This is a genomic window from Gelidibacter sp., from assembly GCF_053579655.1.
The window spans coordinates 1-56,955 of record NZ_JBMDWE010000021.1 but is presented as its reverse complement, the minus strand read 5'-3'; the positions used below and the strand labels follow the sequence as shown (position 1 = coordinate 56,955).

67 protein-coding genes (1 of these 67 only partly in view) are annotated in these 56,955 nt (G+C 37.8%); 52 read left to right on the top strand and 15 right to left on the bottom strand.

The genetic code is table 11. The features are described 5' to 3' along the window. From ACOH2D_RS11770 to ACOH2D_RS11690, 17 genes are all read left to right on the top strand, one after another. On the top strand, positions 1–371 hold the 3' portion of the coding sequence (locus tag ACOH2D_RS11770) for an AAA family ATPase (RefSeq protein ID WP_449535356.1). The gene continues 337 nt to the left of window position 1, outside the view; 371 of the gene's 708 nt are visible here — the last part of the coding sequence; its start codon lies off the left edge, out of view; it ends in the stop codon at positions 369–371. Positions 372–383: 12 nt separating this feature from the next. Next, entirely contained in the window at positions 384–698 is a 315-nt protein-coding gene (locus ACOH2D_RS11765; RefSeq protein WP_449535355.1) for a hypothetical protein, read from the top strand. A 29-nt stretch (positions 699–727) separates the two neighbouring features. Then, entirely contained in the window at positions 728–1,402 is a 675-nt protein-coding gene (locus ACOH2D_RS11760) for a hypothetical protein (protein WP_449535354.1), read from the top strand. Between the two features lie 2 nt (positions 1,403–1,404). Further along, complete coding sequence (locus ACOH2D_RS11755) at positions 1,405–1,602, top strand: hypothetical protein (RefSeq protein ID WP_449535353.1); 198 nt, start codon at positions 1,405–1,407, stop codon at positions 1,600–1,602. Then, positions 1,602–1,781, top strand: a complete 180-nt coding sequence (locus ACOH2D_RS11750; protein WP_449535352.1) for a hypothetical protein — start codon at positions 1,602–1,604, stop codon at positions 1,779–1,781. The genes ACOH2D_RS11755 and ACOH2D_RS11750 overlap by 1 nt, the downstream gene beginning before the upstream one ends. Positions 1,782–2,114: 333 nt before the next feature. Next, entirely contained in the window at positions 2,115–2,405 is a 291-nt protein-coding gene (locus tag ACOH2D_RS11745; protein WP_449535351.1) for a hypothetical protein, read from the top strand. Then, a complete protein-coding gene (locus ACOH2D_RS11740; RefSeq protein ID WP_449535350.1) occupies positions 2,398–2,622 on the top strand; it encodes a hypothetical protein in 225 nt (74 codons plus the stop codon). The genes ACOH2D_RS11745 and ACOH2D_RS11740 overlap by 8 nt, the downstream gene beginning before the upstream one ends. Positions 2,623–2,714: 92 nt before the next feature. Beyond that, positions 2,715–3,251, top strand: a complete 537-nt coding sequence (locus ACOH2D_RS11735; RefSeq protein WP_449535349.1) for a hypothetical protein — start codon at positions 2,715–2,717, stop codon at positions 3,249–3,251. Next, entirely contained in the window at positions 3,190–3,747 is a 558-nt protein-coding gene (locus ACOH2D_RS11730; protein ID WP_449535348.1) for a hypothetical protein, read from the top strand. Before ACOH2D_RS11735 ends, ACOH2D_RS11730 begins: the two co-directional genes overlap by 62 nt. 151 nt (positions 3,748–3,898) lie before the next feature. After that, on the top strand, positions 3,899–4,099 hold the full coding sequence (locus tag ACOH2D_RS11725; protein ID WP_449535347.1) for a hypothetical protein: 201 nt from the start codon (positions 3,899–3,901) through the stop codon (positions 4,097–4,099). A gap of 33 nt (positions 4,100–4,132) precedes the next feature. Continuing rightward, positions 4,133–4,303, top strand: coding sequence for a hypothetical protein (locus tag ACOH2D_RS11720; protein ID WP_449535346.1), 171 nt, complete (start codon positions 4,133–4,135; stop codon positions 4,301–4,303). Then, positions 4,303–4,638: a DUF7220 family protein gene (locus tag ACOH2D_RS11715; RefSeq protein ID WP_449535345.1), complete on the top strand. Its 336-nt coding sequence runs from the start codon at positions 4,303–4,305 to the stop codon at positions 4,636–4,638. The genes ACOH2D_RS11720 and ACOH2D_RS11715 overlap by 1 nt, the downstream gene beginning before the upstream one ends. Positions 4,639–4,690: 52 nt before the next feature. Then, positions 4,691–4,954 carry a hypothetical protein gene (locus ACOH2D_RS11710; protein WP_449535344.1) on the top strand — a complete coding sequence of 88 codons (264 nt, stop codon included), beginning with the start codon at positions 4,691–4,693 and terminating at the stop codon, positions 4,952–4,954. 1 nt (position 4,955) lies between these two features. Continuing rightward, positions 4,956–5,093: a hypothetical protein gene (locus ACOH2D_RS11705; protein WP_449535343.1), complete on the top strand. Its 138-nt coding sequence runs from the start codon at positions 4,956–4,958 to the stop codon at positions 5,091–5,093. Positions 5,094–5,219: 126 nt separating this feature from the next. After that, the gene (locus tag ACOH2D_RS11700) at positions 5,220–5,738 is read left to right on the top strand and encodes a hypothetical protein (protein WP_449535342.1); all 519 of its coding nucleotides are present in this window, start codon (positions 5,220–5,222) and stop codon (positions 5,736–5,738) included. Beyond that, positions 5,738–6,082 (top strand): hypothetical protein, encoded by a 345-nt coding sequence (locus ACOH2D_RS11695; protein ID WP_449535341.1) that lies wholly within the window; start codon positions 5,738–5,740, stop codon positions 6,080–6,082. The genes ACOH2D_RS11700 and ACOH2D_RS11695 overlap by 1 nt, the downstream gene beginning before the upstream one ends. Positions 6,083–6,145: 63 nt before the next feature. Continuing rightward, the gene (locus ACOH2D_RS11690) at positions 6,146–6,391 is read left to right on the top strand and encodes a hypothetical protein (protein ID WP_449535340.1); all 246 of its coding nucleotides are present in this window, start codon (positions 6,146–6,148) and stop codon (positions 6,389–6,391) included. Between the two features lie 22 nt (positions 6,392–6,413). On the opposite strand, the gene ACOH2D_RS11685 is transcribed toward ACOH2D_RS11690, so the two are convergent. From ACOH2D_RS11685 to ACOH2D_RS11655, 7 genes are read right to left on the bottom strand one after another with little or no spacing between them, the layout of a single operon-like run. After that, on the bottom strand, positions 6,414–6,866 hold the full coding sequence (locus tag ACOH2D_RS11685) for a hypothetical protein (RefSeq protein ID WP_449535339.1): 453 nt from the start codon (positions 6,864–6,866) through the stop codon (positions 6,414–6,416). Between the two features lie 2 nt (positions 6,867–6,868). Further along, positions 6,869–7,417: a hypothetical protein gene (locus ACOH2D_RS11680; protein ID WP_449535338.1), complete on the bottom strand. Its 549-nt coding sequence runs from the start codon at positions 7,415–7,417 to the stop codon at positions 6,869–6,871. A gap of 2 nt (positions 7,418–7,419) precedes the next feature. Continuing rightward, positions 7,420–8,256, bottom strand: coding sequence for a phage head morphogenesis protein (locus ACOH2D_RS11675; protein WP_449535337.1), 837 nt, complete (start codon positions 8,254–8,256; stop codon positions 7,420–7,422). Positions 8,257–8,300: 44 nt separating this feature from the next. Then, positions 8,301–9,500: a phage portal protein family protein gene (locus ACOH2D_RS11670; protein ID WP_449535336.1), complete on the bottom strand. Its 1,200-nt coding sequence runs from the start codon at positions 9,498–9,500 to the stop codon at positions 8,301–8,303. 2 nt (positions 9,501–9,502) lie between these two features. Continuing rightward, a complete protein-coding gene (locus ACOH2D_RS11665; protein ID WP_449535335.1) occupies positions 9,503–9,955 on the bottom strand; it encodes a phage protein Gp36 family protein in 453 nt (150 codons plus the stop codon). Between the two features lie 2 nt (positions 9,956–9,957). Then, on the bottom strand, positions 9,958–11,487 hold the full coding sequence (locus tag ACOH2D_RS11660) for a hypothetical protein (protein ID WP_449535334.1): 1,530 nt from the start codon (positions 11,485–11,487) through the stop codon (positions 9,958–9,960). After that, positions 11,487–11,930, bottom strand: a complete 444-nt coding sequence (locus tag ACOH2D_RS11655) for a hypothetical protein (protein WP_449535333.1) — start codon at positions 11,928–11,930, stop codon at positions 11,487–11,489. The genes ACOH2D_RS11660 and ACOH2D_RS11655 overlap by 1 nt, the downstream gene beginning before the upstream one ends. 193 nt (positions 11,931–12,123) lie before the next feature. Between ACOH2D_RS11655 and ACOH2D_RS11650 the strand changes: the two genes are divergently transcribed. The 32 genes from ACOH2D_RS11650 (at position 12,124) to ACOH2D_RS11495 (ending at position 39,445) form a co-directional block, all read left to right on the top strand. Then, positions 12,124–13,092 carry an HK97 family phage prohead protease gene (locus tag ACOH2D_RS11650; RefSeq protein ID WP_449535332.1) on the top strand — a complete coding sequence of 323 codons (969 nt, stop codon included), beginning with the start codon at positions 12,124–12,126 and terminating at the stop codon, positions 13,090–13,092. A gap of 7 nt (positions 13,093–13,099) precedes the next feature. Further along, positions 13,100–14,002 (top strand): phage major capsid protein, encoded by a 903-nt coding sequence (locus ACOH2D_RS11645; protein ID WP_449535331.1) that lies wholly within the window; start codon positions 13,100–13,102, stop codon positions 14,000–14,002. Positions 14,003–14,061: 59 nt separating this feature from the next. After that, positions 14,062–14,388, top strand: a complete 327-nt coding sequence (locus ACOH2D_RS11640; RefSeq protein WP_449535330.1) for a hypothetical protein — start codon at positions 14,062–14,064, stop codon at positions 14,386–14,388. Further along, positions 14,385–14,798, top strand: coding sequence for a DUF5675 family protein (locus ACOH2D_RS11635; RefSeq protein ID WP_449535329.1), 414 nt, complete (start codon positions 14,385–14,387; stop codon positions 14,796–14,798). The genes ACOH2D_RS11640 and ACOH2D_RS11635 overlap by 4 nt, the downstream gene beginning before the upstream one ends. Then, entirely contained in the window at positions 14,792–15,262 is a 471-nt protein-coding gene (locus ACOH2D_RS11630) for a hypothetical protein (protein ID WP_449535328.1), read from the top strand. The genes ACOH2D_RS11635 and ACOH2D_RS11630 overlap by 7 nt, the downstream gene beginning before the upstream one ends. 20 nt (positions 15,263–15,282) lie before the next feature. Further along, positions 15,283–15,726 (top strand): hypothetical protein, encoded by a 444-nt coding sequence (locus tag ACOH2D_RS11625; protein WP_449535327.1) that lies wholly within the window; start codon positions 15,283–15,285, stop codon positions 15,724–15,726. Positions 15,727–15,758: 32 nt separating this feature from the next. Further along, a complete protein-coding gene (locus tag ACOH2D_RS11620; RefSeq protein ID WP_449535326.1) occupies positions 15,759–16,988 on the top strand; it encodes a DUF2586 family protein in 1,230 nt (409 codons plus the stop codon). Positions 16,989–16,990: 2 nt separating this feature from the next. Further along, positions 16,991–17,404, top strand: a complete 414-nt coding sequence (locus ACOH2D_RS11615) for a hypothetical protein (protein WP_449535325.1) — start codon at positions 16,991–16,993, stop codon at positions 17,402–17,404. After that, entirely contained in the window at positions 17,404–17,697 is a 294-nt protein-coding gene (locus ACOH2D_RS11610; RefSeq protein ID WP_449535324.1) for a hypothetical protein, read from the top strand. Before ACOH2D_RS11615 ends, ACOH2D_RS11610 begins: the two co-directional genes overlap by 1 nt. Positions 17,698–17,882: 185 nt before the next feature. After that, positions 17,883–19,892: a phage tail tape measure protein gene (locus tag ACOH2D_RS11605; protein ID WP_449535323.1), complete on the top strand. Its 2,010-nt coding sequence runs from the start codon at positions 17,883–17,885 to the stop codon at positions 19,890–19,892. Beyond that, positions 19,892–20,569 (top strand): DUF6046 domain-containing protein, encoded by a 678-nt coding sequence (locus tag ACOH2D_RS11600; protein WP_449535322.1) that lies wholly within the window; start codon positions 19,892–19,894, stop codon positions 20,567–20,569. Before ACOH2D_RS11605 ends, ACOH2D_RS11600 begins: the two co-directional genes overlap by 1 nt. A gap of 7 nt (positions 20,570–20,576) precedes the next feature. Beyond that, on the top strand, positions 20,577–21,674 hold the full coding sequence (locus tag ACOH2D_RS11595; RefSeq protein WP_449535321.1) for a hypothetical protein: 1,098 nt from the start codon (positions 20,577–20,579) through the stop codon (positions 21,672–21,674). 37 nt (positions 21,675–21,711) lie between these two features. Beyond that, complete coding sequence (locus tag ACOH2D_RS11590; RefSeq protein WP_449535320.1) at positions 21,712–22,221, top strand: hypothetical protein; 510 nt, start codon at positions 21,712–21,714, stop codon at positions 22,219–22,221. Then, positions 22,222–22,431, top strand: coding sequence for a hypothetical protein (locus tag ACOH2D_RS11585; RefSeq protein ID WP_449535319.1), 210 nt, complete (start codon positions 22,222–22,224; stop codon positions 22,429–22,431). Continuing rightward, entirely contained in the window at positions 22,431–22,769 is a 339-nt protein-coding gene (locus tag ACOH2D_RS11580; protein ID WP_449535318.1) for a hypothetical protein, read from the top strand. The genes ACOH2D_RS11585 and ACOH2D_RS11580 overlap by 1 nt, the downstream gene beginning before the upstream one ends. Continuing rightward, positions 22,762–23,049: a hypothetical protein gene (locus ACOH2D_RS11575; protein ID WP_449535317.1), complete on the top strand. Its 288-nt coding sequence runs from the start codon at positions 22,762–22,764 to the stop codon at positions 23,047–23,049. Before ACOH2D_RS11580 ends, ACOH2D_RS11575 begins: the two co-directional genes overlap by 8 nt. Continuing rightward, the gene (locus tag ACOH2D_RS11570) at positions 23,049–23,918 is read left to right on the top strand and encodes a nucleotidyltransferase (protein ID WP_449535316.1); all 870 of its coding nucleotides are present in this window, start codon (positions 23,049–23,051) and stop codon (positions 23,916–23,918) included. The genes ACOH2D_RS11575 and ACOH2D_RS11570 overlap by 1 nt, the downstream gene beginning before the upstream one ends. Continuing rightward, positions 23,908–24,372: a hypothetical protein gene (locus tag ACOH2D_RS11565; protein ID WP_449535315.1), complete on the top strand. Its 465-nt coding sequence runs from the start codon at positions 23,908–23,910 to the stop codon at positions 24,370–24,372. The genes ACOH2D_RS11570 and ACOH2D_RS11565 overlap by 11 nt, the downstream gene beginning before the upstream one ends. After that, positions 24,369–25,178: a hypothetical protein gene (locus ACOH2D_RS11560; protein WP_449535314.1), complete on the top strand. Its 810-nt coding sequence runs from the start codon at positions 24,369–24,371 to the stop codon at positions 25,176–25,178. Before ACOH2D_RS11565 ends, ACOH2D_RS11560 begins: the two co-directional genes overlap by 4 nt. Positions 25,179–25,183: 5 nt before the next feature. Then, positions 25,184–26,335: a hypothetical protein gene (locus ACOH2D_RS11555; RefSeq protein ID WP_449535313.1), complete on the top strand. Its 1,152-nt coding sequence runs from the start codon at positions 25,184–25,186 to the stop codon at positions 26,333–26,335. Next, positions 26,332–27,573, top strand: a complete 1,242-nt coding sequence (locus tag ACOH2D_RS11550; protein ID WP_449535312.1) for a leucine-rich repeat domain-containing protein — start codon at positions 26,332–26,334, stop codon at positions 27,571–27,573. The genes ACOH2D_RS11555 and ACOH2D_RS11550 overlap by 4 nt, the downstream gene beginning before the upstream one ends. 2 nt (positions 27,574–27,575) lie before the next feature. Next, positions 27,576–27,800 carry a hypothetical protein gene (locus tag ACOH2D_RS11545; RefSeq protein ID WP_449535311.1) on the top strand — a complete coding sequence of 75 codons (225 nt, stop codon included), beginning with the start codon at positions 27,576–27,578 and terminating at the stop codon, positions 27,798–27,800. Beyond that, positions 27,800–28,261 carry a hypothetical protein gene (locus ACOH2D_RS11540; RefSeq protein ID WP_449535310.1) on the top strand — a complete coding sequence of 154 codons (462 nt, stop codon included), beginning with the start codon at positions 27,800–27,802 and terminating at the stop codon, positions 28,259–28,261. The genes ACOH2D_RS11545 and ACOH2D_RS11540 overlap by 1 nt, the downstream gene beginning before the upstream one ends. A gap of 208 nt (positions 28,262–28,469) precedes the next feature. Beyond that, positions 28,470–29,294, top strand: coding sequence for a DNA adenine methylase (locus tag ACOH2D_RS11535; RefSeq protein WP_449535309.1), 825 nt, complete (start codon positions 28,470–28,472; stop codon positions 29,292–29,294). Between the two features lie 522 nt (positions 29,295–29,816). Beyond that, positions 29,817–30,209 carry a hypothetical protein gene (locus ACOH2D_RS11530; RefSeq protein WP_449535308.1) on the top strand — a complete coding sequence of 131 codons (393 nt, stop codon included), beginning with the start codon at positions 29,817–29,819 and terminating at the stop codon, positions 30,207–30,209. Positions 30,210–30,329: 120 nt separating this feature from the next. Continuing rightward, positions 30,330–34,745: a CusA/CzcA family heavy metal efflux RND transporter gene (locus ACOH2D_RS11525; protein ID WP_449535307.1), complete on the top strand. Its 4,416-nt coding sequence runs from the start codon at positions 30,330–30,332 to the stop codon at positions 34,743–34,745. A 17-nt stretch (positions 34,746–34,762) separates the two neighbouring features. Beyond that, on the top strand, positions 34,763–35,980 hold the full coding sequence (locus tag ACOH2D_RS11520; protein ID WP_449535306.1) for an efflux RND transporter periplasmic adaptor subunit: 1,218 nt from the start codon (positions 34,763–34,765) through the stop codon (positions 35,978–35,980). 108 nt (positions 35,981–36,088) lie between these two features. Continuing rightward, the gene (locus ACOH2D_RS11515) at positions 36,089–36,427 is read left to right on the top strand and encodes a P-II family nitrogen regulator (RefSeq protein ID WP_449535305.1); all 339 of its coding nucleotides are present in this window, start codon (positions 36,089–36,091) and stop codon (positions 36,425–36,427) included. Between the two features lie 3 nt (positions 36,428–36,430). Then, positions 36,431–36,847, top strand: coding sequence for a Fur family transcriptional regulator (locus tag ACOH2D_RS11510; RefSeq protein ID WP_449535304.1), 417 nt, complete (start codon positions 36,431–36,433; stop codon positions 36,845–36,847). 53 nt (positions 36,848–36,900) lie between these two features. Then, a complete protein-coding gene (locus tag ACOH2D_RS11505) occupies positions 36,901–37,257 on the top strand; it encodes a SpoIIAA family protein (RefSeq protein ID WP_449535303.1) in 357 nt (118 codons plus the stop codon). Between the two features lie 7 nt (positions 37,258–37,264). Then, positions 37,265–39,241: a heavy metal translocating P-type ATPase gene (locus ACOH2D_RS11500; protein ID WP_449535302.1), complete on the top strand. Its 1,977-nt coding sequence runs from the start codon at positions 37,265–37,267 to the stop codon at positions 39,239–39,241. 27 nt (positions 39,242–39,268) lie between these two features. Further along, positions 39,269–39,445, top strand: a complete 177-nt coding sequence (locus ACOH2D_RS11495) for a hypothetical protein (RefSeq protein ID WP_169817241.1) — start codon at positions 39,269–39,271, stop codon at positions 39,443–39,445. A 173-nt stretch (positions 39,446–39,618) separates the two neighbouring features. Here ACOH2D_RS11495 and ACOH2D_RS11490 read toward each other — a convergent pair whose 3' ends face one another. The 4 genes from ACOH2D_RS11490 to ACOH2D_RS11475 form a co-directional block, all read right to left on the bottom strand. Continuing rightward, positions 39,619–40,488 (bottom strand): cation diffusion facilitator family transporter, encoded by an 870-nt coding sequence (locus ACOH2D_RS11490; RefSeq protein WP_449535301.1) that lies wholly within the window; start codon positions 40,486–40,488, stop codon positions 39,619–39,621. A 284-nt stretch (positions 40,489–40,772) separates the two neighbouring features. Further along, positions 40,773–41,435 carry an ankyrin repeat domain-containing protein gene (locus tag ACOH2D_RS11485; protein WP_449535300.1) on the bottom strand — a complete coding sequence of 221 codons (663 nt, stop codon included), beginning with the start codon at positions 41,433–41,435 and terminating at the stop codon, positions 40,773–40,775. A 12-nt stretch (positions 41,436–41,447) separates the two neighbouring features. Continuing rightward, positions 41,448–42,788 carry an amidohydrolase gene (locus tag ACOH2D_RS11480; RefSeq protein ID WP_449535299.1) on the bottom strand — a complete coding sequence of 447 codons (1,341 nt, stop codon included), beginning with the start codon at positions 42,786–42,788 and terminating at the stop codon, positions 41,448–41,450. A 77-nt stretch (positions 42,789–42,865) separates the two neighbouring features. After that, positions 42,866–43,723, bottom strand: coding sequence for an AraC family transcriptional regulator (locus tag ACOH2D_RS11475; RefSeq protein WP_449535298.1), 858 nt, complete (start codon positions 43,721–43,723; stop codon positions 42,866–42,868). Between the two features lie 244 nt (positions 43,724–43,967). Between ACOH2D_RS11475 and ACOH2D_RS11470 the strand changes: the two genes are divergently transcribed. Together ACOH2D_RS11470 and ACOH2D_RS11465 are read left to right on the top strand one after the other, a co-directional pair. Beyond that, on the top strand, positions 43,968–46,352 hold the full coding sequence (locus ACOH2D_RS11470) for a TonB-dependent receptor (protein WP_449535297.1): 2,385 nt from the start codon (positions 43,968–43,970) through the stop codon (positions 46,350–46,352). A 75-nt stretch (positions 46,353–46,427) separates the two neighbouring features. Next, positions 46,428–47,507: a PepSY-associated TM helix domain-containing protein gene (locus tag ACOH2D_RS11465; RefSeq protein ID WP_449535296.1), complete on the top strand. Its 1,080-nt coding sequence runs from the start codon at positions 46,428–46,430 to the stop codon at positions 47,505–47,507. 161 nt (positions 47,508–47,668) lie between these two features. On the opposite strand, the gene ACOH2D_RS11460 is transcribed toward ACOH2D_RS11465, so the two are convergent. Beyond that, positions 47,669–48,163 carry a hypothetical protein gene (locus ACOH2D_RS11460; protein WP_449535295.1) on the bottom strand — a complete coding sequence of 165 codons (495 nt, stop codon included), beginning with the start codon at positions 48,161–48,163 and terminating at the stop codon, positions 47,669–47,671. 782 nt (positions 48,164–48,945) lie between these two features. Between ACOH2D_RS11460 and ACOH2D_RS11455 the strand changes: the two genes are divergently transcribed. Next, complete coding sequence (locus ACOH2D_RS11455; protein ID WP_449535294.1) at positions 48,946–49,122, top strand: BF3379 family histone-like protein; 177 nt, start codon at positions 48,946–48,948, stop codon at positions 49,120–49,122. A gap of 1,056 nt (positions 49,123–50,178) precedes the next feature. Here ACOH2D_RS11455 and ACOH2D_RS11450 read toward each other — a convergent pair. The 3 genes from ACOH2D_RS11450 to ACOH2D_RS11440 form a co-directional block, all read right to left on the bottom strand. Further along, positions 50,179–50,577, bottom strand: a complete 399-nt coding sequence (locus ACOH2D_RS11450; protein WP_449535293.1) for a response regulator — start codon at positions 50,575–50,577, stop codon at positions 50,179–50,181. 7 nt (positions 50,578–50,584) lie between these two features. Beyond that, entirely contained in the window at positions 50,585–54,109 is a 3,525-nt protein-coding gene (locus tag ACOH2D_RS11445; protein ID WP_449535292.1) for a PAS domain-containing sensor histidine kinase, read from the bottom strand. Between the two features lie 1,895 nt (positions 54,110–56,004). Next, positions 56,005–56,568 (bottom strand): hypothetical protein, encoded by a 564-nt coding sequence (locus ACOH2D_RS11440; RefSeq protein ID WP_449535291.1) that lies wholly within the window; start codon positions 56,566–56,568, stop codon positions 56,005–56,007. Positions 56,569–56,955 lie beyond the last annotated feature (387 nt).

Here is a 56,955-nt window from a genome sequence, read left to right as displayed (position 1 = left end):
TGAACGACGTTCAGGACACCTTTTACACCGCTGGATATTCTTTTGAAGAGATCATGGCATTCCTGGACAAACGTGACCCGCCAAAAGTGATAGTGATTGATTCCATTACCTATATGATGAAAGACTGGAATCAGTATTTACAACTCAAGGAAAAATGCCGAAAGAACGGAATCATAGTAGTAATAGTTGGTCATGCTGAGGGAAAAGCCCCGCGAACCGAATTTGAAAAGTCAATCATGTATGATGCGAAAATGAAAATATTTATAACTGGCTATTTAGCCATCTGCAAAGGTCGAACCATCGGTAAGAATGGTGGTCGCTTAGTCGTTTGGCAGGAAGGTTACGAAAAATTAAGAGGCGCATCCGAATAACTAAACCAAACCATGAAAAAACAAGTATTAAGTATCCTACAAGTCAACAATGACCAATACGAGCAAATCGTGCTAGACCTTTATTTCAAATGGTGCCTTAGCAAATCAAAGAATGACAAAACATTGCAAAAGGTATTGACCTGTATCCCACTATTCAACTGGTGGTACAAGCAGCTGCAAAACCTTGAGCGCAAGTTTGTTTATGAAGGCATTGCATTTGTCAATCATATCAACCCTGAAACGGCCTTGGATTTTTACCACAGCACCACTAAGGACATTATGAAACTCTTTTCAAAACCATTAATCCAACACGCTTACAAGCAATAACCCAATTTTAATAAAAATCAAATTTCAACATGAGTACAGAAACACAAACATTAGACATTTCACAATTGTCAGCTGCAAACAGAGCTGCATTAATGGCGCAGTTAGAAGCCGAATCTAAAGCCGACAAAATTCAACAAAAGGAAGATCGTAAAGCTTACAAAGAACTCACGTATGAGTTTGTGGAGCGCAACATCGATTCCTTGATGCATCACAATGATATTACAGGTGTGATCATTGAAAAGCTTTTTAAAGATTACACGCCTATTGAGGATTTGAAAAAACAAGTGTACGGCAATGAACAACAGGATAGCCACACATCAACACTATCTGACGGCTCAGCAAGCATTACCATAGGACATAATGTAAGCATCAATTTTGATGGTACTGAAAGCTCAGGTGTTCAGAAAATCAGGGATTTCATTGCCTCCTTATCAGATGAAAGTGCCGACGCGAATACTAAGAAGCTTGTGAAAATGGTCGATACCTTTTTAAAGTTGAACCCAAAAACAGGCATGCTTAACCCAAGTAAGATTATTGAACTCAGCAAACTGCGCGACGAGTTTGACGATGCGCAGTTTGATGATGGTCTTGATATCATTTTCAATGCACAAATAAGAGTGCAGAACAGTATGTACGTAAGTGGTTGGTCAGTTCAGCAAGTGGCTGGCGTTCCAAAGAAATTAACCTTTAGATTCTCAGTATAACAATGGACAACACTAAAATTAAACACGTGTTTGGCTGGATTTTTACAGGCCACGTCATGGCAGGAATTGCGACCCTAATAGCAATGCTATGGTATATCAGTTTTTTCAATGGACTGAAAGTCATTATAACCCTCTTTTTAACCATGATTTTAGCATACATACTTACTGAAATGCTATTAGATGAAGACAACGAAGACTAATGGTTATAGACATTCAGCAATTCAACGATAACGAACTGTTTGTAAATGACAAGCAGGTTATAAAAGATATGAACGGCAATTGGATCGCTAAAATAGAGCTGACCCCATCCGAAGTAAAAGCCATACAGTGGCACGTTAGAGACAAATCATCAGAAATATTAAAACCAAACGCAGAATGAAAACACTATTAAAACTAATCATCGGCACTTACTTACTGTTAATAGTTGGCGCGCTAGGCATTGCAATGTTTCAAGTGTGGAATTTTGAAAGCGCAATATCACGGTTGTCCATAGTGCTTTATATAATGCTACTCATTGCATTATGTGTCATCTCGGTCATTATGGATCGAAAGAATATAAAAAAATAATCAACCCAAAGCACTGCCAATAATACTGGCAGTGCTTTTAAAACTTCCCAAATCATGCAAACCGCCATCCACCTACTCAGCATCATTACTATAGCCTTCGGATTTTCCGTAGTGCTTTATATCACAATTAAATCACAATTAAACCATGAATAATACAAAAACAGCACCCTACGTGCTTTGGTCATTTTATGACAAGATCAATGTGCAGCACCGATACATCCTTAGCCTGTGCATTCAATACGGATGGTCAAAACTTCATAAAGTAACAGGTCAAGAAGTAGCCGATCTTGGCGCGCTTGACAAATGGTTAAGAGGTACCCACAAAAGCGGACAATCGCCAATTAAGAAACCGTTGCAGGATATGGATCATAAAGAACTATCAAAGGTTATCTCAGCATTGGAAAGTATGACCTTAAAAAAACATAGCAATGCATAGAACCTCTTCAAAATTAACCAGCTTAGAACTGGAAGGTCTTAACAAAAGAACGCTCAGAGATTTAAACCTGATTACCCGATTCTATTATGACGTAATCAGTTGTGAGAATGCTAGAGGTATCATTAAAAAACCAACACCACTCCAATTCTATGAGTTTATCAAACGAAATGAAGCAGTTCCTAAAACAAAAAAACTGCGCACATATAAATCAGAGTGATATCGTAGTCGTGGCTAATGCAACCGTCGAAACGATCAAGACCCATTGCCACGACTGCGACACTATTACTAATATTAGAACCGAATGCTAAAATGACAAACCATTATACCATTGAGGTCATCAAGACCCAAACCTTTTTTAAGGTCACGTACCGAGATAACAAGTTCAGAAAGATTGAGCATTTAAGAGGTCAACTTGATGGTCCGATGTTGCTCCAATTAGGGCGCATCATTCCACGACTGGAAGCTAATGTGTTCGCTTATTCAAGTCTCCATGAATCCAATGTCAACTACACGCTCATTACTCAAGTTAAAAGCCAGTTCACGCTGTTTAAAGATGCGTGGGAAAGCTTTTATGAAGCCTTCTACCAATTGCCGCCCAAGTTTACGGGCGCAGAGGGTAACGCGCTTAAAGGCATCATAACCCATTTAACGCGCATCGGCAAAAGCGAAACTGAAGCGTTGGCACTTTGGCAAATAATTCTCCAAAAATGGCATACCCTAAGTGACTTCCACCAACAGAATGCCGATTTAAAGTATATCAATTCCAAACTAAACATCATTCTCAATGCAATCAAACAACAAAACAACACCTACGCTTCTGGCACTAACCGAGGTGTCGAATTATAGAAACACCGACGTTGTAAAGCATTATGGCAATATGAACATGCATGTGGCCATAAATAGTAAAAGTCCGGGCGTTGGCTTAATGACCAAAGTTGAAGGTGGCGAAGCGCGGGTAATTACCTGTATCAGTAATATGTTCATTGGCACGTCCATGTATTTTGATAAAGTCATGCCACAACGTCAAGCCGATGTCATTGCTGAGGAAATCCTCGCAAAGCTTGAATACCGAAGCTTAAAGCTGGAGGACATCTTAGCGATATGTATTGAAATCAAGGAAGGCGACACGTTTAGATTAACAGCAGTATTGCGCTACGTAAAAAACTATGCTGAACGTCGGGAAGCCTTAGCCATTAAAAATAGCATCCAAAACGCTCAGGATATGAAAGGCAATTTTGACAACAATTATGACGAGCGTGTTAAGAAAACAGTGCGAACCATTGCAAAAAGCAAAAGCGAGATTATCCGAACTAACGACGCTGTCAAACAATTCTATAAATAATGATGACACAATCTACATTATTAAGTAAGTGCTGCAATGCACGTACTTACTACAAAACACAATTAGTAAAAAAACGCTTGGTGCAATTGAATAAAGTGTTCGTTTGCCGTTGCTGTGGATCACTTTGTAAAACTAAAAAACAACTATAATTATGGAAATGGAAACATTGAAAAAAGCCATTGCAATCAAAAAGGATATTGATGCAGCCGAGTTTGATTATGTGACGGTAGAACGTCTTTACGCAAAAATACCAGATTTAACACCTGCTGAACTTGACCAGGTGTTTGTGCTAGCCCATAGCAATACTAGGTTTGTGATTGATCAATTAAAAATAAAACTAAAACAACTGTAGTCAACGATACTAATAACCTTAAACAAAATAACCATGTCACAACCAAAATTTAAAATCAAAGTAAATAAAGACGGCACTATAGATGCAACCCTACTTGGTAGTCTTCCAGACCTTATATGTGCCTTAGTAGATGTGATGGATCAAAATGATGCCGTCAGAGTATTAGTCCAAGCCGCTAACGATTTTTATAAAGATAACGCCTAATGCAAACAAAACTCCAATCCCTAATTGAAGTCGCTACCAGTACAGTTATTGGCTTCATCGTTTCGCTCATTGCTACCTTTGCGATATTTCCCATTTTGGACATTGCCAGTACGCCAATTAAGAATTTCAAGGTTACTGTGTTCTTTACCGCCGTTAGTATTCTTAGAAGCTATATTATAAGGCGTTGGTTCAATAAGCCAACAGCAGAACCAAAGTCAATAGATAAAACCGAATGGATGCACTGCTTTGAATGCGAGATAGAAATGCCAATCAAAGAAAAGGACGGCGATGTCTTCTGTTCCAACTGTGGATTGATCCATAGAAACTTTTATTAAATAGCATTTAAATGCAGGATAAACACGATTAAGACTTAAATAGACAACAATCATGGAATACTTTTCAGAAGTAAAATTAAGTAATAACAGCATCGCCCAAATAGTATATGGAAAAGGGCTACACTTTTTTAACGCCCTGTCCAAATCAAACGGAGATTCAGGATTAATGATTAAACATCTTATTTTAGAATTGGTCATTATAGATAAATCTCCATTAACAGAGTCTAAGCTGAATCAAATGGGAATTAAAGATGTCTCCTATTTATCTGAGGTCATTGGATTGCTTCTTTCAGATAAGTATAGAAATGGGGTGTAGAATGAAAGTACATGACAACCTCAAAAGCCTTTTGGAAAATTACACCGCTGAATATCTTGACGCGGTATTTACAAGAGTTGACCTGAACGAGTGGCGGGAGAATTACGCTAAATGCAATACGTTAAAACAAACCAAGTAATTAAATCACATAGAGCTGCTATGCCAATAATTATTAGCAGCTCTTTTACAAAACTTAAAGCCTTTTTAAACATCATTTAAAAGTACGTATATTTGATTAACAATCTACAATCATAAATTCACAGCCATGAAAAGAATACTACTCACATTATCACTCCTATTCACTTTATCAATAACCGCTCAAGACGGTTATAATCTTACAGATGAAGCTTACCAAGCAATCAATAACAAGGTCAATAAGCTTGACAGTATTAATGCTAGGAATTATGCAGATATCATTGCAAACTCTTCACTTATCAGCTATGAGCATTATAAAACTAAAACTCGTCCTAAATCAAACTCCGCTTCATATTATTACATTCAATCTGAACTAACCACAGAAGAGCGTCAGGAGCAACTGTCAAACGGTTGTAGCAAATGCGTTACTGTTAATTTCTCATTATATGGAGATTCATATAGTTTTCAGGAGGTTTATGGTTCATTTGAATATTTGTTTGACATTTGGAAAAGTCAATTTCTTGATTCTTCAACAGCTGACAATATAGAGAGCTTTAAATATCGTACTGTTCAAAATAAAGCGATAGGTGTTGATGTAAGAATGTCAAACGCAAATGGAAATTGGAACATTTATAATTGGTCAAACTAATGCAGGAAATAAAAAAAGGAAGTCATATCACAATTACTAAAGACTTTGTATTGGGTTTGAACAACCGAATTGGAGAGTCTGTATTTAAATTGTGTGAGCATGGGTATCATGCTGATGAAATACTTGTAGCTGTTCCTGATTGGCTTCTTAGGGTTATGATGACCATGCCTTATTACGCAAGTTTCCGTGATCTTTACGAAGTGTTTGATGGATCAAAAACAAAATGGCTTGGATGTCAACTTGTAAGTGGGTACAGGAATGAAATCGCAATCTATCACAAAGACATGCCATTTGAAGCTCCTGAACTCATTCAAATTATACAAATAGAACAAAGCACTCAATGAGTGCTTTTTTTATGCTCAATTTTTTCACTTGCAATATTCAATATAATTACTATTTTTGTCTATATGACAAGATGTCAGCGACAAGCCCACGGTACTAAAAAGAACAAACTCCTACGTTATCAGATTATCCTCGATTATTACAACAGTGTAAAAACCGAAGATATCCCTGTTACTGTGGTGCATCGTAATTATATCTATCCTAAATTTTTCATTAGCCGTAAAACCTTGTATGAGATATTAGGCACGCCAGTAGTCAAACAACTCAAGGAAATACAAGCTATAGAAGACAGTCAACTTTCAATGTTTTAAACGGTGGTTGAGCTTGTCGAAATCAAACATTAGTCATCCCTAAACTGTACGTTACCGTATATTCCTGCACACCATCATCCCGCTTAGTGCGTTGCATTCCTGTACGTATCAATTTGCCTGTTATGGCGGTCGGGTTCCAGCCGTGCAATAGCTCGTGAATGTCCTGAGTTAATTTCCAAATACTAAACGCCTGGTCTCTTTGGGTGCTTGGCGCACGTCCACTGCTATTGGTCAGTTTAAGATTGGCGACGGTTATGGATATCATGGTATCGGCCGTTTGTCTATTCACAGGGTTTGCAGTTCTATCCTTACCAATGTTTGCAAAACCCGCATTACTGATATCAATTAATACGCAAGGCCATTGCACAGGGAAGTTTGGACTAAAATAGTCCAATTGCCCCCAATCTTCATCAACGTATTTTGCCTTGTTGGACGCTTGTATTTTGGCTATAATGCTGTTGAGCGTATCTTCCATAATCAGGGTTTCAGTTTTTTAATAATTGCTTTGTTCACTTCGTTGAGATTGTGGTTCACTATCTTTTTTATTTTCACATCTACCTGTGGATGCCAGCCAATAAACTGCCGTTGTTTAATCTCCATAGTCGCACCTACTTTCATTAGTGCCATAGCCTTCCATTTTTCAGCCTCAGCACTTAGTTTAGTGTTGCGTTGGGTTTTGGCAGCCGATTTTGTTTTGACGCTATACAGAACTGCTCCTGCAGCTTTATAATGCATCGCCCAAAAAAAGCTTTTCATTTTGGCAGTTACTACAATTTCGCCACCTTCATTGTGCGTGCTGGCATAGGGTAAATTACTGCTCCAGTTAATTGAGCCGTTGCGTTGGTTGCTTTTAATACTTCGCCGTAATCGTCCTGTTCGCAATAATAAAGAGCCGCGGCTATTGGCGTGTTTGGTGTCAGGCCATTTCTTGTTAAAAAAAGACTTGCTTTCAAAGTTGCGGTCAAAGGCGTCGGTCAAATCAACTCCGACATCTTTAATGATATTTTTTAGTAGTTCGCTAAACATGGCTATTTGCGTTTTGGTTTTTTGACGGCTTCATTGGCACCAGCAACTTTACTATAAGGATGCTCAGGCGGAAAAACAACCTTTTGTTTCCCTGCATTAAACCTAAATATCTGCAACTTGTTTTTGTTGTTTTTGCCTATCTCGGTAGTGGCCGTGTCGCCTAAATCATTGGCTATTTTACTATCGCTGACTTCATTGTCCCTGGCTAAAACTTCAACCGTGGTACAACGGCAACGCCAGCCGTTAGGTGGGAAATACTTATCCCAAAACACGTCCGCTTTTGGTAAGGTAATGTCATGCAACAATTGGTGTGAAGCTCTTACACGCTCATCATTTGCGGTTCGATATTGCAATAAGTATCTATCACTATCACTAAACTTATCATAACGTTCTGCCATTTGCACTGATCCTACGGCGAAGTCATACTCAGCTTCTAAATAATTCTCGTTGTAATTAGCTTTAACCTGTTTTGCATCATTGCTGAATTGCGTGAAGGACTTGATGACTTTCTTATCGGTCATCAATAAGCGCGACGCTTCAAAGAGTTGCGCGTGTGATTTTAGACTTGAAAAGTAAAACACATCTTCCTCCAAACTCTTGAGCATTTTTGGCGATAAATCATTATCCTTAAAAACACGTGATATAACGCTGTTGGTCTCGAAAATCAAATCCTGATACTCGGGAGTTTCTGCTAAGTCTTCGGGTTTATAACCTTTATTGTCATACAGTTTTTTAAACGCAGTTTCAACCGTCTTTAAAAGCTTTTTAAATCGTGGATTTATGGCCAGTCCTAAACTCTCGGGTACATGGTTACAATCGTCACAGGTGCAACTGTACAATTCATCTAAGCGGCCATTTAAAGCCCTGAAGTAGGATTCAGGGCTTAGGCGAAAAAATCGGCACCAAGGTTTAGGTTGTTCATCATCGGTTGGGCGCGTTTGCCTTCAATTTCCAATCCAAACTTCTCCTTCATCCATTCGGTTTTCATTTCATAATACGGCAAGGCTTCGCTGGTCATCTTCCAAAGTTCCTGTAAGTCCTCAGCCTTGTCATAAGCATAGGTTAATTCGCCTTTCAGGAATCCCAATTTAACCAGGGCAGGAATAACCTTGGTATTCCACTCGCGTTCGAGTAATCCAAGATCACTATCTACAAGCGTTTGTAACATGTCCTGCCCACTCTCATCTTTACTACGGCTGCCGTTTTTGGTGTCCTGACCAATCACAGCACCTGTAAACAATAAAGACAATTCATTGTTACATAGGTTAATCAAACTGATATACACCTCGCCTGTGCCATTGTTGGCGTTAGCCCATTCAAACACTTCGCTTTCATCAATGATAAACCACGAGGCTGAACCCATGTCCGTCATCATCTGTTCCGCACGTGCTACAGCTGATGGGTCTTGCGTGTTGGTTTTCATAACCCTTGGCGGGATGCCTGCAATCTCACAGTATTCACTATAGCAGCTTTGGGCAAAGCGTTTAAATAAAACGTGTGGTACCGCTGCGTTAAATAGGCCGTAATCGTTCTTTTCGCCAAACTCTAATAACCAGGTTCCGTATTCTGCAGTATCTCTATAAAAGATTTTTTTATCCTCGGTATAGTCTGGATAGATGACACCGTTTGTTGGATCAATATTCGTGCGTGGAATCAACTCAACGCCTAGTTGGTCATTCTCATTAATAGCGAATTCAATTAAGGAATAGCCATAGTATTTACTATCGAGAATATGACGGTTAATGTCATTGACAAAATTGGCATTATTGATAAATGCCGTTTGGTCGGTATCGATATCGCCGTTGGGCTTTTTCAAAATGATATGTTGCGCCAGTCCTTTTAGTTGGCGGTTATTATATTGCGAAGTCACAAGGGCATCCAGCTTAATCTCATTAAACAATTGTTGGATGGCGTGCCACTTCGGATTGTCTTCAAGATTGGTCAACTGTAAGCCTCTGTTCCAGGATTGAATATCCTGACGTGTCCGTGCCACATGTTTTTTTACAATGGTAGGCGATAGCTTTGGGGCTTTGACGTTGGTTTTGACGTTCGCCAATTGTATGTTCTTTCTTTTACGTGCCATAATTACTCGTGGTTAAATTTTTTGCGTGACCCGAAGCTGAACGGCTTGTGTTGGTTTGCTGATTCCTCAGGGTCTAAAGTTGGTAAAGTGCTTAAATTCACTTCGCCATTGGCTAATTGTTTAAGCCAGCCAATAGTACGGTCGTAGCGTTCCTTGGCCTGCTCATAGATGATGTCGGCATTACACAAATCAACAATCCACCATTTGGCAATCGTGACGGTGTGTTTCACAATTAACTTATTGCGTGCATCATCTTGAGCGGATAAAATAGCGTCCACGTCATAGCGCAGTCGCCCATCTATCCACTCGCGTTTATTGTTGCCCGATAGGTAACTTCTTACTTCTTCCTCAGCGGCTGCCATGGCGATATCCGTAATGGTCTCGTTGCCCTCGGTTATTTGTTCTATTAGGTATCCATACATGGTGCTGCCTAAATCTTCTTCCTTTAAAAACATATTTAATAGCGTCTTGAATTGATTGATCCGAATTTATAAGTGGTGGTTTTTGAAACCTCCCTATTTTGAATAAGCCAGCAACCGCCCTCAAGCGCATCGGGGCCATCCATAACCGTTGCTTTTTCTGATACTCCAATCATTTGATCGTGCATACGGATCATGTGCGGATTCTCCTTTTCCTTAATATTGAAAATCAGATTGCCCAAACGATTGAGTGGTTCCAGCGTGCCTTCAATCCTGAAAAACTTATCAGGCTTTTTGCGCGTGTCTGGCGTAATTGGTAAAGTGAACCCGTAGGTTGCTGCCTTTTGATAGATCAATGGTAAAATGACCTGTTCATAATGTGGATTTTGCAGGGAGTTGTTTTCGATGGATACTCTAACGGTGTCCACCTTTTGTTCCTTCACCCATAAATAAGATTCATACAACCAGTCTACAAACTTTGCGTTGCTGGTCTGTTCTACCCAACATTTGTATAAGTAGCGTTTACGCCCTTTTGAACCCACCACGACTACTGATTTGTGCGACGCTTGTTTATTGCGTCCACGGTCTTTGTTTGAGGTGGATGGATCGGCATAAATAACCACCTGATCACAAGTGCGCAATAGTGGCACTTTGTCATAGATCAAATCTTTGAACGTGTCGCCTTCACTTATTGGGTTGTTGAAATATTCTTTTTGTTGGGCACTCCATGAAATCTTTGATAAAACCCGATCAATAAGTTCTTCAGTATTTTTTGCTGGCCATGTGCTTTTACCGTCCTTATCTCTAATGTTGATAATATCATGATTATCGGCTTTTTTAGCCATTTCGGTAATGCAACAATACTTTGCAATGATGTTACCCGCTGCCAACCATAATAAAGGCACTGAGGTTGATCGTGTAGGATATAGTGCCTCCTCAATCCATTTGATTTTATCAGTAATACGGTCAGGATTTCGACATTCTTCATCGGTATCAATATCATCAATGAGAATGACATCGGGGCGTTTAGCATCGTTACGAGTTCCACGCGGAGATTGTCCAGCTCCAAGAGCTCTAAAGGTTGCGCCTTTTTTGGTTATAAATTCGGCCGCTTCCCAATTTCCAATGCTTTGTTGGATGCCGTAATCATTAATAATACGGTTGTTACTTTCTAAAATAGCCTTGTATGGCAATAGTAAGCGTTTGGCGTTATCAAGATTGTTTGAAACCAATAACACGTTGCTTTTTCTTAATGTCAAGACTAAGTATAAAACTACCATCATAATACTGACCGACTTTGCTAACTCCCTCGCCCACGATATGACATCGTAATACTCAGGGTTTTTAATGATGCGGTTGGTAAACTTGATGTGAAAAGGCGCAAAATCTGACGTACAGTAATTGGGGAAATAATACTTTTCCCATTGCTTAGGATTGGCTTCTAAGTTTGCAATACGCTTCTGCTTTTCGGCTGGCGTTTCATTTAAATCAATCGGTGTTGCCTTTGCCGAATTGTCTCTATATTGCTTCCAGAGGGCTAAGTACTTTTTATCTTCAGCTTTGCTCATTAGCTCAGTTTTGAATTAATGAACATGTCAAAAACAGGAATCAACCTTTGATAAAGTTCAAAGTCCATAGGTTTAGCAAATTCCAATAATGAAGTGCCTACCTCAAATATTTCTGCAATTGAAGTTTCCGTCTCCAGGCGTTTGATGGATGTGGTTAAAATCGCAATGGTGTTTGACTCTTGAGCCGTTGCAACTTTAATGTCGCGCGTCTTTATATCGTTAATTAGCCATTCAATTTGATCGTATAAGTCGCTGATTACATTTTGACGTGTAATCATCAAGGATTTACGAAGCTTTTCCCAACCGCCTTTTTTAATCCAATTACTAACCGTGTTTGGTCGAACCTCTGCACGTTCAGCAATTTCCTTAATTGTAAGTTTCTGAGACTTATCTGTAAATAACATCTTAGCATACTCCTCGGCAGCCTTTTTCTTTAATCCCATTTTTAACACTTGTTTCAAGCAAAAGTGCCATTATTTGACCCTTAAATGAAAAACCTGAAACCCTCTGTTACATGAGTGTAACCCTTATTAACATTAGTGTTACCGCTGTTCTCAACTTTTTGCACCCCGCTTTTATAAAGTCAATATTTGTCCTCTGACTTAGTCAACAATAACAAAACAATTATGAAGTAAGATGTCAAAAAAGCCCTTCATCTTCAATGATGAACAAACCACTAACAGTTACGGATTCTCTATCCCTACATCTGGCATTAGCTTAAAACGGTTCAAGAAGAATCCAGTAATGCTTGACTCCCATAATAACAGTACGCAGGGCGTATTGGGAAAATGGGTGAATGTCAAGGCAGACAAAGGCTTGCTTTCTGGTGAACCCTTATTTGATAGTGAGGATAGTAACGTAACTGTTATTGAGGGCAAAGTTGAGCGTGGTTTTATCAGTTCCTGTAGTATGGGAATTGTCTTCAATCGTGAAGACTTAAAACTGATTGCTGGTAAACTGATCTTAGAAAAATGTGAGCTTTATGAAGTCTCCATTGTTGCAGTTCCAAGCAATGCCAATTCTATCCGTCTGTATATGGATGGTTCTAAAACGCCACTATCTGATCAGGAAGCACAAACGCTTTGCTTATCTGTATTACCAGTTGACTTTGAAGAAGTACCGAACACACCGAAAAAACCCGAAATAAATATGAAAATTACATTAACTGTATTAGCTGCTTTAGCATTAGGCTTTAAAGCTGATGAATTAGAGCACGAAGGCGCAGAGTTGAGCGCAAAGATTGTTGAGTTGGAAGCACAGCGTAACGCGGCTACATTAAAGCTATCAGCAATCACACAAGCCCAAGAAGAGGCAAAGATTGAGGCTATTAAAAACAAGGTGAAACTTGCCATTAAAGCCAATCCGTCTTTAGCTCCAAAAGAGCAAGACTTTGTCAACTTAGGTATTGCCAACGAATCTTTATTGGATTCGACATTAGAGGCCTTCCCAGTGAAAGCTTCATTAGCTGCACAGATTTTAAACACTGGTGGAGCGTCAGAGGTTAAAACCGCTGAGGACTTTCAAAAGTTGTCTTTGGAGGCACAATTGAAATTCAAAGCTGAAACCCCAGAGGCTTATCAAGCATTATTCACCCCAAAAAACTAAATAAAAGATGCCAGCAAATTTCCCAGAAATATGGTTAGGTCGAATCATTGAACACCTAACTAATGCAGACATGGCTACCTTCCTTGAAGGTATTCCAGAAATTGCCGCCGATGTAACGCAAATCAACGCGGGTACATTGACCGAGCAAAACAAAATCTACGTTCCTACTACAGAGTTTGAAGTAGATGTATTGATCAACAATACAACTTACCCAATTGCAGTACAGGAGTACGAAGATGGAACCATCGAAATCACTTTAGACAAATTGCAGACTAAAGTGACAAGCGTTTCTGATGATGCTGTTATGGGTGCGTCTTATGACAAAATTGACCAAGTGACGAAGTCGCACATCCGTGCTATGCTAGTTGCGAAGTTTCAAAAGGCGTTGCACAGCATTGCTCCAGCGGGCGACACGCCAAACACGCCTGTGTTAGTTGTAACTGGTGGTGCTGATGCACAAACAGATTCAACTGGCCGTTTGATCCTTACTTATGAGGATTTAGTTGCAGCCAAAAGACGTTGCAAAGGTTTTGGACAATGCCGTTTGGTGTTGACCAACGATCACTGGAACGACCTACTATTGGATCGTAAAAACTTCGGTAATCAACTCGTTGATTATGCTAAAGGGAAACCAAACCCTGTTGTAGCAGGTTTTGAAATACATACCTACGAAGGGGAATTCCCAAAGTACACAGCTTTAGGTGTTAAAAAGCCATACGGAGCGATCCTTGAGTCTGGCGATACTGAAGGTTCAGTAATCTTCGTAAAAGAAGCGATTGGCAAAAAGACTGGCGTAACACGTCAATATTTTGACAAGCCAACGGCGCGAGGCCAAGCCAACGAATTGGCATATAGACACTACTATATAGCAGTGCCTTATATGGCTCGTAAAATTGGAGCAATCAGATAAGCAATCCCCAAATCTAACTGTAAGGCTACTGCGTGTAGCAGTAGCCTTCTTTTTTACTTATGCAAGAACTATCCCCATACCTCATTCCACTAGTTACCGCTTTAATTGCGTGGTTTGGAAGTCGCGCCAAAACAAAGCGCGAATTGAAGTCCATGGAACTGGACAACGAGATCAAAACCTCTTCTTATTATCAAGGTGTACTTGATGATATGTCGATGAGATTGGCGCAAGCCGTGAAAGAAATCATGGCATTAGAGGATAGATACAGGCAACTGATGGTCATGAACTCTGAATTATTGATAGAGATGAAGAAACTGAAAGATTCCAACTCTGATCTGATTGAAGAAATACGAAAGTTTAAACAGCTAAACGGCAAAGAAAAATGAGTTTAAGAATTAAAATAGAGCGTTACGATCACGGTAAAAAACAAACCTTGGGCAGACTCTTTGTTCTTGATGGAAAACGTGTTGTTTACACTTGTCATACGCTTGAATTGCCTTGGAAGAATAACCAGTTTCAAGTAAGCTGCATTCCTGAAGGCACGTATAAAGTAGTGCGACGTAACAGTGCAAGATTCAAAAACCATTTTCATTTGACCAACGTGCCTGACCGATCATTGATATTGATCCATGCAGGCAATTATTACACCGACATTCTCGGTTGCATCCTAGTCGGAAAAGGACTAGCAGACCTAAATAAGGACGGTTTAAAAGACGTCACAAGTAGCAAGGCTACACTTACAGATTTATTGGCACTTATGCCCTCCAACTTTGAAATAGAAATAGTAGCATGTTAAGGCTCCTTTTATATATAATGTTATTTACCGTTTTGGCAGGATGCCGATCGGTTAAGCCATCGACGGAAACCATTCACACGGTTAAAGACAGCTCGTGGACAGAAGTCAAGTATCATAAAAAAGATACTACCATCACGATACCAGGTGCCGTGAGTTTTATCACGTTGCCATTTTCGGAATTAACGGATATCCCAGTTAAGAAAACAATAGGCCATAGCACCATTAGCCTAAAACGCTCAGGCGATAATATTGAGGCCGTTTGTGAATGTGTCGCATATAAACAGCGCATAACCTACTTGGAAAAGGAAACGACCATGTTACGGCAACTTTTGGACTTACAAAAACAGCTTACAACCAAACCCTATCCTTATGTGCCATGGTACATTAAAATGTTGGCTTGGATTGGTGGGATTTGCCTTGGATACTTTGCCTTTGGGATTGCCAAAAAACTCATTTTAAAATAACAAACTATAAAATTACATTCATGAAAAACAACGTTTTCACACAAAATCCAGACTTAAAAAGCTATCACGAAACTTCGGATGGTGTTAAGTTTTTTAGAGACCAAGACGCTCATGTTCACGCTCGCGGTTTGAAAAACAAAGCGATCAAAGAAGTGACGAGAGGCAGTTTAATGGTTGATGAAGTCATTAGTGAAGTAAAGGCTAAAAAGGTGAAAAGCCTAAAACCAAATCCAGCTACTGAAGCTTCAAAAGATGAAGCTCCAAAAACAGACGCTAAATCTGATAAAGTTGATCAACAAATCGCTTCTGAAACCTTGACCCCAATGGCTCAAGCGAAGTTGAGAATTGAAGCTCTTGAAAAATTAGAGACAGTTGAAGCTGTTGAAAAAGCTTTGGAAGGCGAAACTGCAAAGTCAGTTAAAAAGGCTGGCGAAGCTAAGATTGAAGCTTTAAAAGCTGTTTAAAAAAAGGAATTATAAACGGTTAAAACAATACTATGTTACCAGGAATAAATATTAAGTTCGATAATGGCAATATTGGTACAGTTGTACCATCTGCTGACGGTGTTTTTGGTTTGTTAGCCTCAGCAGTTGCTGTTGTCGATAAATTTGATTTAAACACACCCTACACACTCAAAGGAATGAGTGACGTAGCAAAATTAGGCATCCTCCCAGATGTCAACAATTACACACTTTACACGTGGTTGCGAAAATTCTACGAAGAGGCTGGCGAAGGCACAGAGCTTTGGCTCATGGGTTTTGCAAAAACTGACAAATTAAGCGATTGGTTTGCACCTGCAGTGGCGACTGGAAGAACTCCAGCTGAATTATTGTTGGACGCTTCCAATGGTCGTTTGACTGCATTGTTTACCTCCTTTTCTCCTGATGTATCTTATGTGTCTGTCATTACTGCAGGGATTGATGCGGATGTTGTGGTTGCGAAATCACTTGCACAAACTTTGGCCGAAAATGTAACCGCTCAGGATTACACGCCGATTTTTGTCGTACTGGAAGGCTACGGCTTTAACGGCAATGCCATTGATCTTGCTGACTTGACTGCAGAAAGCAATAACCGCGTCGGCATCTTCATCGGTAATACCGAAAAAAGAACAGGCGACGTGACCGTTAACGGCGCATCTACAAGCGTATTGGCGGGTAGATTGGCAAAGATCAGTGTACAGGAAAGCCCTGCTAAAGTAAAGTTAGGCGCGTTAAAAACCCTGACCGCTTTTATTGTGGATGAACCTGTAGAACAGTATGACGTAGAGGCTCTTCATGATAAAGGTTACATGACCTTTAGAACACATGCAAGAAAATCAGGCTATTATATTGTTGATGGCATATTGGCGACGGACATTGCTGATGACTATCAAAAGTTAGCCAGACGTCGAGTGATCGACAAAGCGTTCAGAATTGCCCATAACATCTTGAGCAATGAAATCCAAAATGATTTTGACTTGACCAACTCTGGAACCATTGACCCTATTTACGCAAAAGACGTAGAAGGTAATGTGGAACGTGAAATCTCCATTTTGATGACCGATAGAGGCGAGCTCTCAAAAGACAGTAGCAATCCTGAGGATACAGGCGTTAAGGCAGCATTTAATCTAACCAACAACGTGGCAGCCACAAACCGCATTGAAATGACATTGAAAGTGAGACCTAAAGGTTACGCTGAGTTCATTGAGGTGTTATTGGGCTTTTCGGTTGAACTAAACAATAATTAACTATGGCATTCAATAGTAGACAATACGAGTGGGCTGACCTAACCCTTTTGCTAGGCGGTCAGGATATTACAGGGATTCGCTCTGTAAAGTACAGTGAGAAAATAGAGCGTGAAGCCATTTATGCCAAAGGCCGTTATCCTGTAGCAATACAAAGTGGAAACGTTGCCTATGAAGGGGAGATTTCCATGTTGCAATCTGATTATGAAGCTTTGGTTAAAGCAGGTAAAGGAAGCGTTTTAAGCTTATCGTTAGATGGTTTATTTGCTTATGGTAATCCAAGTGCTGGCGATATGTTGGTTACAGATCGCGCAATGGGCATTCGTTTTACGGAAGCTGCCAAAGAGTTAAAGCAAGGCGATAAGTTCATGGAAGTGACACTGCCGTTTGTATGTCTAAAAATCAAAAACGTAATCTAATGTCAGAAATCACACAAGAACAAATTGATACTTGGAAAAAACAGCACGAAGCCGTTTTTAAGCTGAACGTTGAAGATAAGGTTGCTTATCTACGAAGTCCTGACCGTAAAACGCTGAGTTATGCAAGTAAGGTTGGCGCACAAGACCCGATGAAGTTTAACGAGTACATCCTTGAAAATTGCTGGCTTGCTGGCGACGACGAGATCAAAACTAAGGACTCATTATTCATGTCTGCCAGTGGTCAACTCGCAAGCATCATTCAAATTGCTGAGTCGAGCTTGGAAAAGCTTTAGAGGTTGCAGTAGTAAACCCCAATGACTTTATCCGAATTAGTAACGCACAATTGCGTTACTATTTCGGCATAAATGACCCTGACAGCCTCACGGATATGGAATGGGCGCATGAAGTGAAATCATTACAATACATACGAAAACTGGAGAATCCAGAATCTTAAACATCCTATTGTCAACAAACCAAAATGGATAATACGCTTAACTACATTCTTAAATTTCAATCGGATGCCGACAAAGTCGCTGCGTCCGTTGAGCGTTTGGATAAAGGCGTCAATTTGGTTAATAAAAACGTCAACACCTTAGGTGTTAAGTTTGGCAATGCCATGGATAAGATCAATTCCAAGTTTTCAGGCATGCGCATTAATGCGTTTGTGCAAAACATACAATCAGCATCTGCAGGGTTAAGTTCATTATCAGCACCAGGATTAAAACTCAGTTCCTCCTTAGCCGACCTATCAGCAATTACAGACGTTACAGGTCATAAGCTTAAAGAAATTGAAGGTTACGCACGTGAAGCTTCCAAAACTTTTGGTGGCGACGCTGCCGACGGTGTAGAAGCTTACAAGCTCATCCTATCTCAATTAACTCCTGAACTTGGTAAAGCTCCTAAAGCCTTACAGGGCATGGGTAATCATATTCAGATATTAAGTAAAGGAATGAGCGGGAACGTTACCGCAGCTACGGACGTTTTGACTACGGCCATGAACCAGTACCAAGTGTCATTGGAGGACCCAATGAAAGCTACTGAAGAAATGGGGCGCATGATGAACATTATGGCTGCTGCAGCTAAAGAAGGTTCTGCGGAACTGCCACAACAAAAGGCTGCACTGGAACAATCAGGTATGGCCGCCAAGGCCGCTAGCCTTCGCTTTGAAGAACATGCAGCAGCTATACAGGTATTGGATAAAGCAGGGCAACGTGGTAGTGAAGGTGGTATTGCCTTGCGGAACACCTTAGCCATATTGTCCACAGGTCGATTTTTACCAAAAGACATTCAAAAGGAATTAAAAGCTGCAGGGGTTGACGTGAACGTTTTGGGCGATAAAACCCTTGACTTTACCGAACGGTTAAAGCCATTAAAGAAAATCATGAATGATACGGCTTTAGTGACCAAGTTGTTTGGACGTGCCAACAGCAACTCAGCCTTAGCCTTGATTAGTGGTATTGATGCGCAGGAACAATTAAAAGGACAAATTACCGACACCAATACAGCTTATGAGCAGGCGGCAATTGTTATGGATGCGCCTGCGGAGAAAGCTAAGCGTTTGAAAGCATACATTGATAATCTTAAAATTAGCTTATTTGAAGCCACAGGCGGAACATTAGGCTATGCCGCTGAATTAGGGGCTATGGCTTTTGACATCTCCAACCTGATCCCAATTTTTAGCGGTTTTGGTGGCGTGATCAGCTTTGTAACCAGTGCTACTAAAATGCAAGCTCTCTGGACAGGAATTGTCACGACGGCCACAAGTATTTGGACGGGTGTGCAATGGGCATTAAACGTAGCTATGTCGCCTATATTCCTAATCCCTGCAATTATAATAGCCATTGGTGCTGCCATTGCTTGGGTGGTATTGAAAACAGAAGGTTGGGGCGAAGCTTGGGAACACACGGTAAACGGTGGTAAGCTCTTATTTGAACTATTCATATCCAGCGCAAAGCTTCAATTTATGACGCTTGTTAATGGATTTATGATCGGGATTAATTTGATTAAAAAAGGGTGGTATGAATTTAAGGAGGCTGTTGGCTTAGGTAACAGTTCCGAAAATCAAAAAATGATTGCCCAAATAGAAGCCAATACTGAAGCTCGTAAAAAAGCAATTATTGATCAGGCTAAAGAAGTGTCTGAAACTGCTATTGAAGCCGCTAAATCCTTTGGAAAAGCTGCGGGCTCCATCAAAATGAAAACAGAGTTGGAAGTTGATGAAGGTGGTATTGCCAATCCTACTATTGCAGGTGCTCATATGGGCGGTGGCGGTTTAGGTGGCGACGGATCAGGCGAAGGCACGAAAACAAATACAGCTATTGCTACAGGTGGTACCAAACATAATTATATCACGATTAGCATTAAGTCATTGATTGATGTGCTGAACATTCAGGGCAAAGATTTTAAAGACAGTGCAAAACAAATGCAGGATCAAAGTACAGATGCCTTATTACGAACATTGGCTATGGCCACAACAGCAGGAAGTTAATGATAACAGATAAAGCAGGCATTATATTCTCGGCCATCATGGGATCAAAAGTAACTGACAGCATACCTAGGTTTACTGCAGTTCAAAATGAATTGATGAAACATGTGTTGCCTCCTATTCCTTTTTTAGGGTTTAGGGACAAACAAGGGATTCATAAAATAGACGCCGATTTTAACGCTGAAATATGGACAGCTGATAAGTCATTGAATACTGCAGATCAGTTTTTTCCCTTTTCATTTAAAGGCGATGACGGTGTGAATTACTTGCTGCCTTATGAGCCTATGATTTCTATCAATGGTAAGAACTCCATTGTGCGTAGACATGTAGCCAAGGCGAAAAGCACACAAACAGGCGGGATCTCATTGGGTGGTACCATCAAAGAAAGATGGACGCAGGATGATTACGAAATCACAATTACAGGTGTTTTGATTGGATCCATATTGACAGGTAATGTTTCCGAATGTTTCCCAATAGCGGATTTTGAAAAGCTTAGAAATTTTATGACCGCTCCAAAGTCTTTAAAGGTGTTTTGTGAGCCATTACAATTATTAGGCATCAATCAGATTGTTATTGAAGAGTTCAGTTTTCCATTTACAAAGGGCGAAAACGTACAGGCCTACGAGATTAAAGCCTACAGTGATTTTGATTATAAGTTACTATTGAAATTAGACGATTAAAAACTTTATGAAAGCGAAAGCAGCGTTCATTGCTTTACTGATCGGGATGATTGGTTTAGTGGGATTCGGAAACACAACCGACCTAGACGACAATTCAAAATGTGTTGACAATTTTTCCATTTTAATTAAAAATGACATGCTTAACATTGACTGGTACATTGAATTTAAAACTAAGGGCGAACGCTACCAGTTGGCACTTATGGCCGAATGTGAAATCATCTCAAGCGTGGACAACTTATCAGATACTGCAACTATTGTTTTGCCCGAAGCGGTTATGAATGAAGTTTTACAACTAGAAGGCAAAGTGGAACGTGGCACGGAGGTACTTATAAAATTAGGCTATGACAATGATTTGCAAACCGAGTTTGTTGGCTATGTTCAAGATGTGACCGTTAATGATAGTTCTTTAAAAATACTGTGTGAAGATTCCTTATTTCTTTTTAGAAAAGGTGTGGCAGATATTGAAATGAAACCGACATCATTACCAAAAGTGGCACAATATCTTATCAATCAAATTGACCCCTCATTTACCTTAAAATGCGATTACGATATCAATTATGAAAAATTTACAATCCATCAAGCTACGGCTTATGATGTTTTGAAAAAGCTGCAGGAAGAAACTAAGGCCAACATTTATTTCAATGCAGAAAAAAAGGAGCTGCACATTCATAGCCCCTATTTGGAAAAGGGCGGCGAAGCTCTGTATTCCATGCAGTACAATATTGAAAGCTCCAGTTTAGAGTATAAGAACAAATTAGATTCTAAAGTAGAAGTCACAATTGAAAGCACGGACATTAAAGGCAATGTTCGGAAAGTCGTTTCAGGTACTACTGGAGGCGATAAAGTTACTTTAAAAGTTGGCGCAATGGATCAGGCATCCATGAAGCGTATCGCCAATGCGGAAGTTTTAAAACAAAGTGCTGCAGGTTACGAAGGCACATATGATACGTGGCTAATCCCCATGGTCAAACCTACCTATTCAGCACGCATAAAAGATGAAGATTACCCTGATAAAACCGCTTATTACTATGTGAAGTCCGTCACTACGACGGTTAGTGAAGCGGGTGGCGTTAGGACGATAACACCAGGAATAAAGTTGAGTTAAATAAAAAGAGAGATACCCACTTTCGTGGGTAATAAATATGGCAGAATTAAGCGAGATTAAAAAAAAGCTAAGGGAGATTGTGGGCGCAAATCCAAATCTCCCAATAACTGCCATAGTTAACGCGGTTCAAGATGATCATTGCTCAGTACAATTAGCCAGTGGTTTAGTGCTGAGTGATGTCAAATTGAAAGCGACAATTACTGAAGGTGGGGATTATTTCATGCTGGTACCAAAAGTTGGCAGCACTATTTTAATGATGAGTTTGACAGGACAACTGGACAACCTGACCATTATTAAAGTGGATGAAGTTGAAAAGATAAGCTACAAGCAAAACGGATTGGATTTTTTAATAGACAGCACCGATCAAAAGGTTATGATTAAAAATGAAAACACAGGTTTGTATGAACTGTTTGATTTGTTGACCACATTATTAAAGGAGTTTAAGGTTTTTACACCTGTGGGACCTAGTGGAACCGCTTTACCTCCGACGGTATTAAAAATAGAAGAATTGACCACCAAATTTAAACAGATTTTAAAAGCGAATTAAATGGCACTTAATAAAGCAGATTTGAAAAATAACATTATCGGCATCCTTACGGATATGATGCAGCGTGAAGAATCTTCAATTGAAGAATTTGCAACCCGCTTATCTGACGATATTGATACTTATGTTAAGACTGCGACCATTAAGTACACAAGTGGTTTAGTTGCTCCAAATGGCGCAGTTACAGGAACGTTTAACGGTAAGTTGGAATAATGAAGGACAGGGCAATTCAGGTTATTGATAATAATGACGACGGTGAGGTTTTGGATTTAAAGATTACTCCAGTGCGTGACGCTTTGGGTAAGATTGTCAGCGGGTTTGTTATTGGCAATACGTTGGAACAAAACAAGGCTTTTATCATGATAGCGCACCCGAACGATTTTAAAGCGAATCCAACCTTAGGGATTGGTTTTGATGATAATCTATTAGGCGAAGAATTATTGGAATACCGTCATAATGTGAGAGAACAGTTTGCAATGGACGGACTCAAGATTAAGACCTTGGATTTGTACAATATCAATAACGTGAAAATTGAAGCCTATTATGAGTAATGTGACAAAACAAGGGCAATCCTTTTTGGACAAAGTAACACAATACACAGGTAGTATTGATAATGCGTTGGAAATGGCCGTGCTGAACAACCTCAGTATTACTGATCCATTGGTAATTGGCGACATTGTAAAAGCAACTGCAGTAACAAATAAGATAGTACACGGATTTTTCAATCCATTTAATGAACCTGCCACGGCATTGACTTATGAAGCCATTGCAGAAATTGACAACGCAGGTATTGGCGAAATGATTATTGAATCAACATTTATAGTAGAATAATGGCAAGGACACGCATCGATATTAAGAATCAATTGACCACTGGCTTTATTGCCAATACCTATATAAGTGAAGCTTATGGATTAGTGGAAGGTCAAACCTTTGAACAACAATTTTCATTAGTGAGCTTTGAAAATGTATTGTTTGATGTCATTGCCTATGCTATCTATTTATTAGAGTTACTATTTGGTCAACATAAAAAGGAAATATCCGATCAGATTAATAAACAAAAGTCCGGGCGTTTGCAATGGTATCGCACCAAAGCTTTAGCCTTTCAATATGGACATGATTTAGTAACCGATCAGGACTATTATGATAATACAGGTATTCCTACCGAATTGGTTGAAGCTTCAAAAATCATTAAACAAAGTGCCGTCACAGATTCGGATGAAGTTGGACGCATCATTGTAAAGATAGCGGGCGAAGTTGGTGGCAAATTAGCGCCAATAACGGACGAGCAACGCAATAGTATCGTGGCTTATTTTAAGGACATTAAATGGGCAGGAACGAATATTAACGTCATTAATAATTTACCCGATAAGCTATTATTGGACTTGGTTATTTATCGAAATGCCTTAGTCCTGGACTCACAAGGCAATAGCATTAAAAATGGTGGCAAACCTGTTGAAACCGCCTTATTGGAATACATGAAGGAATTGCCATTTGATGGCGAATTGATCTTAACCCATTTGATTGACAAATTGCAAGCTGTAGAAGGCGTGGTAAATGTTCACTTAGTATCGGCATCATCAAGTTGGATTGATCCAACCATTGCCGATTATGGAACGCCTACAGGAATCAGCGTTAAGCGTGTGCCTGAAAGTGGCTATTATGAGATTGTGAATTTTGATACTATAACGTATGTGGTTTAGGGTTGACTTTCTAAAATTGGGCGTTGAGCTGCTACCGACATTTTTAAGGAAGCCTGTATTATCGGCCTTCATAAAAACATGCGTCGCTCCCATTGCTTCCATTTATGACGATTGGCACTCCAATAGGATTGACAACTTGTATATGATGGAACATACAGGTCAGGTCTGCTCTTTAAGAAAATCACTTAATGATAAATTTGACCCCGAATTAAGGCGGATTTATATAGGTAATGGCAATTTGTACGACGCAAAGTTTATCCATACGCCAGCAGAAAACAAACCTGAGTTTTTAGGATCGCTCTTTATTTTTTCAAGAGATGAAACAAGTGACACAGGGGTTGATTTTAATGTGTTCGTGCCTGTTTCAATAGCCACAACACAAGCCTATGAATTAAGGGCGCACGTAGATTTTTATAAAGAAGGCGTAAAACGATACACAATATTAGAGTTATGAATAGAATAGATTTTGATCAAGTAGGCGGTTATCGTTTAGAGACGCAGACTTTTAGCGAGATGCAAAAGAACTACAATTTACTGCAGTCCTTAGGCAGTGTTTTAGGAAACCGAGCCATTGTTCAGGGATGTGTTGTGAGCGGTTCTACCGTTACCGATGGTGTGATCTATTGGGATGGCGAATTGATCGAGTTTAAAGGTGGTAATGTTCAGACCACGATTGTCATTGTGCAAACGACTGAAAGCATTCTGTTTTTAGATGGTAATCAAAAGCCAACATTTTATAGACGACACGCTACGTTTGGAACAGGCGTTAATTCGGTGGCTTGGGCTGATTTTAAAAGGATTTTTCCATTGAGTAGCGCATTGTTTCTTAATGAGGTGCGCATGTATGCAGGTGCTATAAACAGCATTCCTGCAGGCTGGAAATTATGTGATGGTATTGACGGCAGGCCAAACCTTAAAGGGCGGTTTGTTGTTGGTTATGATGCTGACGTTGCAGATTATAACGCCATTGGTAAAACTGGAGGCGCAAAAGAGGTCAGTTTGTCTATACCGCAACTCCCTAGCCACTCATTTCACACCGTAGGAGGTGCATATGTCGATGATGGAACTAACACCCAAGTAAATAGTTCCAATACCGTTAAAGTTAGCGGTGACAGACAGGGCGACTATCATAGATATAATCTACACGGTACAAATGCTCAAGCCGATAAAGGTAAAACCAATACATTAGGATCAGGCGAGGCTCACGAAAACAGACCCCCATATTACACTTTAGCATATATCATTTTCACAGGAAACTAATAATTATGGCAAGTTTAAATACAATAAAGAACTGGTTTAAAACAGGTTTAAAACCGACGCAGGCGCAGTTTTGGGCGTCGTGGGAAAGCTTTTTTCATAAGGATGACAAGATACCTCAGTCGGCTATTGATGGGTTGGATACTAGCTTGAGTGCTAAGGCTGATGCTGCGGGATTGGCTGCGGTTGCGGTTAGTGGGAGTTATAATGATTTGGTAAATCCCCCTGAATTGGCTTTGGTTGCCACTAGTGGTAGTTATAATGATTTAGCCGATAAGCCTGATATTGGCGGTGATGGAGATTTTACTGAGGAGGCAGTTAAAGCGTCGCTCGAAAAAGAGACTATTGTCGATTCTGATGAGATTGCTGGACTAGATAGTGCTGATGGGTCGAAGTTGGCGCGGTGGAAGTTTTCGACGGTTAAGGCTAATTTGTTGGCTTATTTTAACACTCAGTATTTGAGGTTGACGACTGCGCAAACTGTAGCAGGCGTCAAGACGTTCAGTAGTTCGCCAATAGTTCCTGCGCCAACTACAGATATGCAAGCTGCTACAAAGAAATATGTGGATGATAAAAAGCCATTATTTACAACTCAAGAAATAACCTCTGGAGGCAACTATAATAACCTAGAGGTTACTGCTGATTTATTGGTTTTCAAAAATGAGAACGCTCAAGCAATACTGAATGGCGTTTGGGGAAAAAAGGACTTTCACATCTTGAATTTATCCACTAAATATGAGGTGCGAGTAAATCACAACAGCTCATCTGTAATAGGCAATGGACTGCCAATTAAACTCCCAACAGCGGGGGGGTCAGTTGGAGTTAAGGGAACTGCAAGGGTATTGTTTTCAACAGAAGGGTATGGATATTTCATTTCAGACACTTGGGGGTCGCTTTATCGCCCAGAATTCAACGGGTTAGTGGAGGAGGAAATTGTTACAGTAAACGAGCACAGCAATGCAGGTTCAAGGAAAATCGTAGAGTTAAGAACTTTCAGAGACGCACAGTCAATAGCCATGTCCAAGATTGATTTAAACACCACTTACCCTGATGCTGTTCGAGGCTTCGAGGTTGTTTGTAAAGGAATAAATACAGTTTATTTAAAAGTTGACAACAACACTAATAGTTGGGTGTCAAGTTCTAATTCTGATGTGCTATGATATACAGTATAGATGGGAATATATTATCTGTTGATGGCAATATGATTGAAAGGAGGGTAAACACACTTGTATATCAATATAAGGGAGATGTTTTTCCGAAAAACGCTTATAATAACGACAAAACGGGTGTTTTTACTTTTACTTCAATAGGGCCAAATTCTATTACTATCAATTATGGAGATGGGAATATAGTGTCTAAGGTATTTGAAGTTTCAGGTGCTCTGTACTATGCCCAATACTCATACGCTGACAATCCCCCTGTTGGACACATTCATAATCATATCTATAATGATGGATTTATTGGAATGAGAAACATTTCATTTGAATTTGAGTTTCCAAATCTACTAAAGGGTATAAATGTAAATCGATTGTATATATATGGTAATTTACCTAGTGAAACGTCTTTTTTCCCAAATATAACTTCAATTAAGTATCAAAGATGCTTCACAATAGAATCTATACCCGACTCTTTTCCTGAAAACTTAGAAGAATACACGGTGTCAGAAGTGATGTCTTCCAAAGTCCCAAAATTGCCCGATACTCTTTTTAATACCACATTGCACACGTTAAGCATCAATAGTTCTTATGACTTATCAGATATAATAAGCTCAAATTTTTTTAAGATAAATCAATTAAACAACTTAGAATCGCTTGGTGTTAACCACTGCGACATTAAGAAACTACCCGATAGTATTTCAGAATGTACTAAACTGTATTCCTTGTTTGTCAGAGGTAATCTTTTTACTGAAATACCTGTTCAGTTAGGTGAGTTGTCTAATTTAGAAATTCTACAGGTTGGCTCTGACTCAGCACTGCTAATAAATAAATCAATTCCTGTTTGGTCTAATTTAAAAAAATTAAGACAATTACGATTTGATTTCTCAGACTGTATTATTTCAGACATAGCAGACTCGTGGAAGTATCTTTACTCTCTTTCAAATATGCTGACTATGGATAAGCTTGCTGAAACCAATTTAAGGTTCAATGAGTTTATTGATGCCTTCTATGAATTATGCACAACCAATGGCAATATTGTTAATAATTCATCAAGTTTCGGAGGTGTTTATCCATATCGTTTTAGGAATATAAGTTGGGGACTTAAAACAAGACTGTTCAATGGGATAAAACAAGCTCCAATCGGTTATGTTCAAGGAGTTTCTAACGGCACACCTGCTAATCAAGGGGAGAAAGTATATGTTTTACAAAATCAATATAATCACACAGTAACACACGCATAAAAATGGAAAATAATTTTGAAAATGAAATAGTTGATGTCATCTACGACAACATGGAAATAGTCCACGTATTAGAACCTAATCAAGAAGGTGTAAGAGGTGTGTCAATCAATCACTTTATGATGCGAGACACTATTAAAACAGTAGAGGGTTTCTTTAATTTCAAAGCTTTTGACCTTGCCAAAATTGAAGATTACAAAAATGAATTAACCTTAAAACTAAATAATTAATGAAAAGATTTATCCACAGAATTTCAAAGTGGTTTTTAGAAACCAAGAGTAAAGCAAGCGCAAAACTGCCCACCTATGATGATGACAAACAAAAGCATTACATCGTAGTAAAAGCCGTGTTATTGTTTGTGATAACTGGCATTTCCATTGCCTGGCCTTTGCTGGCCTTGAAATTAATAGGCGTGCTGTTGTTTGGTGCATTCTTGTGGGAGTTACCCGAGCTGTTTAAGTCGAAGTGGTCACAACCTGCAAGAAAAGAAGCGCAGCAGGATTGGCTTATGGCGTTTTTTGCGGTTTTCCTTGTGGCTTTACAATTAATCTTTAGGGTCACTGGTGTTGATGCTGTTGAAAGTGTTGGATCATCTGGAGGGTTGTCAGTCACGGCAATTATAGGCGTGACGTTGGCTTCAATAGCCTTTATAATTATTGCTTATAAGTTTATCAAGGAGTTTAATAAGTAAAATAATTGGGGTATAAAAACCCCCATCTCTAATACCGTTTAGTTTCTCAGGCCAACGGAATTAGTAAAGGTGCAATAACACCAAGACGAGGGCAAATATGCTCTTATCTTTTGGGTGTTATTGCACCTTTTTTTTTGGCCTGAGAGCCACAAATATAATGAACATCATTCAATCAATCAATCATAAACGAACAGTAAAATTAAATCAAATGAAAAACAAAGTTTACAGTACAGCTCCCTTACCTTTTATGGGTCAAAAAAGGAAATTTTTAAAACAATTTAGGACGGCTTTAGGGGCTTATCCGCAAGATGCGGTTTACGTTGATCTCTTTGGAGGTAGCGGTTTGTTATCACATACCGTTAAAAAGCATTACCCTGATGCTAAGGTTGTTTACAATGACTTCGACAATTACAGGGAGCACATCGATGCAATTGCTCAAACAAATGAATTGATAGGCAAAATAAGGCGCGTGCTCAACGATTACCCAAAAGACAAGCGTGTCATTGATCATTATCGTTATAGTGTCTTAGGGCTCGTAAAGCAGCATGAGCAAAAATATAAGTATGTAGATTATATTACTTTGTCTTCATCCTTGCTATTCAGCATGAAGTACGTATTAGATTATGATGAGCTATTGAAGAGCACGTTATATAATTGCGTCAGGAAGAGCGATTACACCGCTGAGGGCTACTTGGATGGCTTGGAGATCGTATCACTGGACTATAAGCAGTTATTTGAGCAGTACAAAGGAAATGAAAAGGTTGTGTTCTTAATTGATCCGCCATACCTGCAGACGACAAGCATAACTTATAAGAACTATTGGAGTTTGGTGGATTATCTTGATGTTTTAAACGTTTTGGAAGATCATAGGTACTTTTACTTCACGTCTAACAAATCGTCCATCATTGAGCTTTGTGAGTGGGTTGGTAATACAACGCTTACCACTAATCCTTTTGCAGATGCAAATAAGCAAGAGATGCACACGTCTGTTAATTATAACTCAAGCTATACTGATATCATGCTTTTTAAGTAGATTTGTATAGTTTAAAAAGCGTTTAAATGCTGGTTAAACCTCATTTAAACGCTTTTTTTATTGGTCAAAAAATGGGCATTTCGTTTAGAAAAAGTGGGTATTTTGATTTTTCGATTATAAAACCAATCTACTTTTCCTTATTAATAATTGCTCTTTTAGGCTTACTATATACAGGGCACTTGGGAGCATCCTTGGTATACCAACAAGGCGCGGGAACATATAAACTGTCTGACGATTGTTCAGAATTTATTAAATAGAAGAATATTTAATGAATTTTGTTAATTAAAAATTAATACTCTGTTTTTGTTGATTTTAATATATGTCTATCGATTTCGAATTGTGATACGGGACCTTATTGGTTTCTCTCTATTAATTACAGCCTGATCTCAAAACCAGAATATTTTAGTTATAGCAGGTTATCTTTTTGAGATAAATTTTTCAATTAAAGACGAAAGTGTATCTATTTTAGCTTGAGTTTTGCACAACCATTGCACTCATTAATTTGTATCTTTGTCAAACTTTATGAAAATACTCATTTCCATATCAATGTCGTTTATTTTCCTTTTTCAGGGAATTAGTCAAGATATGGACTTATGTGAACCGATTCAGAAAATTTCAAATTTTATTTCCCATTATCAAGACCATAAAGTTTATGGCGACTCTTTCTTTGAATATGTAGTAGAAGATTACATCGATAAAGATGTAAAAAATGAAGAGCATCATAAAAATAAGGGTAGTGAAAATATGCCTGTTCATTCTCATCATCAATGTTGTCATCCTGTAGTATTTATTATAAAAACCAATTCTTTTCTACTCGATCGCTTAAAGTTTGAGGAAAAAAAAGATTTTAATTATTATACTTTCCAATTAAATTCCAGATATCTGGAATCTCTTTTCCAACCCCCAAGAGCATAATTCAGTTTGTTTATAGGATAGCTATATCCTAACGTGATGCTTTCTAATGAAAGCATTACTTCAATTTTAATTCGCGCTTTCGTGTGGATTAATTATTTCAACTGAATTAATACTCTATTTATGATTAACAAAATCATTTCATTTTCCATCAATAATAAATTTATTATTGGGCTGTTTATCGTGGTGCTTATTGGCACAGGCATATATTCAATGGCCACTATAAAATTGGGTTCTGTACCCGATATTACCAACAATCAAGTACAAGTTATAACAACTGCCCCCAACTTGGGAACAGAGGATATTGAGCAATTTGTAACGTATCCTGTGGAATTGGCAATGGCCAATTTACCCGATGTTATTGAGTTGCGTTCCGTTTCTCGTTTTGGACTTTCCGTAGTGACCATTGTTTTTAAGGATGAAGCAGGCACCTATTTACCGAGACAGCTCGTGCAAGAAAAACTTGCAGCAGTAAGTGAAGAGATCCCCGAAGGCTTTGGTAAACCCTTTATGGCGCCCATTACTACAGGCTTGGGAGAAATCTACCAATACACACTGAAAGTAAAAGAAGGTTACGAAGATAAATATGATGCCATGGAACTTCGTACCATTCAGGATTGGATTGTAAAACGACAAATGGCATTAGTGCCTGGCGTTGTCGAAGTAAATGCTTTTGGAGGCTATGTAAAACAATATGAAGTGGCCATAAATCCAGATAAACTCAAGAGTTTCGGTATTACAATGAATCAGGTTTTTGAAGCTCTCAAATTTAATAATGCAAATACGGGAGGTGCTTACATCGAAAAAAACCATCAGGCCAATTTTATCCGTGGTGAGGGTTTGGCACGTAGCATCGCTGATTTGGAAAATACGGTTGTTACTACACAAAACGGCAGTCCTATATTGATACGTGATGTCGCTGAAAAAGTGGGCTATGGCAGTCAAGTGCGTTATGGGGCTTTTACGCAAGATGGCCACGAATCTGTAGGTGGACAAATTTTGATGTTAAAAGGACAAAGCCCAAGCGACGTTATAAAAAATGTAGAAAAACGTATTACCGAGATTCAAAAATCCTTACCGGAAGGCGTTTATATTGATACCTTTTTAAGTCAGAGTGACCTTATTGAAAGAACCACGAGTACCATTGCAATAAATCTTTTAGAAGGGGCATTGATTGTGATTTTTGTATTGGTGCTACTATTGGGAAGTGTCCGTGGGGGGTTGATAACAGCTTCGGTAATTCCATTATGCTTATTGTTTGCATTTATTTTGATGAAACAGTTTGGTGTCTGGGCAAACCTAATGTCCTTAGGAGCGATTGACTTTGGAATAATCGTTGATGGTGCTGTAATTGTGGTGGAAGGAATGGTTTTCCATATCCATCAACGCATGAAAAAAAGCAAACTGGTATTTGGACAGACAGAAATGGATGAAATAGCATACAATTCTGCCAGTAAGATGATGAATTCGGCTTTTTTCGGTCAATTAATTATTCTCATTGTTTTTACGCCCATTTTGTTTTTAACAGGTGTAGAAGGAAAAATGTTCCGTCCAATGGCATTCACTTTTGGTTTTGCCGTCTTGGGGGCAATTATTCTATGTCTTACCTATATTCCAATGATGTCGGCTTTATTCTTAAAACCTGCAAAAAACCAAAATAGTTGGTTTGCCAAACTTGAAAACCGAATTGACAGGTTTAGTGATAAAATTATGGGCGTTTTGAATCGTGCCTATGTACCCTTATTGAATTTTGCACTTCGTTTTAAAGCAGGTGTCGTTATTGGGACGGTCGCTTTATTTTTGATCGCCGGTTATGTCTTCAGCACTATGGGAGGCGAATTTATACCCAAATTCGATGAGGGTGATATAGCCATGCAGGCATTGATAAAACCTGGAAGCAGTCTTACCGAATCCATTGAAACGTCAAAAAAACTGGAGAATATCATCAAACAGTTTCCAGAAGTAATAACAATGGTATCAAGAATTGGGGTTGCTGAAATTCCCACAGACCCGATGCCAATGGACATTTCTGACTGTTATATTATTTTGGAAAAAGATAAAAGCAAATGGACTTCAGCAAATAGTAAAGAAGAACTCATAGAAAGAATTCAAGAGAAAATTTCGGTCATTCCTGGAGTCAACTTCGTGTTTACACAGCCTGTAGAACTTCGTTTCAATGAATTGTTAACAGGCGTTCGGGAAGATGTCGCCATAAAATTATATGGAGAGGACTTGGGAATTCTTGCAGATAAGATTAAAGAGATAGCAGCAGTTATCAGAACAGTTTCTGGAGCGGCTGACCTTAATGTGGAAGCCACCAGTGGCTTGCCACAAATGACCGTGGTATACAACCGTGCAAAAATGGCACAATATGGCGTAACCGTTAATAAGTTGAACGATTACGTAAGTGCCGCTTTTGCAGGAGAAAAGGCAGGAGTAATTTTTGAAGGTGAAAAGAAATTTGATGTGGTCATTCGTTTGGACAAAGCGTTTAGAACGGACATCAACAGTCTTAAAAATCTTTATATTGATTTGCCAAATGGCGCGCAAGTACCTTTAAAGGAAGTGGCAGACATCGATTATAAACCAGGCCCAATGCAAATATCACGTGACAATACCTACCGTCGCGTTTCAGTAGGTGTCAATGTACGCGACCGTGACGTGAAATCGATGGTGGAAGAAATTCAGGAGCGTCTGGAGGCCGAAGTGAAATTGCCTGCAGGTTATTACGTAACCTACGGTGGATCTTTTGAAAACTTACAACGCGCCACAGATCGGTTGATGATAGTCGTGCCAATCGTTCTATTGTTAATCCTTATTCTGCTATACTTTGCTTTGAATTCATTTTTACAGGCCTTAATGATCTATATCGCTGTGCCTTTGGCTGCTATTGGGGGCGTCTTCGTTTTATGGCTTCGTGGGATGCCTTTCAGTATTTCAGCGGGAGTCGGGTTTATCGTCCTCTTTGGAGTTGCTGTTTTAAACGGATTGATACTCATCAATAAATTCAATGAATTAAAAGAAAGCGGCATGACAGATTTAAAAAAACGTATTTACGAAGCGACACACGAACGTTTACGTCCAATTTTATTGACAGCAATTACGACAATTATGGGCTTTATTCCAATGGCGCTTTCCACTTCTGGTGGTGCCGAAGTCCAGCGACCATTGGCAACGGTAGTCATTGGAGGCATGCTTACGGCAACATTTTTAACCTTGGTGGTTATTCCTATTTTGTACTATTGGCTGGAATCACGAAAAGACCGGAAAAGTAATGGTGGTACTATAAGCTACATCAATAAAAGCACCGCAGTAATTACTATAGTATTGCTGTTGGGTGGTGTGTTCACATCTGGAAATACTTTTGGACAGGAATTAAATCCGAACATGGTAATTTCAAAAACCATCACGTTGGAAGAAGCCATTGCATTGGCAAAGCTAAATTATCCGTCCCTTAAAGAAAGCGAAGCCTTTATAGCGCGTGAACAAGCGTTGAAAGGCACAAGTTTCGACTTGGGAAGTACGCATGTTTTTACGGGAAAGGAAGAATATGGAAATAACCTTCCAGGGGTCCAAACTACCATTGGTGTTCAGCAAGCGAATATTGATTTGCTTTCGGGTTTTTCAAAATCGAAGTTCCACAAACAACGTGTGGCTCTGGGAGAAAAATTCTATGCCGTCAATGAGCAACAATTGGTGCGAAATGTGATGCAAGCCTTCGACCAAATAAACTACAACAAGGCACAGTTGCTTTTTGCGGAACAATTGGACAGTGTGTATGGCAATTTTAAAACCGCTGCACAGTTGCGCTATGATACTGGAGAAACAGGCAAGTTGGAATTTATTTCTGCTTCTTCGGAGTATCAACAGATTCAGGTATTGCGGCAACAGGCTTATGATGATATTGAAATTGCCAAACGTGCCCTAAAGCAATATTTAGGAACGGATGGTCCTATTGAAACGGTTTCAGTTCACTATGAGCCATTGAATTTAAATACGTTTATGGATTCAACTTCTGTAGCAAATAACCCGATGTTGCAATATTTGCTTCAAAATGTTGAAGTCAGCAAAGCTAATGTAGGTGTTGAAAAATCGGAGTTTTTACCAAAATTCAGTCTTTCATACGGACGGCAAGTGGTAGCAGATGTTTCAGGCTTTAATACCTATCAGGCAGGAATTAGTATTCCCTTGTGGTTTTTTCCGCAGAAATCAAGGGTAAAGGCAGCCAAGGCAGATGCAATGGTCGCAGAAAATCAATATTTGGAACAAAAAGCGATTACCGAAAGCCGGGTTTCTCAATTGCTCAAATCTCTCGAAAAAACGCAAAAGACATTAACGTATTACGAAGAAGGTGCTTTGCTTTTGGCAGAAGAACAAATAGCCACCGCGCAATTGGCATCCAAGGAAGGCGAAATAGATTATGTAAACTATATCACTATCCTAAATAGTGCCATCAGGATTAAGCAAACACATTTACAATATATCAATCAATATAACCAACAGGCCATTGAGGTACAGTACCAATTGGGCAATTTATAATATAAAAAACTATAGAAATGAAAAATAAAGCAATAGCAGTAACCCTATTTTTGGCCTTGACTTTGGTACTCGCTTCATGTAATGAAAAGGTGAAAGGAGAACTGGGATATAATGAAACTACATCGGAACTTTCAGAAAACGGTGAAGAAAGCCATAATGATGAAGAAGGTGTCGTTGAAATTACAGAACAACAGGCCGAAACAATTGGTCTTGAAATGAAACCTTTGGAAAAAAAGAGTTTGGGAAATACCATAAAAGTGACTGGGCAGTTGGAACTGTTTCCGCAAGACCGAGCAAACATCAGTCCTTTTGTGGGTGGCAACGTACGTTCCATAAACGTTATTGAAGGCGATAAAGTAAATAAGGGACAGGTAATGGCCTATTTGGAGCATCCAGATATTATAACAATGCAGCAGGAATATCAGGAAAAAAATAACGAGCTCGCGTTCTTGAAACAGGATTTTGAACGTAAACAGACGCTTTATGACAAAGGCGTTTCTTCTGGTAAAGATTTTCAAATGGCACAATCAAAATTTCGTTCCACCACGTCGTCGGTAAATGGGTTGCGTTCAAAGTTGAAATTATTGGGGATAAACACCGATAAGGTTTTGCAAGGGCAGATTTTTTCTGCAATCGCTATTACAACACCGATAAGTGGGTATGTAGATGAAGTGATGGTGAGCATTGGAGATTACGTGGCACCACAGACCAAAATGTTTACGGTGAGCGATAATTCTGAAATACACGCAGATTTTAAAGTCTATGAAAAGGATATCAGAAAGGTCAAGAAGGGACAGGAAATTTATTTTACGGTGGCCTCAAAACCAGACGAGCTTTTAAAGGCAAAAATCCACGCCGTAGGTAAAACATTTGAAACCGACCCAAAAGCGTTGCACGTACACGCAGACGTTCACAACGAAGATAAAGAGTTGCTTCCCGGAATGTATGTGGAAGGCCGGATAATCCAAGATGAAAAAATGGCATTCGCGGTTCCTGAAGATGCGATAATCAAAGAGGGGGCGCAAGCGTTTATTTTTATTTTAGATGAAAGTGGCGAGAAGGAAGCAAATAGAATGAAATTTAAAATGATACCTGTAACCATTGGGATTTCCGATTTGGGGTATGTGGAAGTCAATCTTCCAAAAGAAATTGCAGCAGACGTAAAAGTGGTTACCAAGGGCGCCTATACGCTATCGTCAGAAATGATGAAAGGCGAATTGGAACACAGCCATTAAGTTCTCTAATCACTGAAAAGAAAATAAAGACCTCACAGGTTTTTAACCCCGAACCGTCGGGACTGTTAGGTTTCTGTAAACATATTGAACAAACAGAAAATCAGAATTATGAAAGAAATAAAAGCATTTATAAAACCAAACAGGATTCAGAAAGTAATCGATGCCCTTACCGATAATGGTTTCAAGAGTATGACCTTATCACAATCAGAAGGGACAGGAGCTTTTAAGGCGAAAAGTGCAAGACCATCCTTGGATTTTCATATAACAGAAAGTCCCGTAGTAAAATTGGAATTGGTCTGCCAAAATGAAGAAGCCCAAACCGCAATTGATATCATTATAAAAAATGGCAAAACTGAAGAGCCAGGAGACGGAATCATCTACGTTGCCAACATTGAAGATGCGTTTCAGATTAAAACGGGAGAATCCTTAAAAGGCAATACCTTGTGAAAAATGGACAAATTAAAGAAAACTCTTGAATCAAGAACTGTTAGGCCAACTGCTATGCGATTGTTGGTTTTAAAATTCCTGTTGCAAAAGAAAGTTGCAGTAAGCCTCACAAACATCGAGGAATATTTCGATAATTCTGAAAGGACTACTTTATATAGAACCTTAAAGACCTTTGAGGAAAACGGCATTGTCCACCAAATAGACGATGGCACGGGTACAACCAAATATGCTGTTTGTGAAGAAAATTGCAATTGTGAATTGGAACAAGACCTTCATTTGCATTTTCATTGTAATACCTGTGATGAAACCGTTTGTTTAACGGAATACAAAATTTCACACATCAATTTACCCGAAGGTTATTTGGCAGAAAATGTAAATTTGGTGATTAAAGGTATATGTGAAAAGTGTAGCGAGCACTAAATGCACTTCCGTTGCATCAATAAAATCATTAGATTATTTAAAAATCTAAGGTTATGATACATCTATTTAAAACACACAAAGACAATCTAATTGCCGTAAAATTAGAAGGCAAAATCTCGAAAAGTGATGTAGAGAAAATACATCCACTTATCGACAAAATTACTGAACAAGGAAAAAAAGCAGATTTCTATCTTGAGATGCACGATTCCCATGGTTACGATCTCAAAGGTTTATGGGCAGACTTGAAAGTTGATGCTTCGCACCTCTCAGATTATGGGAAAATAGCACTTGTTGGCGAAAAGAAATGGCAGGAATGGGCCGCTAAGGGAACCAATTTCTTCACAGGTTCTGAAGTGAAATATTTTGAGTTAAAAAATAAAGAACAGGCAATGGCTTGGATTAAACAATAAAAAACCGATGGCAAAAGAAAAAATAAATCTTCGGGATATCGATACCCAAAAACATTCCGGAGAGTACTCGCACGCCCGCCAGCCTGGGCTGGACGACGGCCATTCCCACGGAATAGAAAAAGCAGGTTTCAAGACTTATCTACCTGCTATTTTCAGCTTTGTAATGCTCATTGCTGGAATTGCGATGGATTACTATGAGGTTCCATTTTTTAACGATTGGGTTCGTATCGTTTGGTATGGGATTGCTTATATTCCTGTTGGATTACCAGTTGTAAAAGAGGGATTGCAAAGCATTATGAAAGGCGAGTTCTTTACTGAATTTCTTTTGATGTCCATAGCCACAATAGGTGCGTTTGCCATTGGTCAATATCCTGAAGGTGTTGCAGTAATGCTGTTTTATGCCGTTGGAGAACTGTTTCAAAACGCAGCCGTTAACAGGGCAAAATCAAACATCAAAGCGTTGTTGGATGTAAGGCCGAATGAGGCGTTGGTATGTCGCGACAATGATTACATTTCAGTGAATCCAGAAACCGTCAACATTGGCGAGAAAGTGCAAGTCCGCGTGGGAGAAAAAATACCTTTAGATGGTATTTTACTTTCTGAAAAAGGCTCTTTCAATACAGCTGCCTTAACGGGTGAAAGCAAACCAGATACTATTGCAAAAGGTGAAAAAGTATTTGCGGGAAGCATCAATATGGATGGCGTTGTCGAAATCGAAACTACCAAAGAATTCAAGGACAGCTCTATTGCCAGAATTCTTGATATGGTGCAGAACGCCACCGCGAGGAAATCAAAAACCGAATTGTTTATCAGGAAATTTGCGAGGGTTTACACCCCAATTGTCGTATTCCTTGCAATTGCGTTGACATTTTTACCATACTTTTTTGTAGATGACTATATATTTCAGGAATGGTTGTACCGAGCCTTGATTTTCTTGGTTATTTCCTGTCCGTGTGCTTTAGTTATCTCCATTCCGTTAGGTTATTTCGGCGGATTGGGAGCCGCTTCAAAAAATGGAATCCTCTTTAAAGGTGCTTCATTTTTAGATGAAATGACCAAAGTGACCACAGTGGTAATGGATAAAACCGGAACGGTTACAAAAGGTGTTTTCAAAATAAAGGATATAAAAGCTGTTGATTGGGAAGAAGCCGAATTTATGAAATATCTGATGGCGATGGAAGAACAATCTACCCATCCCATTGCCAAAGCTATTATGGAATACAAAGCCGAGGGCGAAGATTTTGAAGCTACCAATGTTTCAGAAATTGCGGGTAAAGGCTTAAAAGGAACTGTCAACGGAAAAACTGTTTTGGTTGGAAATAAACCTTTGATGACTTCAAACAATATTGAAGTCCCTTCCGAAACTGACTCTATTGTGGAATCCATCGTTATGGTTGCCATTGAAGGCAAATTCGCTGGCTATGTTATTATTGCAGATGAATTGAAGGATGATGCTCACGAAGCCATCAAACAAATTCGCGAATCAGGCATTTCAAAAATCATAATGCTTTCAGGCGATAAGGATTCCATTACGCAACAAGTAGCTAAAGAAATGGGCGTGGATTGGGCAAAAGGTGGTTTGCTGCCTGAAGATAAATTGGAGGAAGTTGAAAAACTGATGTCTGAAACTGATAATAAAGTCGCTTTTATTGGCGATGGTATCAACGATGCTCCAGTGTTGGCAGCAAGTGATGTCGGTATAGCAATGGGCGGATTGGGAAGCGATGTAGCCATTGAAACCGCTGACGTTATTATACAAACCGATCAACCGAGCAAGATTGCAAAAGCAATAAAAATAGGACGTTCCACACGTAGAATAATTTGGCAAAATATTGGATTGGCATTTGGTGTGAAAGCGGTGGTTTTGGTCTTGGGTGCAGGTGGTCTTGCCACAATGTGGGAAGCAGTCTTTGCTGATGTTGGCGTAGCTTTGTTGGCTATTTTGAATGCGGTTCGGTTGCAGAAGATGGATTGGAAGAACTAGACAGATTTATAACTAAAAAACCATAATATGCCAGAAAATAGACGGGAAAGACGTCAGAAGGAAAAAAAGAAAGAGCAAACTGAAAAAACGGCCATTACTAAAAGAGATAAAATACTATGGATTAGTATTCTAGTGGTTGTTATTCTTTTGATTTGCTTTACGTTGTTTTTTAAGTTTTTAGAATATTTCGTGACTATTGATTGATAGATTATTGTTTAAATCTTTAAGGAATAGTGAATTGGATTGGAGTCATTTTACCTAACTATTAAATCTTAGCTATATATTTATAGTGCTGCTTTGTGATTTGAGTGTTGTTTGTATTAATCAAGAGTGGGGAATAAGCAACTATAAATTTTTTGAATAGATCGCTTTAACCTTTATTCCTTCGGTTCAATATGAATGAGCACATGTCCTAAATTTGGTATTTCTTTTCGCAAATAGTCTTTTAATTTATGTGAAATATCATGTCCAGCGGTTACCGAAATTTCGCCGTTTACAATGGCGTGTAAATCCACATTAAATTTCATTCCAGCTTTTCTGACAAAACATTTCTCCGTACCTAAAACACCTTTAACCTCCATAGACTTTGCTCTGATTTCGATGATTAAGTCTTCATAAAGTTGTTCGTCCATAACCTCACCTAATGCCGGTCTTAGAATTAAGTAGCTATTGAATAGTATGAAAGCCGAAGCAAAAAGAGCTGCCCAATCGTCAGCATTTTCATAACCTTTTCCAAAAATGAGGGCGATGGAGATTCCAATAAAAGCCATGACCGAAGTAATCGCATCACTTCGATGGTGCCAAGCATCTGCCTTAAGTGAAGAGCTATTTGTTTGTTTACTTTTTTTAATAACAATTTGAAATGAGATTTCTTTCCAAATTATAATGAGACCTAACACAATCAAAGTCCAAGACTCTGGAGTTTCGTGAGGTGTCTGAATATTTTGAATACTTGTATAAGCAATGACTGTGGCAGAAACTACAAGAAATGCGACTACAGCAAATGTAATGAGTGGCTCAATTTTTCCATGACCGTAAGGATGATTTTCATCTGCTGGACGTTTTGCATATTTAAATCCTACTAATACTAAAAGCGAAGCAAAAATGTCCGTTGTCGATTCAATGGCATCTGCAATTAAAGCATAAGAATTACCAAAAACTCCTGCAAGACCTTTTATTAGAGCTAAAGCAGTATTTCCAATGATACTGAAGTAAGTTGTTCTTATTGCAGTTTGTACGTTATTCATTTGCTTTTTAGATTACCAAATATCTATTTATGTTGAAGATGTGTCGAGTCATCTCAAAATTGATTCAAAAGTCAAAATGGGATTGGGGCGATTCGTGAAATTTTTAAAAGTGCCTCAAATGAACTAATTAGGCAAAGGGTTTTGGGGTCATTAGGAACATTTTTTATGACCCCGAAAGGTAAATATATAACCTCGAAGGAACAAATTGTTTTGATCAAGTATGAAACTCACATTTATGGGCATGCAATTTACTAAAATAGGTTGTAATATGTTTTTTAAGCGAACTACTCCATTATACTGACTATTTCATTAAATCCTCTAGACTTTGCGTGCTGTAGAGGAGTGATTCCGTCATTATCTGGAATATCCATCTTAGATCCAGCATCCTTTAAAATCTTGACTATTTGTTGGTGTTTTTCACTACCGTCCCCAAGTACAATGGCTTCCATTAATGCCGTCCAGCCCAATTTATTAACGTGATCTATGGGATAATTTTTAGTATTGGCTAATAGTTGAACCGTTTCTACATGGCCACGTTCGCAAGCAGGTATTAGTGCTGATCCGTTGTAGCGATTAAAAATATCGAAACGTGCGCCATTTTTTAAAAATAATCTCGAAAGTTCAGTTTGACCAGTAGCTCCTGCATAAAGAAAAGGACTATCTAGATTAATAGCTTGCTGGTTGACATCTGCTCCATATTTTAAGAGTAATACGGCCATTTCTGCATACTGTTTTCTAGTAGCAATTAGCAATAAAGATTTTTTATTGGAATCTGCTGTGTTAACGTTTACACCATTTTTTAAAGCTGCTTCTACATTAGATAAATCATTTTTATTTACCAAATTCAAGATGTTTGACATTGTTATCGTTTCTGGTTGCGTGTTTTCTGTATGATCCGATGAGCCACAATTGAACATAAGCAATAGTAAGAGAGAAATAGTTTTCATGATTAAATTCTTTTAGTAAACAGTAGTTCCGTTGTGTACTAGTGATTTTACGGGAGATATTCTTGACACCGCTTCCGCAGAGCAACTAGCATCTATTAATACAAAATTTGCATTGTCTCCTGTTTTTGGCCATTGTTGAATTCCTTTGTCATCTAAAGGAATTGGTCCTGCTGTTGCTAATCTTAGCATTCTCGATAATTCAAATTCGGTTGATCGGCCATATAATTGAGCGGCTAAATTTGCTTTTTCGAGGACGCTGCCTGTACCGAAAGTATTCCAATGATCGACGATGCTGTCATTACCAGTAGTTACATTTACACCGTATTTTAGCAACGTAGGAATTGGCATTATCACTCCGCCAAAAGGAATAGTGGATACAATACCTATTTGAGCATCGGCAAGTTTCTCAGCTATTTCTTCTTGTTTGGTTTTATCCAATTTTCCAAGAACAAAGCAATGACTCAAATACGTTTTTCCTTTTAGGCTGGTGTTCTCATTGACTTTTTTTATCAGATACTCAACAGTATTTAATCCAGATTCGCCCGTTTCATGTAAATGGATATCAATTCCTTTTTGATTATCTAAGGCTAATTGAACTGTAAAATCGATCGTTTTTTCAATAGCGCCGTCAATAGTAAATGGATCCAAGCCACCAATGAAATCAATGTCCATTTTGGCAGCTTCTTTTAGATAAGGAACAGAATCGGTGTAAAACACACCATGTTGAGGAAAAGCTACTAATTCTGAATCAAAACCATTCTTTTTATTTTCTAATGCGACCTGCAAATTTTTTAAGGATTGAAGTTTTGATGTCGGATCAATATTCACATGGCTTCTGGCAAAAGATGTTCCTTTTGATTGCAATAATTCAATAAGTTTCTCGGACTTGTATGTGGAGCTTTCTAACATTTCAGGAATAATTTGCTGTTCCAGAGCAATCATTCCTTTTACGCCACCACTTCTCTTTTTTACCGCTTGCCATTTATCTCCGTAAAATGTTTTGTCCAGATGGATGTGCATATCCCGAAAAGCAGGTAGCATTAATAGTCCTTTGGCGTCAATAGCGTCTACAGTGGGATCATTACTTGATATGCCTTTAATTTTTCCTTCGGCAATTTCTACAGTAAATAGGTCAGTGAGTGTTCCGTCAACTTCTCCATCTTTATAACTGAAGCCCGTTTCGAGTCTCACATTTTTTAAAATATGGGCATTGGATGTGTTTTTTATATTTGGATCTGTTTCGACAGAAGTTGCGTTTGTTGTGTTCAAAAAACTTGAGCCGACGGTTAGTCCAGCGACTCCAAAAGCGGAATTTCTTAAGAAGTCTTTACGAGTTATGCCTGAATTATTCATATATCTTTTTTATTTCTACAAATTTACCACTAAAGTAAAAGCGAAGTGTAGAGAAATCATTCTAAGACTTGTAAAATTTATAACTGATCACGAAAATCAGTAGGAGATATTCCAGTTTGAGTTTTGAAAAAATTAGAGAAATAGGCATGATCCATAAACCCTAACTCAAAGGCAATTTCTTTAACCGAAAGTCCAGTCGATTTGAGTAAACGTCTGGCTTCGAGTATAATTCTTTGTTGTATCAATTGTGTGGCAGAAATATTTAAATGCTTTTTACATAATATATTGAGGTAATTGGCCGAAATATTTAGATCTGAGGCATATAATGAAATCCGTTTCTTCTCTTTATAAGATTTATCAATCATTTGCTGAAATCGCTCAATTCTAGGTTCAGTTTGGTAAATCTCTTGGTTGGTGAAAATGTTGCCCGCCACCTTACTGATGATGGCTGCAATAACTGCGATTCGAGAAACAATTAATTCTTTCAGAGAATCTTTGCTCTCGAGTTCATATTTTATTGCAAGAAATTCATGATGAATAAGCTTGAAGGAGTTTTCGTCCAATTGAAACACTGGGTGATTTCGATAATCTATCAAAGAGAATCTAAAATTTGAGGAAAATCGCTCAAAAAACTCACGATCAATCATCAACTGGTACCCCGTAGTCCCAGGCTTTATGTTCCATTTATGTACTTGGCCTGGAAATAACAAATGTATTTGTGAATTCTGAATTTTGTAATCTACAAAGTCAATGTTGTGAATTCCTTTTGCGTGGTTAAAAAGTATTATAATAAAAAAGTCGTGTTGATGTGGGGTATCTATGTGCCGTTCTCCATGTAATTCATTAAATAGAAGTTGGTCTTTAATAGTCAGTTGTTCTGCTATAAACTCTTCAAAACCAAGAAGCGGAAAGTGCTTGTTCTTTTTTAATGACATTAGGTATAATTGCTTTAAATGTAAAGTTATCAATAATCGTATTTATTTTATGGTTATTAATATATCCTTTACTAAATACTTAGTTGATCGATTTTTGGGGGATCCTCAATTCTTGATAGAATTAATGAATATAAAAAAACGGACAATTTTCGAATTTTAGTTGAAAAATAAATAAATTTTCTTTGTAACGTACCGTTCAAGATTTATATTTGTCTCCTATTTTTAATAAATCTAAATAAGAATAATGAAATACACTGCCTTATTGGTTTTGCTGTTTTGTAGCCTGACTGCATTTTCCCAATCTATTTTGAAAGGTGAAATAAAAGATGAATTAAATCGACCTATTGTCGGAGCTACAATATATCTAGAGGAATTGCAAAAGGGAACGACTACAAATTTTGACGGACTTTATACGCTTAAAGATATTCCTGAAGGAACTTATACTGTAACCATAAGAACCTTAGGTTATCAAACGAAAAAAGAAAAGATAGAATTTTCTTCTAATGCTATTGAAACATTTAATACAACACTTAAGGAGGATTATGGAAGTCTGGACGAGGTGGTAATTTCCGCAAGCCGAAATCCTGAATATCTTTCTGAAATCCCTGCTTCTATAACCGTTGTAAATTCAGTAAAGCTTAAAGAATACACCAAATTAACTTCCAACATTAATGAAATTTTGGCTTATACCGTTCCTGGACTTGCTGTGAGTACTGGGACTTCTTCCAATTGGGGTCAAACTTTAAGGGGTCGATCCTTACTCGTCATGGTAGATGGGATACCCCAATCAACTCCTCTGAGAAATGGACAATTAGGTATTGAAAGTATTAATGCCAATGATTTAAGCAGGGTTGAAGTTATCAAAGGAGCGACTTCTATATTTGGTAATGGAGGCAATGGAGGCTTTATCAACTATATCACTAAAAGCCCAAATACCACCAAAAAAATAAGTGGAACTACTGATGTATGGGGAACCTCGCAATTATCGGATACAAAAGACGCTTTAGGGTATGGCGCTTATCAATCGCTTACCGGCCAGCTCAATAAGTTTAATTATTACGTTAGTGGAAGTTTCGAACATACAGGAAATAAATATGATGCAAAAGGGGTGCCTCTACTTCCGACCTATGGCTTTGATAACACAAAAACTTACAGTAGCTATGGTAAACTGGAATATCTCATCTCTGAAAATCAAAAATTGACACTTAATGGAAATCTTTATAAGTCGCGTCAAGATTCTCCTTTTATTCCCGTTTTTGGGAATGCCCAGGTGTTTAATGCGGAAGGGGATTATTCCTTAGAAGCAGGCTATGGTGTAAAAGGATCCATCCCAGGAGAGAAACCCACAGGGTCTCAATTGATAAACGGCAGATTGAAATATAATTTGAACGCAATCTTTTCAGGTACTACCGATTTTGAAACCGACCTATACTATTCAAAAGCTGAGAGTATTTTCTTTTATTCCGATAAATTCGAAAATGGCGGTCAATCGGTAGTTAATTCAGAAAAATACGGCTTGCGACCTAATTTTAATACGCAAATAAATTCGCTTGACGGTTGGGATGTCTCATTGATATATGGTTTGGATTTATTAAGGGATAAAACTAATCAAGGTTTGTTAGATGGAAGGCTCTGGGTGCCAAATATTGAACTGAAGAGCATAGCACCTTATTTACAAGCTACTTTAAAATTAAACAATAACTGGGTGTTTAAAGGAGGTATACGTTATGACGACTTAAATATGGATATCGTGGATTACAGCACGCTTCCTTATTCGCCTAAAGGAGATGGTAATTTTAATCCTTCAATTTCAGTTCAAGGCGGACAATTGGCATTTAATAATCTCGCATTTAATTTGGGTTTAAGATATATTGAGCATCAGGAATTTATTCCATATATCAGCTATTCACAAGGGTTCTCCATTGCGGATTTGGGTTCCATTTTAAGATCTGCGATAGCCGAGAATATAAACGATATCCAATTAGAACCTGCTGTTACCAACAACTATGAATTCGGATTTATTTCTAAATTCAACAACCTTCGATTGGAGGCTGTGGGATACTATAGTACTTCAAATTTAGGTACAGGAGTTGCATTCAGCGACGCGCTTAACACATTTATACCTTCAGTACAACCGCAAAAAATATTTGGCGGAGAGGTGTCGATAGATTACGCATTTCCTAATAATAAACTAGTTGTTGGAGCGTCCTATTCTTACGTAGAAGGACTTAAAAACGGAGTAGGAGATGAGAATAACCTAAGTTATGTTGGTGGCGATGTTATTTCTCCCCCCAAATTAACAGCACATATAACTTGGAAGCCTATAGAAAAGTTGAGTGCTTCTTTAAGAATGTTAAATACGGGAGATCGGAAGCGTTTTGATCCGTTTCTAGATGCTAAAGGTAATTATGCGTTCAGACATACCGAATTTCCAGTAGAAGGCTATACGTTAGTCAATTTATCAGCCACTTACGACGTAAAACCTAACATTGCTATTTCTCTAGGAATAAACAATCTTTTAAATGCGTACTATTTACCCGCAAGATCCCAGTGGGCGGCACCGTTAAGGACTTTTACCGCAGCAGGGGAAGGTGCTAATGCACGTCTTGGTATTACTTATAATTTTTAAATTGGATAGTACTCGTTATTTAGGCATGGACGTGTCTAAATAACGAGTATCATTCCCAATCAAATTTGGTATTTGATGCGTTTCTCAAAAATAGTTAAGAACATACATCTTTATTTAGGCTTGTCTTGCGGTATTTTAGCTTCCGTTTCAGGGCTCACTGGTGCTATGTACGTTTGGCAGCCAGAGATAACTGCCACCTTAAATCCAGAATTGTTGAAGGTAGATGCTATCACTAATATTTCGGAAGAAACACTTTTAAAAACTTCCTTGACACTTTATGAAAATCAAAAGGATTCCGTAGCTAAGATATTTCTCCCTTATCGCGAACAACAGACGATCTCTGTTATTTATACCAATGACAAAACGCTTTATTATCATCCAGAAAACGGAAGGATTCTCGGACAGAAATCCGCTTCTATAGCATTTTTTGAGAATTTGTTGAATATTCATCGCACGCTAGGAATTCCTAAAATAGGCAAATACGTCGTAGGTGGAAGTGCGGTCTTGTTTTTTGTTTTTCTTCTGACTTCTGGGTTGTTTTTGTGGTGGAAAAAATACAAGTTTAATTTTAAAAAAGGGATTAAAATTAAATGGAAACGAAATAGAAAAAGGTTTAACTATGACGTGCATAAGACACTAGGTATTCTTTTTTTCCTTCCCCTGCTTTTAATGGCATTTTCTGGTGCATATTTTACATATGTCACCTATTATAAAGAAGGTTTTAAATTGATGGATCGGGTTACTGAAATCACCCCAACTGAAGAAATGGTTAAGATGGGGGATACTCTGGATATAAATTACTTATTGGAGAATCCAGATAAACACTATGCACTCCGTGCCATTTACTTTCCCCAAAATTCAAATGAAGGATATCAATTTAGGTTTATAAAAAATCGGTTTATTGGTCCTGGTCTTAGAAAAACCAAGGAATTAAAACTAGATCAAAATGGTAGGGTGATTAGTATAACTTCTTTTGATAGCGACCCCCTAAGTGAACAAATCGCAGCACAAATGTATCCGATTCATATTGGAGAAATCACAGGTTTTCTGGGAAGAATCTTGGTTTTTGTTTCTGGATTTATTCCTGTAATTTTATTTATTACCGGTCTGCGATTTTATTATTTCAGTAAACAAAAAGTTAATAATAGAAGGTGACCGCCTCCTTAAGAAATCTTGAAACCAATTACAAATCTTCAGATTTCCATTCTAATTGCCTGGTCATTTCCGGGATGTCGAAAAGTGATCAAACTATATTTCGACTTAGTTTAGCACAAGCATTTCATATAAGAGTTTGAAGTTAAGTCCGTAACATAATTTTACCATTTGTTATTCACTTTTAAATATTCAATTCCGTTGAAAACTGCAATTTTGGCATGTTCAAGATTTTCAAATTGTTTGTTACCGAAAAGGTCTCCAATTATACATTTGAATTTCTGTGTTTTTTTATCTTTATAAATAACAATATGATGATCGGATTTTTTTAAATACAAATTTCCGTTTTTGCTGATTTTCCATTCTTTCTTAAGCCAATTAATTCGTCGTTGAGAGTTATTTCGTAAACGTTGTTCTTGTTTTTTTGGGTTTACATAATCATTCGTCATTCTCTCTGCACAGACACATCCAACTCTAAATTCGTCTCCAAAATCTTTATGGTTCAAAACGTGTACATACCTTATGCGTTCATTGTTACACATCATGCAAGTTTCGTATGTAGTTTCATCTTGAGATTGACCATCTTCTCTGATGTCATGTACGTAGTCTAAAACCCATCCTTTATGCGGTACTCCTGGTATATTCCAATAATTACTCATTTGGAATTGGTTTTAGTTTTTTTTTGTACTGATTATCAGTTGTTTAATTGTAAATATACAGAGTTTTTAGAAGAACGCATTATGGATTTTTATCTCTCCTATAAAAAATTTAAAACAACTAGCAAGAAGGAAATGCACATATTTCAAAAATGTCAAGGTTATAATAAGTTCATATATAAAATATATTTAAACGGACAATAATGATTCAGTCAGAAGTGGATATATAGTGATTGGAATGTGTTTGGCATTGCTTTGTTATAAGTTTTGCATGCAGAATTGCGCAAATTATGTTGGAAAACTATAATATTTTGAATGAGGTTGTTATTAGAATTCAATCAATCTCAATTCCTCCATTCGAATTGCCATATCAATAGGAGATACATTGATCAAAATACTTAGGGAAGAACATTTCCTTACATTTGGCGAAAAGCTGCATTTTCAGAAAAATAACTTCACTTCAAAAAATATTGAACACGACTCCAAAGGTTTCGATTGCCATTCCTCTTGTTTGCTCATTCCAGGGAAGATCCTAAAGCAGTCCAGCGCCTTTCTCATTTCCATCTTTCAAGATGCCTCCGATTTAATCCTGCAAAGGAATCGTTTAGGTATTGTAAAGCCTAAGCGGATTTATCGCAATCAGTTAAGATTAGTTTTAGAAAAAAGTTAGGGAAATATAAAGGAAACCTTAAAAGCAGCAACTTGTAGTCGTATTTTTATGTTAATGATTGGTGTGTTTACAACGAATAATTATATTTTCGTCTTTTAAATAACATTTGAATATTATGAAAGAACTTATTGAAAACATGCAAAACGATTTCGCATCATTTGAAAGTGATGCAAAAATGCAATTGGAAAGTGGAAATAAAGCGGCAGGATCAAGAGCAAGAAAAGCTTCATTAGCCTTGGAAAAATCTTTAAAAGAATTCCGTAAAGTCTCGATTGCTGAATCTAAAAAATAAACAAAGAAATCATCTCATTAACTAAAAATGAGATGATTTTTTTTTATGCCATTATGTATTGAGGCATTAGCATATAAAGAGAGTTAGTAAAAATAACTCTTAATTTCAGTCAATCGTAAGCAGAGATATCACTCAGTCCATTGCCGCTCCATTCTGTGAAAGGTTGGATTATTGGCCAAGCGCTTCATTAAATAGTTTTGAACCCAACTCCAAAGTCTACAATCTGCACTCCACTTGACCGCTCATTCCCGATAAAAGTTGGGAAGCCGACAAACTTCTTTTTGTCTACTGCGTTTAAGTCACATCCAGCTATAATAGATCACACCCTCGTCATAACCCACTCAGCCCATTGCCGCTCCATTCCGCGAAAAGCTCCATTTCGGGCAAAGCGCTTCATTTAAAAAAAGTCTTTGACCCAACTCCATAGTCTACGATTTCCATTCCAATTGACCTCTAATTCCGAAAAGGTAGGGGAGTGGTTAAACTATACTTCGATTTAATTCAGTAAAGGCATTGCAAACTCCATTGTTAATGTCACGTTCGCTTAGCCTTTGATAACGAGAACAAGCCGTTGATTAAATCAAACACATTCTATCTCATTCTATTATAACTTAACTGGGGAAAAGCGGGTTTCAATCCATCCAAGAACAACGTATTGTAAACTTATTAGCTCATACAAACATTTAGTTTTGCAGATTGATTCTGAAAAAAGAATTACCATAAATATTGCAATATCATTATTTCTAACAAATGATTATAATGTCCTTATATTCAAAGCTATTGTTGTCCGGTTAAAACTTGTAGTTATTCGCGTAACCTAGTTTAAATAGAGGTATAAAGGTTTTGATCTATATTACGCTTCTTTTATTTTTTATTACAAACGCTTTTAAAAAATGCGAATTTAAATTGGTTATAAAATTTAAGTCCAATGATTTTATTGCTTTACGGAACAAGTCTGTATTCTATGTTGTAACAACACAGTGATCTTGCTTCTTTTATAGGACAATAGAGATTTAAAATCAGAATCGCGAAAAAGCACTGGAAGTTTCCTTCCTATTAGCCAAATATTTTATCAAGTTTTATCCTGTTAAGTGGTTTTTCTATATAACCTATAACCAGGTGATGCGCTTTTGCGCATTGAATGTCGCTGTGATTTACTGAAGAGGATAGAACATAAATAATATATTGCTCTTTTACTGTCGCCTCAAAGTGTTCAAATATTTCTAGAAACTCCCATCCCGATAGAGTGGGCATATTGATGTCAAGAAAAATTATTGTTTTTCCGTAAGAAGGGTTCCATTCTGGTTTAGATGTTATATAATCCAATCCATCTTCGGGTATAGTAAAGTTATTAATATGGATTTCACCAAATAATTTAATCAGTACTGTTTTGGTGATGAAGTTATTTAAAGGATCATCGTCAATTATGAGGAATCGTTTTGGAGTTTCTGTCATCTCAGATTTAAATTTTAAATATGATTGTAAATTCAGTTCCTTTATTAACTTTACTTGCAACAGATATTTTTCCTCCGAGAGATTCTACATGAGTTTTTACCATAAAAAGACCCATACCTTTTCCTTCAACGTGTGAATGGAACCGATTATAAAGCTTGAAAATTTTATCGCCTTTGATTTTAATATCCATTCCCAAACCATTGTCTTTAAAATTAAAAATTATTTTTCCTTTTTCTTTTCTACTTTTTATTTCGATGCGAGGAGGTTCACCCGGCCTGCAGTATTTAATACTGTTGCTTATGAGATTATGGAAGATACTATTTAAATTATTTTTAAGTGAATAAAATTCGTCCACCTCTGAAAAATCAGTTACAATTTGAACGCGATGTTTTTTAGCAAGATTGCTCATACTAAACATAATATCATCTATAAGTTTAGAAAGGGTAATGATTTCCTTTTTCTCGTGGACTTCGCTTTTACTCTGCAAAATGGTATTAATATCTCTGATAATGTTGTCGAGTCTAATTGTAGAAGACAGCAGGCCATTCAGCAGTTCTTTTTGTTCCTTAGAGGTCAAAGTTTCGTTCTGTAAAATTTCTGCAAAACCTATAATATTGGCTGTGGGTGCGCGGAGGTTGTGCGATACGATATATGAAAACTGCTCGAGATCGCTATTACGCTGAACAATTTCTGATATCATCTTTACCCGTTCGCCTTCTGCTTTAATTTCTTTAGTTAAATCTCTTAATATACCATAAATATAGATAGGTTTACAATTAGTGTCAAACTCAACCTTCCATTCTGACGAAGCGTAACCCGTTTCTCCGTTTTTACTTGTAAAGCGAAATTGAAATGATGAATCAGTATACGTAGTAACGGCATCTTCGATAGCCTTTTTGGTCATAGCTCTATCAACAGGGAGAACAAACCCAATAAAGGCATCATATGAGGGGCGTACGTGTTTGTTTATTCCTAAAATCCTATAAAATTCATTAGACCAACTATGTTGGTTGGTTACTAGATCTACTTCCCAACTACCAACCTGAGCAATTTGTTGTGCTACCTTTAGTTTAGCTTCACTTCTAAATACTTTTTCTACGGCAATTTTTCTGTCCGTTATGTCTTGGAAACTTCCATGTATCTTTATACAATTCCCATTCAAAAATTCTCCTTTACCGATTGTTCGTACCCATTTTAGATTACCTTTAAAAGTAGTAATCTGTAATTCTTCATCCCAGGGTGTGCCATTTTCAATACAGTCCTGTACCTTCATACTTATTGTGTCTTTATCATTACCTTCTTGAAAATAACTTATTCCGACATTTAGCTTAGGAACATAGTCTTTTTCAACCTCACGTATCTCCTTTGTTATGTCAGACCAGAAAACAGTTTCATTTACGACATCAATTTCCCAGCTACCAATTCTAGCGAGCCTGTTTGATTTCTCTAAAAGAGTTTCTAGATGTTTCTTCTCTGTTACATCCGACACCATTCCCAAGGATCCTTTGAAATTACCGAGATCATCAAAAATAGGGTTTGCTGATACCTTAGTGTGTATGGCTTTGCCTTGTTTAGAAATAAAAGAATAATCTAAGGTTTCTGCATCTCCATTTTTTCTTTTTTTCAATGCAGTAACAGTTTTTTTCTTCCCTTCCCCATCCATGAATTCATAATGTGGTTTGCCTAACAATTCTTCTTCAGTATATCCAAGGATCTGGCACATCTTCTTGTTTATAAAAGTAGTCTTACTGTTTTCATCAATCATCCAAATACCTTCTTGTGCGGTTTCAACAATTTGGCGGTATTGTTTTTCGCTTTCTTCAATTTTTTTTCTAGATTGTATTTGTTCTGTGATGTCATTTAAAAAAATGAAAATGCCTTCTATCTCGTCGTTTCCATTTTTATAGGCTTGATAAATGAGGTTGATATAAAAATCAGTCATTTCGCCGTTTTTTTCTTTGTCGACTTTAACCAACATTTCTGTACAACTATAGGATTTGCCCGTATGATATACTTGATCTAATAACTCAATAAAACCCTGATCAATGACTTCTGGAAGAACTTCAGCGACTGTTTTTCCAATGATGTTTTCTTTATCGATCAGTTGCAAATAAAGCGGGTTGGCCATTTCAAAAACATGATTGGCTCCTTTTAACATACCAATTGCTGCTGGTGCCTTTAAAAACATATCATAGAATTGATCCCTTTCATTTTTGATAGCTTTTTCCAAAGATTTCTGCTCGCTTACATCCTTGGCTATACAACATGCTAAACGAAGGTTTTCGTCCCAATTAACGGACCATAGGAGGGAAATTGTTTTTCCGTTTTTGTGCACATATCTGTTTTCAAATAATGGAATTTGATTGCCATTGAAAATGTTTTCAGCTAGCCTGGAGGTAATGTTGACATCTTCTTTATAAACGAGCCTCATAAAATTGGTGCCAATAAGTTCTTCAGGAGTATAACCCCAAACGCTTTGCGAGGCAGCACTGACATTTACAAATTCCCAGTCAGCGTTAATTGTACAAATAACATCAAGTGAAGCATCGAGAATGCTATTAAAGTGAAAAAGGGTGTTTTTGAGCTTAATGGAGGTATCACTAAAATTATTTTCAGCGATTTTTCTCTTGGTAATGTTTTGATGGGAAATCAAAACTTTAGAATCATCGTCACCAAATTTGGTAACGGAGAGATTCAGCCATAGTTGCTCGGTTGGGAAGTGGCAAGGAAATTCGATTTTAAAAGTTTTAACTTCCTTATTAAATACTGATAGAATACCTTTTAATATTGGCTCTGCCCAAACATCTCCCTTAGCCATTAATTTCAGGCAAACTTCAAAATAGTTACTTCCCTTAGTAATTCCTCCCAGCGAATCTTTACCATTAGTCTTTGCAAACTTTTCCCATCCTTTGTTAGCCGCTATAATATTTCCTGAAGAATCGACAACAGCAATATGTAATCGGGAACTTGCAGGAGGAATACTAGCGCTGTCTTGATCGAGAGTTCCTTCCTCTGGATAACCAAAAAGCTTATTTGCTCCAATATTCCAATCCCTAATTTTTGCATCCAATGTTTTGTCAATAATCACATTTGGAACATTGGGCATTGCATTAAGATTTAAAGGGCCACCAATCAAATTATCAAGTTCTGCTTCCATACGAGATTTATGAATGGCATTCTTAATGGCCTGTGGCAAGCGGAGTAAATGTGTTTTGAGAAAGTAATCATCGACGCCTGCCTTCAAAATTTCAATTTCATATTCTTCAGATAAAGTTGAAGCAAGGATTATGAAAGGAGTATTTATTGACTTCTGTTTAACTATCTTCATAGCCTCCATTGGGCCAAAATATGTAAGGTTGTTACTGGAGAGTACGATATCGGGGGTGAAGTCTTCGAGCGCCTTTTCAAATGCAACTTTATTATTAACAACCAATTTTTCAAGTTGAATTTTTCCTTCTTTAATAACTTTTTCTACTAACTCAATATCAGTGGGTATATCTTCAAGGTAAAGTATTTTAAATCTATCTTTCAATCTGTAGGGTTTTTTAGTGCTTATTCCGAAATGGGAGAGGTAATTGATAGTACACAAAAGCCAAGCTATAGGTATTTCATAAATTAATCAAGTTTAAGAAGAATGCTATATGGACTCATGGCCGAAAGGTAAAGTAGCGTACAATATTAGGCTCTGGATTGAAAAGCTTGAGCGCTGATTCAAATATGTTTTTATGATATCATTGTCTTTTAATGGCCTTACTAGAATATACAAATCAATTTGGGGATTGTCAAATATAGGCATGTTAGAATTATGAGTTTTTTGGAATTCTCTTTTAACCATGTTTTTTTTATCTTAATTTTACATTCCTAAAAATATGACATGATATCAGAAGGAATAATAATAAATTTATGATAGAAATACTTTTTAGTGTGCTTATTTAAATTACACATAAAGATATTTTATGTGTAAGGCTAAGTTAGTAATTACCATGGTGATTATAACAGAAATTTATACTTTTAAAAAGCAATGTATGGTGGAGAAAGAAACAAACTGTACTGGTCTAGTTATAAAGTGGTTGCTAGGAGGTTTTCTCGTCGATTAGGAGAAAAGCGTTAAGCTTTTTAATTTTATGCTATCTGGTGATGTGCAAAAATGATAGATGAAGTGTTGAAATTTTCGTCGTTATGGTTTTATTTGAATAGGAAGTATAAATTGAACTATTGTAGCGGATCATAGTAGTATACTATGACCGTTGTTTGCAGCCAGTTCAGTGCGACTTTTTTGGAGATTAATTTTAAAGTATAGTAGGATAAATGGTGAGTATGGAAAAAAGTTCATGATAATTAAGACGTACGAGGTCATGAAAAGGTATTAGCCATATATTTAGTTGACGTCTTTAACCGTGTAAAGGATGAGCATTTAGTAGATACAGGGTATTACCTTTTAAAAAACAACCCCAAAATACTTCATAAAAATCTCAGGCTGCAGAATTCCATTCATTCATCTGACATTTTAATAATCGGCTCATTTTATAAAAGCAGAAAGTTTTATTAGTAGGTGTTAAGATATACTGATATAATTTTGTGGTGTGTAACCAATCGCGAAGATATCATGATCTCCTTCCATTTTAGTACAATATTTAAGATTTGGCATTATTGTATTTAAATCTATGATAATCAATTATCTCTAGTGTAATTGTTACAGAATTTAGATATGATATTTAATTATATAAACAGTAATTATCCGAGATAAAGCATTCTTTATTTGAGGACCACTCAGCCCATTGCTGCTCCATTCCGCGAAAAGCTCCATTTCGGGCAAAGCGCTTCATTAAAAAAGTCTTGGACCCAACTCCAAAGTCTACGATTTCCATTCCACTTGCCCGCTTATTCCCGAAAAAAGTCGGGAAGCGGTCAAACTCCATTCCATTCTCCGACTTTGAAGTAGCGTCCGCTTAGCCTCGGCTAAACGATAATGATTCGTTATCATAACACGGGAAGCACATTCCCCTGCATTCCGCGCCCGCCTGACGGGCGGGCAGGAAAAGCGCCATTCCGGGAAATGAGCTTTGATAAAAAAGTCTTGGACACAATCCCCAATTTGAGCTTTCCATTCCGTTAAGTCTTCCCGTTATGCTGGGAAGGACCAATTCATTCCAGAACTATAATTGGAAATACCATCCGCCAGACCGGAATTTCATTTAATGATTTGTTACCGTTTTCTTTGTTTTCAGTCTTCAAATAAGTTTCTTAGTTCAGTATCCGCACCAGTATTGATATATGTTTTTTATCCAAATAACAACATTTTGAACTTGAACGCAATGACGAGTTGTAACTTTAAATTTATATAATTAATAAGTCCCCAATAGAGCCAATCAGCAGTGTGGCTAGCCTAAGACAGTTATTGTGTTATATGTAAATTTACTTAACATTTTAAAACCGATACCCAGCTCGCAAATGTAAATTCACTGCCACATCAGGTTCATTTATTAAAACCACGTTGTCTTTTTTAAAGTAATGTACATAACCAACACCGATACCTGTTTCATACGCAAAATGATTACCAATATTTCTTCTAATTCCCCAGGTAGGTACAATGGAGATATCAGTAATAAAATTAAGATCGCTTTCATTGGAAATGACAAACCAATCTGGATGATATGTGGTCTTTATGGAGATGAAATTTCCGCTGTTACCATCTATTCTTTTTGATTTGCTCACTCTCTTGTTTAAATTGTAATACCATCGAGGTTCCAATGTTAGGACTGGTGTGAGCAAATATCCCGATATATTATTACCATCCTTTATTGTAACTCCTGTATCGAGCCCAATTTCGCTTCTTAACGAGATTAGTTTAGACAATTTAGATTCGTTATGCACCCAAATTCCTAAAAAGCCAGTTTGGATGCCAAAAGTCGATTTTTCAACAGTGGCATTTTGTGATATTGCATTTAAAGTCAGTGCGCAAATAAATAGGGAAAACAAGATTTTTTTCATAGAGTTGGTTTGGGTTTGAGCTAATTCTTTTTTATAATAGGTGGTCGTTAATCATCAAGTTTTTCATAAAACGATGGGATATAAAATATAAAGGCCCCAATTTTTAGAGACCGAAAATAGGAATTTTTCTTACATATTCAAGTTTATAATGTATAAATACAATTTGGGAACTAGGAAAGATTAACAAAGGAATAAGAAAATATACTTTAGGAAATTATATATTATATTATGCTTCTTAGACGGGATTAACAGTGAGAAAAATGGCATCTAAATCTAAAAACAAAAAACTTATTTGATTTTAGTTAAAAGTAATCGAAAATTTTAATTACAACCACTCAGCCCATTGCCGCTCCATTCCGCGAAAAGCTCCATTACGGGCAAAGCGCT

Coding starts and splice junctions, on each gene's coding strand:
- ACOH2D_RS11555 (WP_449535313.1), top strand. CDS start 25,184: ATGGCAAGTTTAAATACAATAAAGAACTGGTTTAAAACAGGTTTAAAA.
- ACOH2D_RS11455 (WP_449535294.1), top strand. CDS start 48,946: ATGAAAGAACTTATTGAAAACATGCAAAACGATTTCGCATCATTTGAA.
- ACOH2D_RS11465 (WP_449535296.1), top strand. CDS start 46,428: ATGCGTTTCTCAAAAATAGTTAAGAACATACATCTTTATTTAGGCTTG.
- ACOH2D_RS11450 (WP_449535293.1), bottom strand. CDS start 50,577: ATGACAGAAACTCCAAAACGATTCCTCATAATTGACGATGATCCTTTA.
- ACOH2D_RS11485 (WP_449535300.1), bottom strand. CDS start 41,435: ATGAAAACTATTTCTCTCTTACTATTGCTTATGTTCAATTGTGGCTCA.
- ACOH2D_RS11525 (WP_449535307.1), top strand. CDS start 30,330: ATGATTAACAAAATCATTTCATTTTCCATCAATAATAAATTTATTATT.
- ACOH2D_RS11765 (WP_449535355.1), top strand. CDS start 384: ATGAAAAAACAAGTATTAAGTATCCTACAAGTCAACAATGACCAATAC.
- ACOH2D_RS11740 (WP_449535350.1), top strand. CDS start 2,398: ATGCATAGAACCTCTTCAAAATTAACCAGCTTAGAACTGGAAGGTCTT.
- ACOH2D_RS11745 (WP_449535351.1), top strand. CDS start 2,115: ATGAATAATACAAAAACAGCACCCTACGTGCTTTGGTCATTTTATGAC.
- ACOH2D_RS11635 (WP_449535329.1), top strand. CDS start 14,385: ATGAGTTTAAGAATTAAAATAGAGCGTTACGATCACGGTAAAAAACAA.
- ACOH2D_RS11475 (WP_449535298.1), bottom strand. CDS start 43,723: ATGTCATTAAAAAAGAACAAGCACTTTCCGCTTCTTGGTTTTGAAGAG.
- ACOH2D_RS11545 (WP_449535311.1), top strand. CDS start 27,576: ATGGAAAATAATTTTGAAAATGAAATAGTTGATGTCATCTACGACAAC.
- ACOH2D_RS11440 (WP_449535291.1), bottom strand. CDS start 56,568: ATGAAAAAAATCTTGTTTTCCCTATTTATTTGCGCACTGACTTTAAAT.
- ACOH2D_RS11530 (WP_449535308.1), top strand. CDS start 29,817: ATGAAAATACTCATTTCCATATCAATGTCGTTTATTTTCCTTTTTCAG.
- ACOH2D_RS11725 (WP_449535347.1), top strand. CDS start 3,899: ATGGAAATGGAAACATTGAAAAAAGCCATTGCAATCAAAAAGGATATT.
- ACOH2D_RS11655 (WP_449535333.1), bottom strand. CDS start 11,930: ATGGGATTAAAGAAAAAGGCTGCCGAGGAGTATGCTAAGATGTTATTT.
- ACOH2D_RS11550 (WP_449535312.1), top strand. CDS start 26,332: ATGATATACAGTATAGATGGGAATATATTATCTGTTGATGGCAATATG.
- ACOH2D_RS11470 (WP_449535297.1), top strand. CDS start 43,968: ATGAAATACACTGCCTTATTGGTTTTGCTGTTTTGTAGCCTGACTGCA.
- ACOH2D_RS11515 (WP_449535305.1), top strand. CDS start 36,089: ATGAAAGAAATAAAAGCATTTATAAAACCAAACAGGATTCAGAAAGTA.
- ACOH2D_RS11615 (WP_449535325.1), top strand. CDS start 16,991: ATGGCATTCAATAGTAGACAATACGAGTGGGCTGACCTAACCCTTTTG.
- ACOH2D_RS11595 (WP_449535321.1), top strand. CDS start 20,577: ATGAAAGCGAAAGCAGCGTTCATTGCTTTACTGATCGGGATGATTGGT.
- ACOH2D_RS11660 (WP_449535334.1), bottom strand. CDS start 11,487: ATGAGCAAAGCTGAAGATAAAAAGTACTTAGCCCTCTGGAAGCAATAT.
- ACOH2D_RS11610 (WP_449535324.1), top strand. CDS start 17,404: ATGTCAGAAATCACACAAGAACAAATTGATACTTGGAAAAAACAGCAC.
- ACOH2D_RS11670 (WP_449535336.1), bottom strand. CDS start 9,500: ATGGCACGTAAAAGAAAGAACATACAATTGGCGAACGTCAAAACCAAC.
- ACOH2D_RS11715 (WP_449535345.1), top strand. CDS start 4,303: ATGCAAACAAAACTCCAATCCCTAATTGAAGTCGCTACCAGTACAGTT.
- ACOH2D_RS11735 (WP_449535349.1), top strand. CDS start 2,715: ATGACAAACCATTATACCATTGAGGTCATCAAGACCCAAACCTTTTTT.
- ACOH2D_RS11680 (WP_449535338.1), bottom strand. CDS start 7,417: ATGTTTAGCGAACTACTAAAAAATATCATTAAAGATGTCGGAGTTGAT.
- ACOH2D_RS11590 (WP_449535320.1), top strand. CDS start 21,712: ATGGCAGAATTAAGCGAGATTAAAAAAAAGCTAAGGGAGATTGTGGGC.
- ACOH2D_RS11645 (WP_449535331.1), top strand. CDS start 13,100: ATGCCAGCAAATTTCCCAGAAATATGGTTAGGTCGAATCATTGAACAC.
- ACOH2D_RS11695 (WP_449535341.1), top strand. CDS start 5,738: ATGCAGGAAATAAAAAAAGGAAGTCATATCACAATTACTAAAGACTTT.
- ACOH2D_RS11495 (WP_169817241.1), top strand. CDS start 39,269: ATGCCAGAAAATAGACGGGAAAGACGTCAGAAGGAAAAAAAGAAAGAG.
- ACOH2D_RS11460 (WP_449535295.1), bottom strand. CDS start 48,163: ATGAGTAATTATTGGAATATACCAGGAGTACCGCATAAAGGATGGGTT.
- ACOH2D_RS11540 (WP_449535310.1), top strand. CDS start 27,800: ATGAAAAGATTTATCCACAGAATTTCAAAGTGGTTTTTAGAAACCAAG.
- ACOH2D_RS11505 (WP_449535303.1), top strand. CDS start 36,901: ATGATACATCTATTTAAAACACACAAAGACAATCTAATTGCCGTAAAA.
- ACOH2D_RS11585 (WP_449535319.1), top strand. CDS start 22,222: ATGGCACTTAATAAAGCAGATTTGAAAAATAACATTATCGGCATCCTT.
- ACOH2D_RS11690 (WP_449535340.1), top strand. CDS start 6,146: ATGACAAGATGTCAGCGACAAGCCCACGGTACTAAAAAGAACAAACTC.
- ACOH2D_RS11490 (WP_449535301.1), bottom strand. CDS start 40,488: ATGAATAACGTACAAACTGCAATAAGAACAACTTACTTCAGTATCATT.
- ACOH2D_RS11720 (WP_449535346.1), top strand. CDS start 4,133: ATGTCACAACCAAAATTTAAAATCAAAGTAAATAAAGACGGCACTATA.
- ACOH2D_RS11685 (WP_449535339.1), bottom strand. CDS start 6,866: ATGGAAGATACGCTCAACAGCATTATAGCCAAAATACAAGCGTCCAAC.
- ACOH2D_RS11480 (WP_449535299.1), bottom strand. CDS start 42,788: ATGAATAATTCAGGCATAACTCGTAAAGACTTCTTAAGAAATTCCGCT.
- ACOH2D_RS11510 (WP_449535304.1), top strand. CDS start 36,431: ATGGACAAATTAAAGAAAACTCTTGAATCAAGAACTGTTAGGCCAACT.
- ACOH2D_RS11575 (WP_449535317.1), top strand. CDS start 22,762: ATGAGTAATGTGACAAAACAAGGGCAATCCTTTTTGGACAAAGTAACA.
- ACOH2D_RS11665 (WP_449535335.1), bottom strand. CDS start 9,955: ATGTTTTTAAAGGAAGAAGATTTAGGCAGCACCATGTATGGATACCTA.
- ACOH2D_RS11520 (WP_449535306.1), top strand. CDS start 34,763: ATGAAAAATAAAGCAATAGCAGTAACCCTATTTTTGGCCTTGACTTTG.
- ACOH2D_RS11620 (WP_449535326.1), top strand. CDS start 15,759: ATGTTACCAGGAATAAATATTAAGTTCGATAATGGCAATATTGGTACA.
- ACOH2D_RS11560 (WP_449535314.1), top strand. CDS start 24,369: ATGAATAGAATAGATTTTGATCAAGTAGGCGGTTATCGTTTAGAGACG.
- ACOH2D_RS11710 (WP_449535344.1), top strand. CDS start 4,691: ATGGAATACTTTTCAGAAGTAAAATTAAGTAATAACAGCATCGCCCAA.
- ACOH2D_RS11640 (WP_449535330.1), top strand. CDS start 14,062: ATGCAAGAACTATCCCCATACCTCATTCCACTAGTTACCGCTTTAATT.
- ACOH2D_RS11750 (WP_449535352.1), top strand. CDS start 1,602: ATGGTTATAGACATTCAGCAATTCAACGATAACGAACTGTTTGTAAAT.
- ACOH2D_RS11565 (WP_449535315.1), top strand. CDS start 23,908: ATGTGGTTTAGGGTTGACTTTCTAAAATTGGGCGTTGAGCTGCTACCG.
- ACOH2D_RS11650 (WP_449535332.1), top strand. CDS start 12,124: ATGTCAAAAAAGCCCTTCATCTTCAATGATGAACAAACCACTAACAGT.
- ACOH2D_RS11580 (WP_449535318.1), top strand. CDS start 22,431: ATGAAGGACAGGGCAATTCAGGTTATTGATAATAATGACGACGGTGAG.
- ACOH2D_RS11760 (WP_449535354.1), top strand. CDS start 728: ATGAGTACAGAAACACAAACATTAGACATTTCACAATTGTCAGCTGCA.
- ACOH2D_RS11605 (WP_449535323.1), top strand. CDS start 17,883: ATGGATAATACGCTTAACTACATTCTTAAATTTCAATCGGATGCCGAC.
- ACOH2D_RS11535 (WP_449535309.1), top strand. CDS start 28,470: ATGAAAAACAAAGTTTACAGTACAGCTCCCTTACCTTTTATGGGTCAA.
- ACOH2D_RS11600 (WP_449535322.1), top strand. CDS start 19,892: ATGATAACAGATAAAGCAGGCATTATATTCTCGGCCATCATGGGATCA.
- ACOH2D_RS11625 (WP_449535327.1), top strand. CDS start 15,283: ATGAAAAACAACGTTTTCACACAAAATCCAGACTTAAAAAGCTATCAC.
- ACOH2D_RS11755 (WP_449535353.1), top strand. CDS start 1,405: ATGGACAACACTAAAATTAAACACGTGTTTGGCTGGATTTTTACAGGC.
- ACOH2D_RS11570 (WP_449535316.1), top strand. CDS start 23,049: ATGGCAAGGACACGCATCGATATTAAGAATCAATTGACCACTGGCTTT.
- ACOH2D_RS11705 (WP_449535343.1), top strand. CDS start 4,956: ATGAAAGTACATGACAACCTCAAAAGCCTTTTGGAAAATTACACCGCT.
- ACOH2D_RS11700 (WP_449535342.1), top strand. CDS start 5,220: ATGAAAAGAATACTACTCACATTATCACTCCTATTCACTTTATCAATA.
- ACOH2D_RS11630 (WP_449535328.1), top strand. CDS start 14,792: ATGTTAAGGCTCCTTTTATATATAATGTTATTTACCGTTTTGGCAGGA.
- ACOH2D_RS11500 (WP_449535302.1), top strand. CDS start 37,265: ATGGCAAAAGAAAAAATAAATCTTCGGGATATCGATACCCAAAAACAT.
- ACOH2D_RS11730 (WP_449535348.1), top strand. CDS start 3,190: ATGCAATCAAACAACAAAACAACACCTACGCTTCTGGCACTAACCGAG.